At 71.2% G+C, this 57318-nt stretch carries 51 protein-coding genes and 2 pseudogenes (2 of these 53 cut by a window edge); 36 read left to right on the top strand and 17 right to left on the bottom strand.

The annotated features are described in order from the left end of the window. A protein-coding gene (locus tag ACSMXX_RS07485; protein WP_473183255.1) for a CAP domain-containing protein crosses the window boundary here: on the bottom strand, positions 1–595 show its 5' portion. 200 nt of this gene lie to the left of the window's left edge; only the first 595 of its 795 coding nucleotides appear in the window; the start codon lies at positions 593–595; the stop codon falls past the left edge of the window. A 344-nt stretch (positions 596–939) separates the two neighbouring features. Here ACSMXX_RS07485 and ACSMXX_RS07480 point away from each other — a divergent pair, with 344 nt between their 5' ends. The 5 genes from ACSMXX_RS07480 (at position 940) to ftsY (ending at position 8588) form a co-directional block, all read left to right on the top strand. Beyond that, complete coding sequence (locus tag ACSMXX_RS07480; protein ID WP_473183254.1) at positions 940–1203, top strand: acylphosphatase; 264 nt, start codon at positions 940–942, stop codon at positions 1201–1203. Between the two features lie 304 nt (positions 1204–1507). Beyond that, positions 1508–1720 (top strand): hypothetical protein, encoded by a 213-nt coding sequence (locus ACSMXX_RS07475; protein ID WP_028435389.1) that lies wholly within the window; start codon positions 1508–1510, stop codon positions 1718–1720. Positions 1721–1989: 269 nt separating this feature from the next. Continuing rightward, the gene (gene smc, locus ACSMXX_RS07470; protein WP_473183253.1) at positions 1990–5577 is read left to right on the top strand and encodes a chromosome segregation protein SMC; all 3588 of its coding nucleotides are present in this window, start codon (positions 1990–1992) and stop codon (positions 5575–5577) included. Between the two features lie 257 nt (positions 5578–5834). Beyond that, positions 5835–7259 (top strand): sugar porter family MFS transporter, encoded by a 1425-nt coding sequence (locus ACSMXX_RS07465; protein WP_473183252.1) that lies wholly within the window; start codon positions 5835–5837, stop codon positions 7257–7259. Positions 7260–7379: 120 nt separating this feature from the next. Next, complete coding sequence (ftsY, locus tag ACSMXX_RS07460; protein ID WP_473183251.1) at positions 7380–8588, top strand: signal recognition particle-docking protein FtsY; 1209 nt, start codon at positions 7380–7382, stop codon at positions 8586–8588. A gap of 109 nt (positions 8589–8697) precedes the next feature. Here ftsY and ACSMXX_RS07455 read toward each other — a convergent pair whose 3' ends face one another. Further along, positions 8698–9393, bottom strand: coding sequence for a bifunctional DNA primase/polymerase (locus ACSMXX_RS07455; RefSeq protein WP_473183250.1), 696 nt, complete (start codon positions 9391–9393; stop codon positions 8698–8700). 282 nt (positions 9394–9675) lie between these two features. On the opposite strand from ACSMXX_RS07455, the gene ACSMXX_RS07450 reads away from it, so the two are divergent. The 6 genes and pseudogenes from ACSMXX_RS07450 to ACSMXX_RS07425 form a co-directional block, all read left to right on the top strand. After that, the gene (locus ACSMXX_RS07450; RefSeq protein WP_473183249.1) at positions 9676–11274 is read left to right on the top strand and encodes a hypothetical protein; all 1599 of its coding nucleotides are present in this window, start codon (positions 9676–9678) and stop codon (positions 11272–11274) included. Positions 11275–11647: 373 nt separating this feature from the next. Beyond that, a complete protein-coding gene (locus ACSMXX_RS07445; RefSeq protein ID WP_473183248.1) occupies positions 11648–12982 on the top strand; it encodes an ammonium transporter in 1335 nt (444 codons plus the stop codon). Further along, on the top strand, positions 12979–13317 hold the full coding sequence (locus ACSMXX_RS07440) for a P-II family nitrogen regulator (protein ID WP_473183247.1): 339 nt from the start codon (positions 12979–12981) through the stop codon (positions 13315–13317). Before ACSMXX_RS07445 ends, ACSMXX_RS07440 begins: the two co-directional genes overlap by 4 nt. 12 nt (positions 13318–13329) lie before the next feature. Further along, positions 13330–16113, top strand: coding sequence for a [protein-PII] uridylyltransferase (locus ACSMXX_RS07435; RefSeq protein WP_473183246.1), 2784 nt, complete (start codon positions 13330–13332; stop codon positions 16111–16113). 194 nt (positions 16114–16307) lie between these two features. Beyond that, on the top strand, positions 16308–17864 hold the full coding sequence (gene ffh / locus ACSMXX_RS07430) for a signal recognition particle protein (RefSeq protein WP_473183245.1): 1557 nt from the start codon (positions 16308–16310) through the stop codon (positions 17862–17864). Positions 17865–17884: 20 nt separating this feature from the next. Beyond that, positions 17885–18403, top strand: a pseudogene (locus tag ACSMXX_RS07425) (GNAT family N-acetyltransferase); the annotation flags it as partial. A 249-nt stretch (positions 18404–18652) separates the two neighbouring features. On the opposite strand, the gene ACSMXX_RS07420 reads toward ACSMXX_RS07425, so the two are convergent. The 8 genes and pseudogenes from ACSMXX_RS07420 to yhfZ all read right to left on the bottom strand — a co-directional run bounded on the left by ACSMXX_RS07420 (position 18653) and on the right by yhfZ (position 26904). Then, positions 18653–20011, bottom strand: coding sequence for a phosphopentomutase (locus ACSMXX_RS07420; RefSeq protein WP_473183244.1), 1359 nt, complete (start codon positions 20009–20011; stop codon positions 18653–18655). Next, positions 20008–21174 carry an alanine racemase gene (locus ACSMXX_RS07415; RefSeq protein ID WP_473183243.1) on the bottom strand — a complete coding sequence of 389 codons (1167 nt, stop codon included), beginning with the start codon at positions 21172–21174 and terminating at the stop codon, positions 20008–20010. The genes ACSMXX_RS07420 and ACSMXX_RS07415 overlap by 4 nt, the downstream gene beginning before the upstream one ends. A gap of 69 nt (positions 21175–21243) precedes the next feature. Continuing rightward, a complete protein-coding gene (locus ACSMXX_RS07410) occupies positions 21244–22371 on the bottom strand; it encodes an aminotransferase class V-fold PLP-dependent enzyme (RefSeq protein WP_473183242.1) in 1128 nt (375 codons plus the stop codon). Between the two features lies 1 nt (position 22372). After that, positions 22373–23413, bottom strand: a complete 1041-nt coding sequence (locus ACSMXX_RS07405) for a phosphotriesterase family protein (protein WP_473183241.1) — start codon at positions 23411–23413, stop codon at positions 22373–22375. 47 nt (positions 23414–23460) lie between these two features. Then, on the bottom strand, positions 23461–24894 hold the full coding sequence (locus ACSMXX_RS07400; RefSeq protein ID WP_473184680.1) for a YhfT family protein: 1434 nt from the start codon (positions 24892–24894) through the stop codon (positions 23461–23463). Positions 24895–24902: 8 nt separating this feature from the next. Beyond that, positions 24903–25289: a DUF2620 domain-containing protein gene (locus ACSMXX_RS07395; RefSeq protein ID WP_473183240.1), complete on the bottom strand. Its 387-nt coding sequence runs from the start codon at positions 25287–25289 to the stop codon at positions 24903–24905. A gap of 71 nt (positions 25290–25360) precedes the next feature. Continuing rightward, positions 25361–25750: pseudogene (locus ACSMXX_RS07390) on the bottom strand (PRD domain-containing protein); the annotation flags it as partial. Positions 25751–25962: 212 nt separating this feature from the next. Next, complete coding sequence (gene yhfZ, locus ACSMXX_RS07385) at positions 25963–26904, bottom strand: GntR family transcriptional regulator YhfZ (protein WP_473183239.1); 942 nt, start codon at positions 26902–26904, stop codon at positions 25963–25965. Positions 26905–27171: 267 nt separating this feature from the next. Between yhfZ and ACSMXX_RS07380 the strand changes: the two genes are divergently transcribed. The 16 genes from ACSMXX_RS07380 (at position 27172) to ACSMXX_RS07305 (ending at position 40431) form a co-directional block, all read left to right on the top strand. After that, positions 27172–27864, top strand: a complete 693-nt coding sequence (locus tag ACSMXX_RS07380; RefSeq protein ID WP_473183238.1) for a hypothetical protein — start codon at positions 27172–27174, stop codon at positions 27862–27864. 246 nt (positions 27865–28110) lie between these two features. Then, on the top strand, positions 28111–28554 hold the full coding sequence (gene rpsP, locus ACSMXX_RS07375; RefSeq protein ID WP_473183237.1) for a 30S ribosomal protein S16: 444 nt from the start codon (positions 28111–28113) through the stop codon (positions 28552–28554). 2 nt (positions 28555–28556) lie between these two features. After that, positions 28557–28796 (top strand): RNA-binding protein, encoded by a 240-nt coding sequence (locus ACSMXX_RS07370; RefSeq protein WP_473183236.1) that lies wholly within the window; start codon positions 28557–28559, stop codon positions 28794–28796. 166 nt (positions 28797–28962) lie between these two features. Continuing rightward, positions 28963–29520 (top strand): ribosome maturation factor RimM, encoded by a 558-nt coding sequence (gene rimM, locus ACSMXX_RS07365; protein WP_473183235.1) that lies wholly within the window; start codon positions 28963–28965, stop codon positions 29518–29520. Next, the gene (gene trmD, locus ACSMXX_RS07360; RefSeq protein WP_473183234.1) at positions 29517–30362 is read left to right on the top strand and encodes a tRNA (guanosine(37)-N1)-methyltransferase TrmD; all 846 of its coding nucleotides are present in this window, start codon (positions 29517–29519) and stop codon (positions 30360–30362) included. Before rimM ends, trmD begins: the two co-directional genes overlap by 4 nt. A gap of 130 nt (positions 30363–30492) precedes the next feature. Further along, complete coding sequence (rplS, locus tag ACSMXX_RS07355; RefSeq protein ID WP_055486343.1) at positions 30493–30843, top strand: 50S ribosomal protein L19; 351 nt, start codon at positions 30493–30495, stop codon at positions 30841–30843. Between the two features lie 43 nt (positions 30844–30886). Then, complete coding sequence (gene lepB, locus ACSMXX_RS07350) at positions 30887–31609, top strand: signal peptidase I (RefSeq protein WP_473183233.1); 723 nt, start codon at positions 30887–30889, stop codon at positions 31607–31609. A 487-nt stretch (positions 31610–32096) separates the two neighbouring features. Next, a complete protein-coding gene (gene lepB, locus ACSMXX_RS07345) occupies positions 32097–33116 on the top strand; it encodes a signal peptidase I (RefSeq protein ID WP_473184679.1) in 1020 nt (339 codons plus the stop codon). Next, positions 33019–34050, top strand: coding sequence for a signal peptidase I (gene lepB, locus ACSMXX_RS07340; RefSeq protein WP_473183232.1), 1032 nt, complete (start codon positions 33019–33021; stop codon positions 34048–34050). The genes lepB (ACSMXX_RS07345) and lepB (ACSMXX_RS07340) overlap by 98 nt, the downstream gene beginning before the upstream one ends. Positions 34051–34132: 82 nt before the next feature. After that, on the top strand, positions 34133–34861 hold the full coding sequence (gene lepB, locus ACSMXX_RS07335) for a signal peptidase I (protein ID WP_473183231.1): 729 nt from the start codon (positions 34133–34135) through the stop codon (positions 34859–34861). Positions 34862–34900: 39 nt separating this feature from the next. After that, entirely contained in the window at positions 34901–35224 is a 324-nt protein-coding gene (locus ACSMXX_RS07330; RefSeq protein WP_070016816.1) for a DUF2469 domain-containing protein, read from the top strand. A gap of 194 nt (positions 35225–35418) precedes the next feature. Further along, positions 35419–35802 (top strand): YraN family protein, encoded by a 384-nt coding sequence (locus ACSMXX_RS07325; RefSeq protein ID WP_473183230.1) that lies wholly within the window; start codon positions 35419–35421, stop codon positions 35800–35802. Beyond that, the gene (locus ACSMXX_RS07320) at positions 35802–37451 is read left to right on the top strand and encodes a YifB family Mg chelatase-like AAA ATPase (protein WP_473183229.1); all 1650 of its coding nucleotides are present in this window, start codon (positions 35802–35804) and stop codon (positions 37449–37451) included. The genes ACSMXX_RS07325 and ACSMXX_RS07320 overlap by 1 nt, the downstream gene beginning before the upstream one ends. Next, a complete protein-coding gene (gene dprA / locus ACSMXX_RS07315; RefSeq protein WP_473183228.1) occupies positions 37448–38677 on the top strand; it encodes a DNA-processing protein DprA in 1230 nt (409 codons plus the stop codon). Before ACSMXX_RS07320 ends, dprA begins: the two co-directional genes overlap by 4 nt. A 276-nt stretch (positions 38678–38953) precedes the next feature. Next, positions 38954–39820, top strand: coding sequence for an RNA polymerase sigma factor WhiG (gene whiG / locus ACSMXX_RS07310; protein ID WP_473184678.1), 867 nt, complete (start codon positions 38954–38956; stop codon positions 39818–39820). Positions 39821–39873: 53 nt separating this feature from the next. Beyond that, entirely contained in the window at positions 39874–40431 is a 558-nt protein-coding gene (locus ACSMXX_RS07305) for a TetR/AcrR family transcriptional regulator (RefSeq protein ID WP_473183227.1), read from the top strand. 85 nt (positions 40432–40516) lie between these two features. Here the strand turns inward: ACSMXX_RS07305 and ACSMXX_RS07300 are convergent, their stop codons facing one another. Continuing rightward, on the bottom strand, positions 40517–41155 hold the full coding sequence (locus ACSMXX_RS07300; RefSeq protein ID WP_473183226.1) for a murein hydrolase activator EnvC family protein: 639 nt from the start codon (positions 41153–41155) through the stop codon (positions 40517–40519). A 635-nt stretch (positions 41156–41790) separates the two neighbouring features. Here ACSMXX_RS07300 and rpsB point away from each other — a divergent pair. The 5 genes from rpsB to ACSMXX_RS07275 all read left to right on the top strand — a co-directional run bounded on the left by rpsB (position 41791) and on the right by ACSMXX_RS07275 (position 46803). After that, positions 41791–42747, top strand: coding sequence for a 30S ribosomal protein S2 (gene rpsB / locus ACSMXX_RS07295; protein ID WP_473183225.1), 957 nt, complete (start codon positions 41791–41793; stop codon positions 42745–42747). A gap of 246 nt (positions 42748–42993) precedes the next feature. Beyond that, positions 42994–43830 carry a translation elongation factor Ts gene (gene tsf / locus ACSMXX_RS07290; RefSeq protein ID WP_473183224.1) on the top strand — a complete coding sequence of 279 codons (837 nt, stop codon included), beginning with the start codon at positions 42994–42996 and terminating at the stop codon, positions 43828–43830. Between the two features lie 214 nt (positions 43831–44044). Beyond that, entirely contained in the window at positions 44045–44812 is a 768-nt protein-coding gene (pyrH, locus tag ACSMXX_RS07285) for a UMP kinase (protein WP_473183223.1), read from the top strand. A gap of 160 nt (positions 44813–44972) precedes the next feature. Then, positions 44973–45530 (top strand): ribosome recycling factor, encoded by a 558-nt coding sequence (gene frr, locus ACSMXX_RS07280; RefSeq protein WP_473183222.1) that lies wholly within the window; start codon positions 44973–44975, stop codon positions 45528–45530. 79 nt (positions 45531–45609) lie between these two features. Then, positions 45610–46803, top strand: coding sequence for a phosphatidate cytidylyltransferase (locus tag ACSMXX_RS07275; RefSeq protein WP_473183221.1), 1194 nt, complete (start codon positions 45610–45612; stop codon positions 46801–46803). Between the two features lie 67 nt (positions 46804–46870). On the opposite strand, the gene ACSMXX_RS07270 is transcribed toward ACSMXX_RS07275, so the two are convergent. Together ACSMXX_RS07270 and ACSMXX_RS07265 are read right to left on the bottom strand one after the other, a co-directional pair. Next, the gene (locus ACSMXX_RS07270) at positions 46871–47395 is read right to left on the bottom strand and encodes an SRPBCC family protein (RefSeq protein ID WP_473183220.1); all 525 of its coding nucleotides are present in this window, start codon (positions 47393–47395) and stop codon (positions 46871–46873) included. Next, the gene (locus ACSMXX_RS07265; RefSeq protein WP_473183219.1) at positions 47392–47751 is read right to left on the bottom strand and encodes a metalloregulator ArsR/SmtB family transcription factor; all 360 of its coding nucleotides are present in this window, start codon (positions 47749–47751) and stop codon (positions 47392–47394) included. The genes ACSMXX_RS07270 and ACSMXX_RS07265 overlap by 4 nt, the downstream gene beginning before the upstream one ends. Positions 47752–47865: 114 nt before the next feature. Between ACSMXX_RS07265 and rlmN the strand changes: the two genes are divergently transcribed. The 4 genes from rlmN to ACSMXX_RS07245 all read left to right on the top strand — a co-directional run bounded on the left by rlmN (position 47866) and on the right by ACSMXX_RS07245 (position 53193). After that, positions 47866–48972: a dual-specificity RNA methyltransferase RlmN gene (rlmN, locus tag ACSMXX_RS07260; RefSeq protein WP_473183218.1), complete on the top strand. Its 1107-nt coding sequence runs from the start codon at positions 47866–47868 to the stop codon at positions 48970–48972. Between the two features lie 283 nt (positions 48973–49255). Next, a complete protein-coding gene (locus ACSMXX_RS07255) occupies positions 49256–50338 on the top strand; it encodes a thiamine ABC transporter substrate-binding protein (RefSeq protein ID WP_473184677.1) in 1083 nt (360 codons plus the stop codon). Positions 50339–50529: 191 nt separating this feature from the next. Next, positions 50530–52158: an ABC transporter permease gene (locus ACSMXX_RS07250; protein WP_473184676.1), complete on the top strand. Its 1629-nt coding sequence runs from the start codon at positions 50530–50532 to the stop codon at positions 52156–52158. After that, a complete protein-coding gene (locus tag ACSMXX_RS07245) occupies positions 52159–53193 on the top strand; it encodes an ABC transporter ATP-binding protein (protein WP_473183217.1) in 1035 nt (344 codons plus the stop codon). It begins immediately after the preceding gene. Positions 53194–53237: 44 nt separating this feature from the next. On the opposite strand, the gene ACSMXX_RS07240 is transcribed toward ACSMXX_RS07245, so the two are convergent. The 4 genes from ACSMXX_RS07240 to ACSMXX_RS07225 all read right to left on the bottom strand — a co-directional run. Beyond that, positions 53238–54335, bottom strand: coding sequence for an LOG family protein (locus ACSMXX_RS07240; RefSeq protein WP_473183216.1), 1098 nt, complete (start codon positions 54333–54335; stop codon positions 53238–53240). Positions 54336–54439: 104 nt separating this feature from the next. Beyond that, complete coding sequence (locus ACSMXX_RS07235; protein ID WP_473183215.1) at positions 54440–55717, bottom strand: hypothetical protein; 1278 nt, start codon at positions 55715–55717, stop codon at positions 54440–54442. Further along, on the bottom strand, positions 55699–56568 hold the full coding sequence (locus ACSMXX_RS07230) for an ABC transporter ATP-binding protein (protein ID WP_473183214.1): 870 nt from the start codon (positions 56566–56568) through the stop codon (positions 55699–55701). Before ACSMXX_RS07230 ends, ACSMXX_RS07235 begins: the two co-directional genes overlap by 19 nt. A 251-nt stretch (positions 56569–56819) precedes the next feature. Next, positions 56820–57318 carry the 3' portion of a thiamine pyrophosphate-binding protein gene (locus tag ACSMXX_RS07225; protein ID WP_473183213.1) on the bottom strand. It continues 1160 nt past the right edge of the window, so only the last 499 of its 1659 coding nucleotides appear in the window; the start codon falls outside the window, past its right edge; it ends in the stop codon at positions 56820–56822.

The following is a 57318-nucleotide window of genomic DNA, read 5'->3' as shown; positions in this document are numbered from 1 at the left end:
GGTCCCAGGGGCTGGAACCGTCGGGGCCGAGGTGGCTGAAGAAGCCTTCGATGGCCATGTCGCGGCTGAAGTCCCCGGCCAGCTCGGCGAGTTGCTTGCTGGCCTTGACGGGCTTGCAGCCCTCGTCCTCGCGCTCCTCGTTGACCAGCGCCAGCACCTCGGCCTCGTCCCGGGTGGTCTGGCTCGCCGGGCGGGACGTGCCGCCGTCCGACTCTCCGGCGCCGGAACCGGAGCCACCCGATCCGGAGCCGTTGCCCGAACCGGAGCCGTTGCCCTGCCCGTTCCCCTGACCGTTCCCGTTCCCGCCCGGGTTCGGGGGCTGCTGCGAGTCGTTGCCGCCGCCCGGCTCGGACGGCTGCGACGGCGGTTCCTGGTTCTGGTCGCCACCGGGCTGCGAGGTGTCGGGCGGGACGTTGCCGCCCTCTTCGCCGCCGTCACCACCGGGGGCCTGCGAACCCCCTTCGGGTGCGGGCACGTTGGGCTTCGACGACTGGTCGGGAGGACCGCCGGCCTGTACGTCGCTGTACTGCGTGCCGGGGGCGCCCCCGGTCTGGGGGAGGACTGTGGAAGCGACGGCCACCGCACCCATTGCCATCGCCGCGGACGCTCCCAGAAGTCCCGCCCGTGCCGAGAGCCCGCCCCGCTGAGGAGTAGGGGGGGTCGGCCTGCGGTGCGAGCCGCGCTGCCGAGGGCCGTAGTCATAGGTGACGACCGGCTCGGGAGCGTGGGATACACGTCTGTGACGGCCCATCTCAGAAAGTCCTCACGTCTCAGGCTCTTCTAAGCCTCGTCCGAACGAGTGAAGCTTGATGGGCGGGACTTTACGGCATGACAGACGGGGCGCATGTGCCGACCGAGGAAATGTCCGGATAGCGTGCGGCCATGACTTCGGGTAATACGAAGCCGGGTGACAATGACTCGTCAGTAACCAAGGTGCGCATGACGGCTTGGGTGCGCGGCCGGGTCCAGGGAGTCGGCTTCCGCTGGTTCACGCGAGCCGCCGCACTGCGCATCGGAGGCGTCGAGGGCTTCGTCGTGAACCTCGGCGACGGACGCGTCCAGGTCGTCGCCGAAGGAGGGCGGCCCGAATGCGAACAACTGCTCCAATGGCTGCGGTCCGGCGACACGCCCGGGCAGGTCGAAGGCGTCACGGAGATCTGGGACGAGCCGCGTGGAGGCTACACCAGCTTCGCCATTCGATGATCCAAAGCGGTTGCCATTCGCGGCTGACCATGCAAGGCTTCCGCAACGAGTGGTTGAGAGTGATCTTCACGCCCCCCGCGGGCCGCCGCCTCCGGCGATTGAACGCCGTCGAGTCAGGGCCGCCCAGGGCCGCGGGGCGTGATCGTGTTGACCGTCAAACCTTTTGGTGAGAAGCTTGAAGTCCCCCGCAACCGGACTGATTGCTCCGGAAAAACAAGTTCAGAAGTGGTACAGCGGGCGCGATTTTTTCCCTCACGACCAACCACCACTCGGGTTGGTCACTCAGTGTGGAGGACCATCCATCATGGCAAAGGCGCTTCTCGGTTACGTCGGCGGATCCGACCCCCGAGTCCTCGCCGAGATGCGACGGCTGCAGCAGCGTGTCCAGGACCTGGAATCCGAACTCGTACGGATGCAGGCCGAGAACGACGCTCTGTCGGCTGCCGCTCGGCATCAGGACTCGATGCTCGAAGGGATCGACATCGACGTACACCAGGCAGAGCCTGCGTTGACCTGACTCGACCTGCTCCGGGCCGGGCCTGGCGTACAGCCTGCCGCTCTCATCAATTCCGCGAGGGACGCTTCGGCGTCCCTTCGTTGTTTCCGGGGTGGCTCTTCCTCCACCACATCGTGTGCCGCAGGTGGTCGTAGGTTCGGGCGCTGCGCTTACCGACTGATGTGCCCCCCGCCTCACCCGGTGAAACCGATGGGGAACGGCGGGAGTTCGCCGCGCTCGCTGCCCGTCCCGGACAGGTGCGGGCGGCAAGTGGACTAGAGTCCGACGGCGTGCACCTGAAGAGCCTGACACTGCGGGGATTCAAGTCCTTCGCCTCCGCCACGACGCTGCGTTTCGAGCCCGGCATCACCTGCGTCGTGGGCCCCAACGGCTCCGGCAAGTCCAATGTCGTGGACGCCCTGTCGTGGGTGATGGGGGAGCAGGGCGCCAAGTCGCTGCGCGGCGGCAAGATGGAAGACGTCATCTTCGCCGGTACGACCGGGCGGCCGCCTCTCGGCCGCGCCGAGGTCTCCCTCACCATCAACAATGCCGACGGCGCGCTGCCCATCGACTACTCCGAAGTCACCATCACGCGGATCATGTTCCGCAACGGCGGCAGCGAGTATCAGATCAACGGCGACACCTGCCGGCTGCTGGACATTCAGGAACTGCTGTCGGACTCCGGCATCGGCCGCGAGATGCACGTCATCGTCGGTCAGGGGCAGCTCGACGGGGTTCTGCACGCCGACCCCAACGGACGGCGCGCCTTCATCGAAGAGGCAGCGGGAGTCCTCAAGCACCGCAAGCGCAAGGAGAAGGCGCTTCGAAAGCTGGACGCGATGCAGGCCAACCTCGCACGCGTACAGGATCTGACCGACGAGCTGCGGCGCCAGCTCAAGCCGCTGGGCCGTCAGGCGGCCGTGGCGCGCAAGGCACAGGTCATCCAGGCCGATTTGCGGGACGCCAGGCTGAGATTGCTCGCGGACGACCTCGTCACGCTGAAGGAAGCCCTCAGATCGGAGATCGCCGACGAGGCGGCGCTCAAGGAGCGCAAGGACGCCGTCGAGGCACGGCTGAAGGACGCGCTGCGCCGCGAGGCCGACCTGGAGCAGCAGGTGCGGATGCTGACGCCGCGTCTGGAGCGCGCCCAGCAGACCTGGTACGAGCTCTCGCAGCTCGCCGAGCGGGTGCGCGGCACCATCGGCCTCGCCGACCAGCGCGTCCAGCACGCCGAGGCCGAACCCGTCGAGGAGCGCCGCGGCCGTGACCCGGAGGACATGGAGCGGGAGGCCACCCGTGTCCGCGAGCAGGAGGCAGAGCTGGAGGCCGCGCTGGAGGCGGCCGAACGGGCGCTGGACGACACCGTCGCGCACCGTGCCGAGCTGGAGCGGCAACTGCACGAGGAGGAGCGCCGTCTCAAGGACGCCGCCCGCGCCATCGCCGACCGCCGCGAGGGCCTCGCCCGGCTGCACGGCCAGGTCAACGCCGCCCGCAGCAGGGCCGCCTCGGCACAGTCGGAGATCGACCGGCTGACGACGGCGCGGGACGAGGCGCAGGAGCGCGCGGCCGCGGCGCAGGAGGAGTACGAGAGTCTCCAGACCGAGGTCGACGGGCTGGACGCGGGCGACACCGATCTCGCCGAGCGGCACGAGGCGGCCAAGCGCGAGCTCGCCGAGGCGGAGTCCGCGCTCTCCGCGGCCCGTGAGGCGGTGACGACCGTGGAGCGGGAGCGTGCGGCCACGTCCGCGCGGCACGACGCCCTCGCCCTGGGCCTGCGCCGCAAGGACGGCACCGGCGCGCTGCTCTCCGCCACCGACGCGCTCAGCGGGCTGCTCGGGCCCGCTGCCGAACTGCTCAGCGTCACACCGGGGTTCGAGGTGCCGGTCGCGGCGGCTCTGGGCGCCGCGGCGGACGCCGTCGCGGTCGCCGACACCTCGACCGCCGCGGACGCCCTGCGGCTCCTGCGCAAGCACGACGCGGGGCGGGCGGCGCTGCTGCTGGGCTCCGGGTCCGCCGGCGGAGACCACGTGCCGGTGCCGGCGCCCGGGCCGGTCACGCAGGACGACGGCGGGGCGACGCCCGCCGCGCAGCTCGTACGGGCTCCCGCCGAGCTGATGCCCGCCGTGCACAGGCTGCTGCGGGACATGGTCGTCGTCGGGACGCTGGAGGACGCCGAGCGGACCGTGGCGGAGCAGCCCGGCACGGTGGCCGTGACGGCCGAAGGAGACGTGCTAGGCGCCCACTTCGCGCACGGCGGCTCCGCCGGTGCGCCCAGCCTCCTGGAGGCGCAGGCGTCGGTCGACGAGGCGGCTGCCGAGCTGGAGGAGCTGGCGGCCCGGCACACGGAGCTGAGCGAGCAGCAGGAGCGGGCGAGGGAGCGGCGCCGTGAGTGCGCGGCGCTGGTCGAGGACCTGGGAACGCGGCGCAGCGCCGCCGACAGGGAGAAGTCGCAGATCGCCGGGCGGCTGGGAACCCTCGGCGGGCAGGCGCGGGGCGCGGCCGGCGAGGCCGAGCGTACGGCCGCGGCCGTGGCGAAGGCGGAGGCCGCCCTGGCACGGGCCGACGAGGAGGCCGAGGAGCTGGCCGAGCGGCTGTCCGTCGCCGAGGAGGCACAGCAGGACGAGGACACCGAGCCGGACACCTCCCTGCGGGACCGGCTCTCGGCGGACGGCGCGAACGCGCGGCAGACCGAGATGGAGGCTCGGCTCCAGGTGCGTACGCACGAGGAGCGCGTCAAGTCGCTTGCGGGGCGGGCGGATTCACTCGACCGTGCGGCGCGCGCGGAACGCGAGGCGCGGGTACGCGCCGAACAGCGCCGCGCACGGATGCGGCACGAGGCCGAGGTCGCCGGTGCGGTGGCCTCGGGGGCGCGGCAGCTTCTGGCACACGTCGAGGCGTCGCTGAGCCGGGCGCAGGAGGAGCGCGAGGCGGCCGGGCAGGCGAAGGGCGAGCGTGAGCGTGCGCTGACCGCTGAGCGCAACGAGGGCCGTGAGCTCAAGGACGAGCTGGACAAGCTGACCGACTCGATGCATCGCGGTGAGGTGCTGGGCGCCGAGAAGCGGATGCGGGTGGAGCAGCTGGAGACGAAGGCGCTGGAGGAGCTGGGCGTCGAGCCCGCCGGGCTGGTCGGCGAATACGGCCCCGACCAGCTCGTACCGCCGTCCCCGCCGGCAGAGGGTGAGGAGCTGCCCGAGGACCCGGAACATCCGCGCAACAAGCCGGTGCCCTTCGTACGTGCCGAGCAGGAGAAGCGGCTGAAGTCCGCCGAGCGGGCCTACCAGAAGCTGGGGAAGATCAATCCGCTGGCCCTGGAGGAGTACGCGGCGCTGGAGGAGCGGCACCAGTTCCTCAGCGAGCAGCTGGAGGACCTCAAGAAGACCCGTGCCGACCTGCTGCAGGTCGTGAAGGAGGTCGACGAGCGCGTCGAGCAGGTCTTCACCGAGGCCTACTACGACACCGCGAGGGAGTTCGAGGGCGTCTTCTCCAGGCTCTTCCCGGGCGGCGAGGGCCGCCTGGTGCTGACCGACCCGGACAACATGCTCACGACCGGCGTCGACGTCGAGGCGCGGCCGCCGGGCAAGAAGGTCAAGCGGCTCTCCCTGCTCTCCGGCGGCGAGCGGTCGCTCACGGCGGTGGCGCTCCTGGTGTCGATCTTCAAGGCGCGCCCCAGCCCCTTCTACGTCATGGACGAGGTGGAGGCGGCGCTGGACGACACCAACCTCCAGCGGCTGATCGGTCTCATCGAGGAGCTCAAGGACAGCTCCCAGCTGATCGTCATCACGCACCAGAAGCGCACGATGGAGGTCGCGGACGCGCTCTACGGAGTTTCGATGCAGGGCGACGGCGTCACCAAGGTCATCAGCCAGCGCCTGAGTTGAGCCCTGGTCAGCTCCGGCCGTTGCCGCAACGCATCGTCGGCCACTATCTCTTCACATCTTGAACGACCCGGTGAGAGTCGTCGTGAGAACTGTTACGTCGATTCAATGAGTACGGACCTATTGACTTCGAAACTTAAAGCCATAGTCTCTGCAGCGTCACTTTTACCTTCAAGCTGTGGCGCGTGCAGTCTGCGTGCCCGTCTCGGAGGCGACACCGTCCCGAACCCGGCCCCCACGCCGGGCACGCAGGAGAGACCTTGACGAGCAACTCAGAAACGGCGCCACCGGTGGCAGGCGGTCAGACCCCGCCGCTCGGACGTGTCGTCTTCATCGCAGCAGCAGCCGCCATGGGCGGCTTCCTCTTCGGCTACGACAGCTCCGTGATCAACGGCGCCGTCGAGGCGGTACGCGGCAAGTTCGAGGCCGGCTCGGCCATGCTGGCCCAGGTCATCGCCGCGGCGCTCATCGGCAGTGCGATAGGCGCGGCCCTCGCCGGCCGTATCGCGGACCGAATAGGCCGTATCAGGGTCATGCAGATCGCCGCCGTGATCTTCACCGTGAGCGCCGTCGGCTCGGCGCTGCCCTTCGCGCTCTGGGACCTCGCGCTGTGGCGCGTGCTCGGCGGCGTCGCCATCGGCATGGCCTCCGTGATCGGGCCGGCCTACATCGCGGAGGTCTCACCGCCCGCGTACCGCGGACGTCTCGCCTCGTTCCAGCAGGCGGCGATCGTGATCGGCATCGCCGTCTCGCAGCTGGTCAACTTCGCGATCCTCACGCTCGCCGACGGCGACCAGCGCGGGAAGCTGGCGGGCCTGGAGGCGTGGCAGTGGATGCTCGGCATCATGGTGATCCCGTCGGTCGCCTACTTCCTTCTCTCCTTCGTGATTCCCGAGTCGCCGCGCTACTTGATCTCCGTCGGGCAGCACGAGAAGGCGCGGAGCGTGCTCGGCAGTGTCGAGGGCGAGCACGAGAGGCTCGACTCGCGCGTGGACGAGATCGAGCTGCAGATGCGCACGGAGCACAAGTCCACGTTCAAGGACCTGCTGGGCGGCCGCTTCGGATTCCTGCCCATCGTCTGGGTCGGCATCGGGCTGTCGGTCTTCCAGCAGCTCGTCGGCATCAACGTGGTCTTCTACTACTCCTCGACGCTGTGGCAGTCCGTCGGGATCAACCCCGAGAGCTCGTTCTTCTACTCCTTCACGACCTCGATTGTGAACATCATCGGCACCGTCATCGCGATGGCGCTCGTCGACAGGATCGGCCGCAAGCCGCTGGGGTTCATCGGATCCGTCGGCATGACCGTCTCGCTGGCCGCCGTGGCCTGGGCCTTCTCGGCCGTACGGGGATCGGGTGAGAACGTCTCGCTGCCGGACACCCAGGGCACGGTCGCCCTCGTCGGCGCGCACACCTTCACGCTCTTCTTCGCGCTCTCCTGGGGCGTCGTCGTGTGGGTGCTGCTCGGGGAGATCTTCCCGAACAGGCTCCGAGCCGCCGGTCTCGGCGTCGCGGCGTCCGCTCAGTGGGTCGCCAACTGGGTCATCACCGCCAGCTTCCCGAGCCTGTCGGAGTGGAACCTGTCCGGCACGTACGTGATCTACACGATCTTCGCCCTGCTCTCGATTCCGTTCCTGCTCAAGTGGGTGCCGGAACCGAAGGGCAAGGCGTTGGAGGAGATGGGCTAACCGAACCCCGCCGCCCGCTCCTCTGCACGGTCGCCGCCCCGGCCCCGAAAAGGGCCGGGGCGGCGGCGTGCGCGGGGGCGTGCCCGCGCACTGTTGACGGTGGCGGATACTGGACGGCCTATGGACATCGTCATCCTTGTTGCAGTCATCGCCGTGGTCGTGCTGGGCGCGATCAGCGGGCTCGTGGTCAGCGGCCGGAAGAAGAAGGCCGCCACCGCCGAGAAGCCCGCGGAGTCCCGCGCCGCGGCCACCGCACCCGCCGAACCACACGTGGGCGAGGAGGCGGCCGGCACCGCCGAAGCGCCGCGCAGAACCATCGAGGAGGTCGGTCTCCCGGCCACCGAGGCAGAGGCGCCCGCCGCTCCCGCTCCCGCCGAACCCGCCATCGAGACCCCGGAACCCAGCGCGGGACGGCTCGTACGGCTGCGCTCCCGGCTGTCCCGTTCGCAGAACTCCCTCGGCAAGGGCCTTCTCACGCTGCTCTCGCGGGAGCATCTCGACGATGCGACCTGGGAGGAGATCGAGGACACACTGCTGACCGCCGACGTCGGCGTCGCTCCCACACAGGAGCTGGTCGAACGGCTCCGCGAGCGCGTACGCGTCCTCGGCACCCGCACGCCCGAGGAGCTGCGCGGCCTGCTGCGCGCCGAGCTCCTCACGCTCGTCGGTCCCGAACTGGACCGCACCGTCCACACCGAGACCCGGGGCGCGGTCGACAGGCCGGGTGTCGTGCTGGTCGTCGGCGTGAACGGGACCGGCAAGACCACCACCACCGGGAAGCTCGGGCGCGTACTCGTCGCGGACGGCCGGTCCGTGGTGCTCGGCGCCGCCGACACCTTCCGCGCAGCCGCCGCCGACCAGCTTCAGACGTGGGGGAAGCGCGTCGGCGCCCGTACCGTGCGCGGGCCCGAGGGCGGCGACCCGGCGTCCGTGGCCTTCGACGCGGTCAAGGAGGGCACGGACGAAGGCGCCGACGTGGTGCTCATCGACACCGCCGGCCGGCTGCACACCAAGACCGGACTGATGGACGAGCTCGGCAAGGTCAAGCGCGTCGTCGAGAAGCAGGGCCCGGTCGACGAGGTGCTGCTCGTGCTCGACGCCACCACCGGTCAGAACGGCCTCGTGCAGGCCCGGGTCTTCGCCGAGGTCGTGGACATCACCGGCATCGTGCTGACGAAGCTGGACGGCACGGCCAAGGGCGGCATCGTCGTCGCCGTCCAGCGTGATCTCGGCGTGCCCGTCAAGCTGATCGGGCTCGGCGAGGGCGCCGACGACCTGGCGCCGTTCGAGCCCGAGGCCTTCGTCGACGCGCTGATCGGCGGGGAGTGACCCGGCTGCGGCGCCCTGGAGGCCCGCACGGAGGAGCGCCCCGTCCCGCGGTGCAGACGGGACGGGGCGCGCTTGCGGCGGCCGCGGGCGCTGCCGGTGCGGCGTACGGTCAGGCGGCCGACCGGTGGCAGACGTAGGCGAGCGTGCCCAGCAGCAGCCGGGCCTGCGGCGGACGGCCCGCGCACTCCAGCGTCGGAGGGCGCAGCCAGCGCACAGCGCCGAGGCCGCCCAGGTCTGAGGGCGGAGCGGTGATGTGCTCGCCCTCGCCGAGCCCGCGGAGATCCAGCCGGGCGTCGTCCCAGCCCATGCGGTAGAGGAGCTCGGGGAGTTCGGCCGCTGCTCCGGGGGCGACGAGGAACCACATGCGCCCGTGCGGCGCGAGGGCGACGGGACCGAGCGGCAGGCCCATGCGTTCGAGCCGTACCAGCGCGTGGCGGCCGGCGGCCTCGCCGACCTCGATCACGTCGAAGTGCCGCCCGGCCGGGAGCAGCAGCGCCGCGCCCGGACACTGCGCCCATGCCTCGCCCGCTTCGTCGAGGGTCGCTCCGGCGGGCACTTCGAGCGAGGCGTCGAGGGGATGCGCCCCTGGCGCGGGGCAGACGGCGGCGCCGCACGAGCACTCGGTGCGTCCGCCGACAGCACGCACGGCGCGGGCGCCCGGGACCACCGGCCACCCCCACAGCCCGGTGTACTCCGCCACGGCCGTGGCGGCGGTGGCGCGGTGGCGCCGCCGGGCGCCGGGGCGCAGCTGATGGATGTCGCGGATGCCGCCCAGACCGCCGATGGCGCCGATCGTGAAGCCCATGCTCCCTCCAACGGGTCCTGCCTGCCGATGGTTACGAGCGCGCTGCGCACAGTGACGGGTCACATGCGTGAGAGGCCGCTCGTGCCGGCCGGGTCATGTGTCAAGTGAATCGTGTGCGGCGGCCGGGGGGTTCATTCGAAGGGGTGGCGAATGGTGGCGATTCTGCGAACGCCCTCGCCTGAGCAGTGATCGGAGAGTTACTTTCGGTACACACGGATGGCGGGCAGCTTCGCCACGTGGGTATGCCGGAGGCATGGTGTCGTGGGGGCGGTGAGGGGCCTGATGGGGGCATTACCGGTTGGTGAGGGCGAGAAGCTCCCCAACGAGCAGTTGAGTTCGTGGTTCCTGCGCAGCGGCTGGTCCAAGGGCGAGCTCGCTCGCCAGGTCAACCGCCGTGCCCGGCAGTTGGGCGCGCACCACATCAGCACCGACACCTCGCGCGTACGCCGCTGGCTGGACGGGGAGCAGCCGCGCGAGCCGATTCCGCGAATCCTCTCCGAGCTCTTCTCCGAACGGTTCGGCTGCGTCGTCGCGGTCGAGGACCTCGGGCTGCGGCCCACCCGCTGCTCGCCCGCCGCCTCCGGGGTCGACCTGCCGTGGGCAGGCCCGCAGACCGTCCTGATGATCAACGAGTTCACGCGCAGCGACCTCATGCTGGGGCGGCGCGGCTTCCTGGGCACGTCGCTGGCCGTCTCCGCCGGTCCCGCGCTGATCGAGCCGATGCAGCGCTGGCTCGTTCCCAGCCCTGGGGCATCGGATGCGGGTGCCGCCGGGGGCGTCCCCGGTGCCGTCTCTGCGCCGCTCGACTCGCCTGCGTCCACTGCCTCCCCGTACGACGGCGGCGCGGCCGGCGGGCAGGTCGTGCCGCTGCCCGTCCAGGGCCAAGCGCGGCGGCGCACGGAGAAGCTGTCGATGCCCGAGATCGAACTGCTGGAGCACACCACCGTGATGTTCCGGCAGTGGGACGCGCAGTGTGGCGGCGGGCTCCGCCGCAAGGCGGTCGTCGGGCAGCTCCACGAGGTGACGGACCTGCTGCAGGAGAAGCACGCCGAGCCGGTCGGCCGGCGTCTGTTCCGAGTCACGGCCGAACTCGCCGCGCTGGCAGGCTGGATGAGCTACGACGTCGGCCTGCAGCCCACCGCGCAGAAGTACTTCGTGCTCGCTCTGCACGCCGCGAAGGAGGCGGGGGACCGGGCCCTCGGTTCGTACGTACTGAGCAAGATGGGCCGGCAGATGATCCATCTGGGCCGCCCGGACGACGCGTTGGAGCTGATCCATCTCGCGCAGTACGGCAGCCGGGAGGGCGCCACGGCCCGTACGCAGGCGATGCTGCACGCGATGGAGGCACGTGCGTACGCGAACATGGGCCAGCCCGGGAAGTGCCGGCGCGCGGTGCGCATGGCCGAGGACACCTTCGAGGACGCCGCGCCCGCCGACGGCGACCCGGACTGGATCCGCTTCTTCTCGGAGGCCGAGCTGAAGGCGGAGACCGCGCACTCCTACCGCGACCTCGCCTACTCCTCCGGCCGCAGTCCGACCTACGCGTCGATGGCGCGTCCGGCCATGGAGCGGGCCGTGGAGCTCTTCCGGCGGGAGGCGGAGGAGACCGACGGCGGCGGCCACCGCCGTTCGTACGCGCTGAACCTCCTCGGGATGGCGAGCGTGCATCTGCTGCAGAAGGAGCCGGAGGACTGCGCCTTCCGCGCAGGCGAGGCGATAGAGGTCGCCAGGACACTCCGCTCAGAGCGCGTGAACAACCGGCTGCGCAGGACGGCCGCGTGGGCGGCGCGCGACTTCGGCGAGGTGGCGGAGGTCGTGCGGCTCGGTGAGCGGCTGGCGGCGGAGCTGCACGACACCGAGGCGGTCGCAGTGGCGGGGTGAGCCCGCCGCGCTCCGGTGCCGGACCGGAAAACGACGGATCGGCGAACTCATGGAACCCATACGTGAGTTGATCCGTCCAACCCCTGACAACCGGCCGCGACAAGCACCCCGGACACCCGACAGGCTCCCCCCGATGCCATGTCATTCAGGGTGCGCGTCGCGGCCGGTTCCTCTTGCCCGAGCGTGGAGCGGCTCCTTCTCCCGTCTGTCCGGCAGTTCACCGGCACGTAACACCACCGCGCGGATCGTCACCACGGCGAAACAACGCGCGGCATCGACGGAAACGCAGCGCGGCGACTGTGGCTGGCACCCCCCGGCCTTCCCGCCCGCCCCGTCCGTTCCCGCGCGGGCCGGTACTTTGAGGAGACGTCCATTGAACGGCGCCGATACCGCATTCGTACTGATCAGCGCATTTCTGGTCATGTTGATGACGCCTGGCCTCGCCTTCTTCTACGGAGGCATGGTCCGCGTCAAGAGCGCGCTCAACATGCTGATGATGTCCTTCGTGTCGCTGGGCATCGTGAGCATCCTCTGGGTGCTCTACGGCTACTCCCTCGCCTTCGGGCCCGACACCGGCGGCGTCATCGGCAACTTCGACTTCGCCGGGCTGAAGGGCATCACTGACGGAACGCTCACCGAGAAGGGCGGCGTTCCGGTATTCGCGTTCGCGCTCTTCCAGATGATGTTCGCGATCCTCACGCCCGCGCTGATGAGCGGGGCGCTCGCCGACCGCGTCAAGTTCGGCGCCTGGGCCGCGTTCATCGCGCTGTGGGCGACCCTCGTCTACTTCCCCGTCGCGCACTGGGTGTGGGCCGAGGGCGGCTGGCTCTTCGAACTCGGCGTGATCGACTTCGCCGGAGGCACCGCCGTACACATCAACGCCGGTGTCGGCGCTCTCGCGGCCGTGCTGGTCGTCGGCAAGCGCATCGGCTTCAAGAAGGACCCGATGCGTCCGCACAGCCTGCCGCTGGTGGTGCTCGGCGCCGCCCTGCTGTGGTTCGGCTGGTTCGGATTCAACGCCGGCTCGGCGCTCGCCGCGGACGGCACCGCCGCCCTCATGGCCATGAACACGCAGCTGGCGACGGGAGCGGCCGTACTGGGCTGGCTCGTCTACGAGCGCGTACGGCACGGCGCCTCCACCACCCTCGGTGCCGCCTCGGGCGCCATCGCGGGGCTCGTCGCGATCACCCCGTCCGGTGCGCACGTCAACGCCGTGGGCGCGCTGGCCATCGGTCTGGTCGCCGGGCTCGTGTGCTCCTGGGCCGTCAGCCTCAAGTTCAAGCTGGGCTTCGACGATTCGCTGGACGTCGTGGGCGTGCACCTCGTCGGTGGTGTCATCGGCACGCTGATGGTCGGGCTCCTGGCCACCGGGGGCGAAGGCGGCCTGGCGCAGTTCGGCAAGCAGGCCACCGGGGCCTTCTCGGTGATGGGCTACTCGTTCGTGGTCTCCTGGATCATCGCAAAGCTGATCCACGTGACGATCGGTATGCGTGCGAGCGATGACGAGGAGACCGGCGGCCTCGACCGCGCCTTCCACGCAGAGACCGCGTACGACTTCAGCGCGGTCGGCGGCTCCACCTCGGCCTCCTCCGCACCCTCTTCCGGTGCGCCCGCGGCACGTCCCGCCGCGGCGGTGCCCGGCACGGGAGCAGACGACGACGAGGCGACGACGGACGGCCGGCTCTCCGGGAAGAAGGTTGACGCATGAAGCTCATCACGGCGGTCATCAAGCCGCACCAGCTGGAGGACGTGAAGGAGGCGCTGCGCGCCTTCGGCGTGCAGGGCCTGACGGTCACCGAGTCCAGCGGATACGGACGCCAGCGCGGCCACACCGAGGTCTACCGGGGCGCCGAGTACACCGTCGACCTCGTGCCGAAGGTACGGATCGAGGTGCTGGCGGAGGACGAGGACGCCGAGGAGCTCCTGGAGATCGTGGTCAAGTCCGCCCGTACCGGGAAAATCGGCGACGGCAAGGTCTGGACGGTGCCCGTCGAGACCGCCGTACGGGTCCGCACCGGCGAGCGCGGACCGGACGCCCTCTAGGCGACGGTGCACATGGGCGGACACGCGGGAGCGCCGCACGGCACGGCGACGGCGACGGAAGCGGCGACGGCGACGGAGGCGGAAGCCGAAGTGGAAGCGGAGGCGGGCGGCTACGCGGCGGCCCGGCTGCGTCTCCTGCGCGGCGAGGACGGTACGGCGGCGGGGGCGCCCCGCCGTGCCGAACTGGCGCGTCTGACCGACCGCTGGCTGGCCGGGCTGCTGGGGGACGCAGGTCCGGGATTCGCCCTGGTCGCCGTCGGCGGTTACGGACGAGGAGAGCTGTCCCCGCGCAGCGACCTGGATCTGCTGCTGCTCCACGACGGCAGCGCTGGGCCCGGCGGCGTCGCGCGGGTCGCGGACCGTGTCTGGTATCCGGTCTGGGATCTCGGCATCGCCCTGGACCACTCCGTACGTACCACCGCCGAGGCCCGTGCCACGGCGAAGGACGACCTGAAGGTCCAGCTCGGGCTCCTCGACGCGCGGCACGTCGCGGGCGACGAGGGGCTCACCGCCGGCATGCGCACAGAGCTGCTCGCACAGTGGCGGGCACAGGCCCCGGGCCGCCTCCCGGAGCTGCTGGAGATGGCCGGGGAACGGGCGCGTACCCAGGGGGAGCTGCGCTTTCTGCTGGAGCCCGATCTGAAGGAGGCACACGGCGGACTCCGGGACGCCACGGCGCTGCGCGCGGTCGCCGCGTCCTGGCTGGCGGACGCGCCGCGCGGGGGACTGGCGGAGGCACGCGAGGCGCTGCTTGACGTCCGCGACGAGCTTCACCTCTCCACCGGCCGCGCCACCGACCGGCTCGCCCTGCAGGACCAGGACCAGGTCGCCGCCGCGCTGGGGCTAGCGGACGCCGACGCCCTGCTGCGGCAGGTATACGAGGCGGCCCGCACCGTCGCCTACGCCGCCGACGTGACATGGCGCGAGGTGGGCCGCGTGCTGAAGTCGCGGGGCGGGCGCGCCTCGCGGCTGCGCGGGCTGCTCGGCGGCAAGGGCGGATCCGGCGCCGGCCGCGGCGGTACGCGGCAGGGCGCCGGGCAGGAACGTACGCCGCTGGCCGAGGGCGTCGTCGAGCACGAGGGCGAGGCGGCGCTCGCCCGTACGGCCAGGCCCGACCGGGACCCCGTGCTGCCGCTGCGTGCCGCCGCGGCCGCCGCGCAGGCACAGCTTCCGCTGGCGCTGCCCGCCGTACGGAGGATGGCGGCGGCGCCCGGTCTGCCGGTGCCCTGGCCCGCCGAGGCGCGCGAGGAGTTCATCACCCTGCTCGGCGCGGGCGAGGCGACGGTGCCCGTATGGGAGGCGCTCGACGCCGAGGGCCTGATCGGCCGTCTGCTGCCGGACTGGGAGCGGGTGCGGTGCCGCCCGCAACGCAATCCTGTGCACCGCTTCACCGTCGACCGTCATCTGGTGGAGACCGCGGTACGTGCGTCAGCCCTGACCCGGCGCGTGGAGCGCCCGGACCTGCTGCTGGCCGCGGCCCTGCTGCACGACATCGGCAAGGGCTGGCCGGGGGACCACTCCGTGGTGGGCGAGACGATCGCGTACGACATGGCCTGCCGGATGGGCTTCGGCGCACAGGACGCGGATGTGCTCGCCAGGCTCGTACGTCACCATCTGCTGCTGGTGGACACCGCGACCCGGCGGGATCTCGACGACCCGGCTACGGTCCGGTCGGTCGCCGACCTCGTGGGCAGCGTGGGCACGCTGGAACTGCTGCACGCGCTGACCGAGGCCGACGCGCTGGCCACGGGCCCGGCGGCGTGGTCGGCATGGCGGGGCACTCTCGTCGCGGACCTGGTCAAACGGGTCGCGGGGGTGCTGGCGGGCGAGGCGGTGGAGGAGCACACCGAACCGTTCGTGCCGTCGGCGGAGGCGGAACGGCTGGCGATCGAGTCGTGGCGCACGCAGGGCCCCGCTCTCGCGCTCAGCACAGCGGGAGCTGACGAGCGGCGATACGCGGACGGACGCGACCCTGGCGGTGACGGAGGCTCTCGCGGCGACGGAGGTCCTCCAGGCGACGGAGGCCCCGGCCGGGATCACGCGGGCCATGCCGGCGACGCGGACGCGTCGCACGGCGGGCAGGTCGGCGTCGAGCTGCTGGTCACCGTCCCGGCACGTCCAGCGCCGGACTGTCCGGCCCCTGCGCCGGGAACGCCCGGCGGTACGGAGGCCTACGCGATGGGTGCGCTTCCCGCCGTCGCCGGCGTCCTCGCGTTGCACCGGATGACCGTACGGGCGGCGGACCTGCGCGTGCTGCGGCTGCCCGGGACGGTGACCGGGGCCGTGACAGGGGGCACGAGCGCGGAGCCCGGCGACCCCGGCGACGCCGGCGAGGACGCGGCCGTGCTGCTGCTGTCGTGGCGAGTGGCCGCCGAGTACGGCTCGCTGCCCCCGGCGCTGCGGCTCCGCGCGGACCTGGCGCGCGCCCTCGAAGGCTCCCTCGACATCGCGGCCCGCCTCGCCGAACGCGAGGCCGCCTACCGCGGTCCGCGGCGCCGGCGGCCGGGGCAGGCTCCGCCTCCGCGCGTCACGGTGGCGCCGGGCGGCTCCGAGCTGGCGACCGTACTGGAGGTACGGGCACAGGACGCCCCCGGCCTGCTGTACCGCATCGGACGTGCGCTGGAGGGTGCCGGCGTACTGGTCCGCAGCGCGCACGTCAGCACGCTCGGCGCCAACGCCGTCGACGCCTTCTACCTCACGGGGGCCGACGGCGGCCCGCTGCCTCCCGCCGAGGCCGCCGGGCTGGCCCGCGAACTCGAACATGAGCTGGGACGCGTACCGGACGAGGCGGCGTAGCGGCGTAACGGAGTACCGCGCGGGGCGGCGAACCGGGGGACAGCACCGAACCGGGCGGCCCGTGCCCGCTGCCCGCAAAGCGGCCGCCCAACCGGTCGCCGCCCGGACCTGACCGCACTCCGCGCGGACGGATACCCTGGGAGGCCGACTGCCGACCTGACCCAGTACCCAGACGCGAAGGACCCGCGAACGCCGTGTTCGACACTCTCTCCGATCGCCTCGCAGCGACCTTCAAGAATCTCCGGGGCAAGGGCCGCTTGTCCGAGGCGGACATCGACGCCACGGCGCGCGAGATCCGCATCGCCCTGCTGGAGGCGGATGTCGCCCTGCCCGTCGTGCGCGCCTTCATCAAGCAGGTCAAGGAGCGCGCGGTGGGGAGCGAGGTCTCCCAGGCACTGAATCCCGCGCAGCAGGTCATCAAGATCGTCAACGAGGAGCTCGTAGGCATCCTCGGTGGCGAGACGCGCCGCCTGCGGTACGCGAAGAATCCGCCGACCGTCATCATGCTTGCCGGCCTGCAGGGTTCCGGTAAGACGACGCTTGCGGGCAAGCTCGGCCGCTGGCTCAAGCAGCAGGGGCACGCACCGCTGCTCGTCGCCTGTGACCTGCAGCGCCCCAACGCCGTCAACCAGCTCTCCGTCGTGGCCGAGCGTGCGGGCGTCGCCGTCTTCGCGCCGGAGCCGGGCAACGGCGTGGGCGACCCGGTGAAGGTCGCCGAGGACTCGGTGGTCCACGCGCGCGACAAGCACCATGACGTCATCGTCGTCGACACCGCCGGGCGCCTCGGCATCGACGAGGAGCTGATGCGGCAGGCCGCCGACATCCGGGACGCGGTCAGCCCCGACGAGATCCTCTTCGTCGTCGACGCGATGATCGGTCAGGACGCGGTCACCACGGCCGAGGCCTTCCGTGACGGCGTCGGCTTCGACGGCGTGGTGCTCTCCAAGCTCGACGGCGACGCACGCGGCGGCGCCGCACTCTCGGTCGCCCAGGTCACCGGCAAGCAGATCATGTTCGCCTCCAACGGCGAGAAGCTGGACGACTTCGACGCGTTCCACCCGGACCGCATGGCCTCCCGGATCCTCGGCATGGGCGACATGCTCACGCTGATCGAGAAGGCCGAGCAGACCTTCGACCAGCAAGAGGCCGAGAAGATGGCCGCGAAGCTGCAGAAGGGGCCGAAGGAGTTCACGCTCGACGACTTCCTGGCGCAGATGGAGCAGGTCCGCAAGATGGGCTCCATCTCCAAGCTGCTCGGGATGATGCCCGGCATGGGCCAGATGAAGGAGCAGATCAACGACCTCGACGAGCGCGAGGTCGACCGTACGGCCGCGATCATCAAGTCGATGACGCCCGGCGAGCGCGCCGAGCCGACGCTGATCAACGGCTCGCGCCGGGCTCGTATCGCGAGGGGCTCCGGCGTGGAGGTCAGCGCCGTGAAGAACCTGGTGGAGCGGTTCTTCGAGGCCCGCAAGATGATGTCCCGCATGGCGCAGGGCGGCGGAATGCCTGGCATGCCGGGGATGCCCGGAATGGGCGGCGGTGCCGGCAAGAAGAAGGCCAAGCAGCAGAAGAAGGCCAAGGGCAAGCGCCAGTCGGGCAACCCGATGAAGCGCAAGCAGGAGGAGCAGGCCGCTGCCGAGCGCAAGGCCGCGGGTGCGGGCAGCGCCTTCGGCGGTACGGGCGAGGGGCAGGCCCCTCAGGACTTCGAACTTCCGCAGGAGTTCAAGGACATGCTGCCCCCGAAGTGAACCATCGGGCGTGGGGGCGGATGATGTCGTTCATGCGCGTATACATCCGGCCCCCGCAGCCCGGCGACGAGACCGCCTACCGAGAGGCGGTGCTCCGCTCGGCCGACCATCTCAGCCCCTGGAACCCGGTGGAGCCGGACGGGCTCCCGGACCTTCTGCGGCGTCAGGGCCCCGCGCTCCGCAGCTTCATGATCTTCGACAGTGAGGACGACGGGCTGGTCGGCCGCGTCAACGTCGCGAACATCGTGCGTGCCCGCTTCTGCAACGGAGCGCTCGGCTACGACAGTTACGTGCCGTACGCGGGCACGGGCCGGATGAGCGAGGGGATGCGGCTCATCGTCGACCGGTGCTTCGAGAGCGCACCGCAGGGGCTGGGGCTGCACCGCCTGGAGATCAACGTCCAGCCCGAGAATCACCGCTCCACCGCCATGGCGCAGCGTCTCGGCTTCCGGCACGAGGGCTTCTCGCCACGGCTGCTCTTCCTGAACGACGCCTGGCGGGACCACGAGCGCTTCGCGATCACCGCCGAGGAGTGGCCGGAGGCGCGGGCCGCCGGGCACCGCGGGCGGGACCGCCGGCAGGACCGCGGCCGGTCCGCATCGCGGACGGGGCGGACCGGGCGGCCGGGGCAGGGCGTCGACCTGAGCGTCGAGCACTGACGGCGTCGAGGAGAACGGTGCGCTCTCGGCCGTACGACGGTACGACGGCGGAGTCGTGCCTGATCAGCGCGACAGCGTCTTCGGCTGAGGCCGAGACTGAACCCGAGGGCCGAGGGGAGACCGTCGGCGTCAGACGGGGAGCGGCACACCCGCGGCCGGGCCCGCCGCTCCCTGGCCGATGCCCAGGAAACGCGCCGCCGTGGCGCCAATGTCCGCCAGTGACCCCGCGTCAGGGAGGAGCAGGGGCGCGGCGGCGCCGCTCTCGCCGGCGCCGGGACGGTGGATGAGCACCGGCGCGTACTCACGCGTGTGGAACGCGTGGCCGATCGCAGGGTCGTTGCCGTGGTCAGCGGTGACGATCAGCCGGTCGCCCGGACGGTCCAACTCCCGGAGCAGCCCGCCCAGTCCGGCGTCCGCCTCCTCCAGCACGGCGCCGAAGCGGACCGCGTCCTGCTGATGACCGGCCAGGTCCGTCTCCTGCACATTGGCCACCACGAGTGCCGGCGTGCCTCCGGTTTCCGCCGCCGCGCGCACGGCGGCGAGCGTGTGCGCCAGCACCTCGTCCGTACGTACGGCAGGGCGGCGCACCGCGCTCCCGCAGGCGAGGATGTCCGCCGCCTTCCCGACGAGGGTGACCGCGGCCCCGGCGCGTGCTGCGAGCTCGGGCAGCTGCCGTGCGTGGTCCACAGGCGCGCCCAGGTGCTGCACCCGCAGGCCGCCGTTGCGGTAGAAGCCGGTCGCCGGGGTGTCCAGGCCGACGGTGCCGCCGTCTCCCTGCCGTACGAAGGCGGGCAGCGGACGGTCCGAGTGACCGCCCACCGCGATGACGCGGGCGACCGGCGCCACCTCGCGCACCGTACGGGCGACGGCGAGGATCCGCTCGAAGGGCTGGTCGGCGAGGCGGGCGGAGGCGTTCCAGTTGATGCCGGGGTCCGCCTCCAGGTTGTCGTGCACCAGGACGTGCCCGTCGACCACGAGCACCGGACGGTCCTCCAGCGGTTCGGCCTTGTGCCCGGCCTGTTCCAGTGCCTGTGTCACTTCCGTGAGGTGCTCGCCCAGGCGTGCGACGGCGACCCGGCTGAAGTCGGCGCCCATCATGGTCTGGTGACCGGCGTAGGTGTCCGCGCCGTCGTAACCGAGGCGGGCCCGTGCGACCGCGACGGGCAGCACCGTCCGGGACGCGAGGGCGGGATGGGGACGGAGCAGGCCGAGGCCGAGGGCGCCGAGGGCGGGGAGCCGCAGATGTCTGCCGTGGGCGGAACGGCACTGGTCGAGCAGGTGCCCGAGTGTGTCGGCGGCGCGGTCGCCGGGGCGCAGCGCGCCCGCGTCGGGCATGGCCCCGATGCCGAGCCCGTCGAGGACGAGGACGACCGTCCGTCCGGTGGCATCCGTACGGGACGCACGGGACGCACGGGACGCACGGGACGCACGGGACGTACGCGGTGCACGCGCTGCATGGGGCGTGCCGCCGGGGGCGCCGCCGGTCACAGCGCCCGCCCGTGTGAGTCGTACAGGCCGGTCAGCTCGGGCGCCCCCGAGGAGAGGCCGGAGACGACGGCGACGCTGCTGCGTGTGACGAACATCTGGGTGCGGAAGGCGAGGACCGTCGTATCGCCCGCCCGTACGGGTGGCGTGCCCGGGGGTGGCGCGTCCAGCAGCCGGTAGTAGTCGATGTTCTCCGCCGGCATGTCCTGTACGGGCAGCCGCACTCCGGTGCGGGGCAGCAGCGCGTCCCTGATGCCCGCCCGCGGATAGAAACCCCCTCCGTGCAGGGCGGGCCGCCCGTCGGCGAGGGTGTGGGAGACCTCGGTGACGTAGACGTAGCCCGGCTGTTCCGGCTGGTGCGGATCGAGCGCGTGCAGCGGAGTCGTACCGGTGAGCGCGTGGCCCGGTTCGCCGTGCGTGGCGCCGAGCCGGGCGAGCAGCGGCAGCGCTGTGACCGAAGTGGCGCCCGGAGCACTGAGCTTGAGGCCGCCGTGGCCACGGCCCTCCAGGAGCGCACGGGCATCGCGCACCCTCCCGAACGTCTCCGTCGGCCGCGGTGCGCCGGTCGCCGGGTCGCACAGCAGGCACGGGAAGCCGGTCACTCCCGCGATGCGTATGCCGGGCATGCCCTCGGCCTCGTCCGCGAAGGCTTCGACGCCCTCAGGCGGCACTCCGCCCTCCTGCCCCGGATACACCGAACCGGGCGCGCCCGCGACGCGCAGCAGTACGTCCTGTACGAAGCCCTGCCGGCGCGCTTCGTCGGACACGGCGCGGGCGTTGTCCGTATCGAAGACCGTGACCGCTTCCGGGCGGCGGGCCAGCATCTCGGGCAGTGCCCGGCGGGGGATCTGCACGAGGTGCCCGATGTTGCCGGGACGGGCGCCGGCTGCGTGCAGGGCACGCGCCTCGGGTGCGTCGATGGCGGCGGACACCGGCAGACGGCGGGCGACGGCGGCGATCAGTTCCGGGTTGCGGCCGAGCTGCTTCACGACGAACCACAGCGACAGACCGAGCAGTTGGGCCTTCGCGGCGAGCAGCCCGGCGTTGGCCTCGACGGCGTCACGGTCGACGACGTAGGTGTCCGGCGGAATCGTCCCGTCCCGGTGCAGCGCGGCAGCCGCGTCCGCGAGCGCGGGGTTGCGGGCGAGGACGGTGTCGAGGAACAAGGTCGGTCCTCCGGGGACGGCTGGGACTGGAACCGGGGCTGGGGGATGGGGGCGTCGGGGCGCGGCCGGTCAGGTCTCTCCCGCGCCGTGCCCGGCGTACAGGTCCTCCAGCGCGCGCCGCAGGATGTCCAGGACGAGTCCGGCCCCGGCCCGCATGGGGTTGATCCGCACGGTCCAGTCGGCGAGTGAGGGATCGTCGTCCAGGGAGGACGCGGACATCCGGTAGAAGAGCGGGGCCACCTCGTAGCGCGAGTTGGCACCGACCGGGTACGGGGCGGCCCCGTAGCGCGCCGCGCACGCGGGCAGCCCGCGTGCCACGGGCCGGTCGAGGCGCAGCACCAGGCAGCGGTCCTGCACGTTCGCGAGGCGCACCTCCGCCACCCCCGGCACCTCGCCGGCCTCCAGCCGTTCGGCGATCTGGGCCCCCGTACGCGACTGCACGGCCCACATCACCGGTACGTGCGTGAGCGCGCGCAGCGCGTCCAGCGCCTGGTGGCCCTGTACCTGGCCGCCGCCCGAGTAGTTGTCGGCGTGCACCCGCCCGACGAGCTCGCTGGAGCCGACCACCGCCCCGACGCCCTCCGGGCCGTGCAGCTTGAACAGGGAGAAGCACGAGGCCTCGGCGCCCATCTCGACGCCGCTCGCCGGCACCCGGAAGACCGCATAGTTGTCGTCCACGATCGTCCGCACACCGGCGGCCCGGCACAGCCGCAGCACCTCGCCCGGGTCGTAGGAGTCGGCCAGCCGCTGCCGCGAGTGCTGTACGTACGCGTAGCGGAAGTCCCCGCTCGCCAGGGCCGATTCCAGCGCCGCCCGGTCGTTGAAGTCGGCCTCGTGAGCGCGTACGCCCAGTCCGCGCAGCGTGACCGCGGTGGTGCGGTAGACCGGCGCGCGGTGGATGAGCAGCGCCTCGCCCGGGACGAGCACCGCGCCGAGCGCGCTGCGGATCGCGCCGGTGCCCGCGCCCTGCACCAGCGCCGCCGCTCCGGCGCCGAAGAAGTCCGCCAGTACGGCCTCCACCCGCGCGGTCGTACGCGGCCTGCCGGGCCCCGGGACCACGCCGGCGTCCGCTTCGAAGAGCTGTGCGCCCTCGAAGTGCCGTGCTGTGCACTCCAGCAGCCGGAACTGCGCGTCGACGGCTTCCTCCAGCGGCACGGTGGGGAGCGGGAACGTACGCGGCAGTCGTGGCGCGTTCATCTCACAGCTCCTCGCCGTCGTTCGTTCTCGTTCCGGTCGTGCCATCGGTGCCGTCTGTGCTGTCGGTCCCGCCCAAGCCATCCGTCCCGCCCGAACCGTCCGTGCCGCCCGTCAGGAAGCGCAGCGGGTTCCGCCTGGTGAGCAGATCGATCAGGTCGTCGTCGGCTCCCGCGGCGCGCAGCCGCGGAAGGAAGGAGCGGAAGAGGTGGCCGTACCCGGTGCCGCCCTCGCTCGTGAGATAGCCGTACCGCGAGATGTCGCAGCTCAGCAGCGCCCTGTCGGCGTGCCCGGCGTCCAGCAGCGCGAGCAGCAGCCGCAGCCGTGCCTCGTCGCTCCGGTAGCTCTCCTTGCCGACGGTGTCGAAGGCCACGTACGCGCCCGCCGCCGCCAGTTCGCGGTGCACCCCCGGGTCGTCGAGCAGGTCCTGGTGCCCGATGCTCACCCGGTGGGGGGCGAGGCCCGCCCCGGTGAGGAGCTCCAGCTGTGCCGGCCCGCCCCGTCCGAGCTGGGCGTGCGTGGCGACGGACAGCCCCGTCGCCCGTGCCGCGTGCGCGGCGGCCGTGAGCGTACGGACCTCCGCCGCGCCCGGTGCGCCGCCGTGGCTGCCGGCCTCGCCGATGACACCTGGCAGCACGCCCGTGCCGCCGATCCCGTCCTCGATCTCGCGGACCAGTTCGCCGGTCAGCTCCCCGACGCCCGCGCCGGAGGTCTCCGGCGGGTGGAAGCGTTCGTAGTACCAGCCCGTGCCCGCGACGACCGCGACCCCCGACTCCTGTGCGATACGCGCGAGGGCCCGGGCGTCACGGCCCATGCCGCGGCACGTCAACTCGACGACGAGGGAGAGCCCGAACTCCTCGCGCAAGGCGGCGAGTTCGGAGGTGACGGCCTGGCGGTGGCGGGCGCCGAGCACGGCCGTGGGGTCGCCGCCGCGGGAGAGATCCAGCGCCAGATGCTCGTGTGCCAGCACCGGCCCGTCCACCCGCTCCGGCGCGAGCGGTCCGGCGACGGTACGGACGAGGCGCGCGGGATGCTGCTCGTACATGGTGCTCGGTGCCGCCTTCCCGTCCGGTGCCCGGTACGCCGCCGCTGTCAGCCCTTGACAGGGGTGAACAGGTCGAGCCAGTACAGGAGATTGAGCAGCACGCCGCCCACCAGGACCGCGGCCGGAGCGGCGGCCATGCGGACCACGACCCGGCCCATCGCCTCGTTGAGCAGATAGAGACCGCCCACGATGAGGATGCCGAGCCCGCCGCCCATGGTGTTCGCCGCCAGCAGCGAGCCGAACAGGATGGCCAGCCAGAGGCTTTCGCTGATCGCGTTCCGCAGGTGTTCGGAGGAGTCCCGTACGGACGGCAGCCGCCCGAGCATCCTGCCGATCCAGGACAGGGCCAGCACCTCGACGGCGAAGACGGCCGCGCCGGCGAGGAGCGCCAGCCACGGGCTCGGCAGCAGATAGCCGATCGGATAGACGAAGGTGAACCCGGCGATCGCGTACGCGCCGGAGGCCAGCGCGGTGGTGGCGATCAGCGGTATGAAACCGAAGACGCGGTAGAAGTCGACCTGGGCGGCGCCGGAGTAGTCGCCCTTGGCTATGAGGAAGCTCGTGGCCTCGCCGCCCCCGAAGACGTGCATCTGGGCCAGCAGACAGACTCCCGCGCCCAGCACCATGAAGAGCGGCAGGTGCCGGCGCAGCCGGGTGGCGCTCGCGCTGAACAGCGACTGCATCGGATCTTCGAGCTCCGCCTCGGACACCCGCCTGCCCTCGGCCCCGCTCCCGGAGGCCCCGGAGCCGGTGCCGGCCCCGGAGCCGGAGCCGGTGCCGGCCCCGGAGCCGGTCTCGGCGTCCGCCTTCGCCGCTGCCCTGTCCGCCCGCCGCTGCCGTACGTCCTTGGCTGTCGCGAACCCGATGAGCATGACCACACCCACCGCCATCGCCGCTGCGCCGGGGAACACATCGGGCCACAGCTTCATCGTGAGGATCACCAGGGCGAGTTCCACCACACCGGCGATGCCGCCGCGGAGCTTTCCGAACTGCCTGGTGATCGCGAGCACCGGGAAGAGCGTGAAGAGGAAGAGAATCGGGGTCGCCATCTGCTGCATGGCCGTCAGGAAGTCGACGGGCAGATCGTGCGCGACGTCGTTCGCCCCGTTCAGCCCGAAGATGACCAGCGCTCCCCAGGCGCCGCCCAGCAGGGGAGCGAGCCACTTCTTCGGAGCGAGAAGCCCGAGCACGTCGGTCGGCAGGAACAGCAGCCACGGATTGAGCACTCCGGTGGACAGCGCCATGGGCGCACCGAGCCCGAAGATGAACCCGGCGGAGAGCCCGAAGGAGACCGCGGTGGTGGCGCTGCGGGTGCTGCGGCCCTGGATGAAGTCCAGCATGAACGGGCGTACGCCGTCGTTGAAGACGGCCAGCGCCAGATGGGATATGAGCGCAGTCAGCGCGCACAGGACGATGACGGTCGTCTGCTGGGCGAACGAGAAATCGAGGCTCTTGCCGCCCGCTGCGGCCGCGCCTGCCATAAGGGTGCTCACGGAGTGCTCCTCGGGTCCGGCGGCCGGCGGGTGTGCGCGGCGATGGCGCGTGCGATGACTGGCGTGGCCTCCGGGATGTGGTCCATGCCGAAGCCGAAGACCTTCGTACCGCCCTCCAGCAGCTCCGTGACCTCCGCCTCGGTGGGCACGCTCCGCCCGAAGGTGTGGCACATGCCGCTACCCAGCACACCGAGCAGCACCCCGAGGGACGCCCCTGCGCCGGTGTGGCAGGTGCCGAGGTAGTACTCCGCCTGTCCGGTACGGAGCTTCATCGCCGCCTCCATGTCGCCGGAGACGGCGACCTCCAGGCCTTCGACGGCCAAGCCCTCGAGCACGTCGGCCACTTGGACCTTGCCGACGCCTCCGGTGAGAATCCTCGTCACGGCTGCTCTCCGTTCTGCTGTACGGGTGTGCCGTCCCGCACGCCCTCCCCGGACGCCGGACACGCGGTGCCTGCCGCGGGGCCGCGCCGCGCCAGTACGGCCAGGTGCATGGCCAGATAGCCGGTCTCGGACTCGGGGAGCGGTGCCGTCCCGAGTGCCTGCTCCGCACGTACGGACATCTGCCGCGCCAGCCGTACGGCACCGGGCCGGCCGGCCAGCTCGGCCGCCATCTGCTCGCCGGCGGCGGGGTCTTCGAGGGATTCGCCGTTCAGCAGCCGGTTCAGCGCCATCATCAGATGGCTGGTGAGCATGCCCGCGGTCTCCTCGGAGACGGGCAGTCCCGCCCGGGCCAGTCCCCGCAGCTCGCGCTCCACGAACTCGGCCACTTCCGCGCGTACTTGACCGGTCTCCCGGAACAACCGGATCCGGAGGGCCAGCTTCTCGTCGAGCTCCTCCTCCATGGCGCATCCTTCCGCCGCACGATTCCGCCACGACAATAATCAGGATTCTGCTTTTTGAGGAGACCCGGCGTCGCGCTTTCTTCCTCGACGTGCGCCCTGCGCGCAGCCGTTACGGAGAGACCCGGGCCGGCAGAGGCGTGGGACGGAGGAGCGCATGAGCGCAGGAGCGGAGAACGGGGGGCGAGAAACGGGAGACCGGGAGCCGCGAAGTGTCAGTACAGCGGCACGCGTTCGCCTCGCAGCACCTCGCCCTGCACCCCGGTGACCAGTCCGAAGTCCAGCGACGCGCGCACCGCGTCGAGCGCCGGCGACCCCCCGGCCCGTCCGATCAGCGCGGCGCTGGAGTTGCGGGAAGCGAGTTCGCGCGTGATCTCCTCGTCCAGGTGCAGGACTTCGACGTCCGGGCCCAGGTGATCGCGTACCTCGTCGAGGTTCCACACAGTGGCGTCGGCCCGTCCCTGTGCGAAGAGCCCCCGCAGCTGCATGTACGACGCCTCCACCCACTCCACGTCCCCGCGTCCCGCGAACACCCGTGCCGCCAGCATCCGCAGATCCTCCGAGGAGGAGTCGACGGCGACGCGCAGCCCTTCGGTCGCCAGGGGAGTGCCGCGGCGCAGCAGCAGCCCGTGCGACCCGACGTACGTCCCGGGGCCCAGGTCGGCCACCAGCTCGACAGGGTGCTCCTCGGCGACACGGTCGGCGGCGAAGCGCGAGAGCACGACGAGATCGGCCTTGCCCTCCAGGAGTGCGCCGAGCCGCGTGGAGGCGCCCCGCATGAAGGTGATCGCGAACGGCGCCCCTGCCTGCTCGAAGGCGGCCCTGAGCCCGGTGGCGAGACCCTCGTACCGGTGCGAGTACGGCAGCGGCATCGCCGCGAGAAGCGTGCCCAGCCCGGCCAGCCGCCACAGTATGGCGCGGTCCGCGTGCACCAGGAACGTGCCGAGATGGCCCCGCGCCCTGGTCTCTACGGCCCCGGCCTCCTCCAGGAGCTGCAGCCCCGCCTGTACGGTCCCGTTCCCCACCTTCAGTTCGCCGGCGAAGTCGCGCAGTCGTGGAAGACGTGTGTCCGCTTCGTGATTCAGCAGCAGCGCGGCCAGTTGACGTGCTGCCATGCCGTTGCGGGTGAGGAAGCGCTCGTCGGCGCCGCTGATCATCAGGGGATAATATCCAGAATCCTGGATATTGCCAATGGGGGCGGGAACGTGATCCTGCTCTCTCCCTGGTCGCAGGCGGTACCCCGGTGCACAAAGCTCCGGGGAATGTCGGTATGGTCACCGAGGTGTACCGATCGCTCCCGACGGGCCTCCTAACCCGGAGGTACGTCCGGGATGGCCGGGCTGGGCTGGTTGTGCGCACTTCTGCGCACTCGCCCAACTGGAGCGACAGCGTCGCAACTGACCGGTACGTGCAAAATATTTAGGTTGTCCCGGAATCGGAACACTGAGGCGGTCCGACTCGTTGAGCACGACGTGAGCACGACACCACCAGTTCTCGCCGCCGAGCTGGCAGCTGCCTGGGCGGACATTCAGAGGCACCACCCCGAGCTGCCGGATCTGGCCGCGCCCGAATCGCTGATCGGAGAGTCCTCCTCCGCATGCGGCAGCGGGCTCTCCTTCGAGCGTCTTCTGCACGAGGCCGTCCACGGGATCGCCGCTGCGCGCGGAATCAGAGACACCTCCCGCGCCGGCCGCTATCACAACCGCAGATTCCTGGCGGTCGCCGAGGAGTTGGGCCTTGCGCACCCGGACGAGCCGCATGCGAGCAGCGGTTTCTCCCTGGTCGCGCCCTCCACCGAGACGCGGCGTCGCTACAGGCCCACCATCGAGCGCCTCCAGCGGGCGCTGAAGGCGTACAGCGCCGCGACCGAGGCGGACGGCGGAGGCAGCTTCCGCGGTCCCGCTGCCCGCCACGGATCGAGCGGCGGCGGCGTGCGCGTCAAGGCCGTCTGCGACTGCGGGCGGAACGTGCGGGTGGTCCCGTCGGTGCTGGCACAGGCACCCATCGTGTGCGGGGCGTGCCGCAAGCCGTTCCGAATCCCGGACGCCGGGGTGGAGCGCGCCGCGTCCGCGGAGCCCGCGGACAGGGTGGAGGCCGTGGCGGCCGCCGTCGGATGACCCGTACCAGGCCGTGAGTGCCGGGGCGGGTCGTCCGTACCGTCCCGGCAGTCGGCCTGCTTCGGGCCGGTCCGGATCCGGGTTCGGCCGGGCGGGTCACGTGTGGCATCATGGTGCGCTGTACTCGACAGTCGCACAGGACCCCTCTCTCCTTCGGCTGACGCGTCCGTCGGACCTCCGGGTACCGCAACCCCACGTGGTCACCCGCCGTGTCCACCCACGTCAAGACCAGGAGACACCACAGCAGTGGCAGTCAAGATCAAGCTGAAGCGACTGGGCAAGATCCGCTCGCCGCACTACCGCATCATCGTCGCCGACTCCCGTACGCGCCGTGACGGCCGTGCCATCGAGGAGATCGGCCTCTACCACCCGGTGCAGAACCCTTCGCGCATCGAGGTCGACTCGGAGCGCGTCCAGTACTGGCTGGGTGTCGGGGCGCAGCCGACCGAGCCCGTCGCGGCAATCCTCAAAGTCACCGGTGACTGGCAGAAGTTCAAGGGCCTGCCGGCCCCCGAGCCGATGAAGGTCGCCGAGCCGAAGGCCGACAAGAGGGCCCTCTTCGAGGCCGCGGCCAAGGAGTCGGCGGACGAGCCCAAGGGTGAAGCGATCACCAAGAAGGCCAAGAAGGCCGACAAGAAGGCAGACGAGGCCGACAAGGCCGAGTCCTCCACCGAGTCGACCGGGGCCTGATCATGCTCGAGGAGGCCCTCGAGCACTTGGTGAAGGGCATCGTCGACAATCCGGACGAGGTGCGGGTCGAGTCCCGCACCTTGCGCCGTGGGCGCGTGCTCGAGGTCCGGGTGCACCCCGACGATCTGGGCAAGGTGATCGGCCGCAGCGGCCGCACCGCGCGTGCTCTGCGTACGGTCGTGAGCGCCCTCGGCGGCCGTGGCGTCCGCGTCGACCTCGTCGACGTGGACCAGGTCAGCTGAGCCGCACAACACAGCACCGGCACGGGCCGGGGACGGTACTGGCCGTCTCCGGCCCGTGTTCGCGTACGGATACTGATACGGGTACGGGCTCTGCACGCGGCAGTTCGCAGCAAGAGCACCAACGGCATTGCCAGCAGGTCGAGCAGGTCGAGCACGGAGAGGCACAGTGCAGCTAGTCGTCGCACGCATCGGCCGCGCCCACGGCATCAAGGGTGAGGTCACCGTCGAAGTGCGCACGGACGAGCCGGAGTCGAGGCTCGCCCCGGGCGCGGTGCTCGCCACCGACCCGCCACGGGCGCAGCCGCTGACCATCGAGCGCGGCCGTGTGCACAGCGGCCGGCTGCTGCTGCGCTTCGAAGGTGTCCAGGACCGCGGCGCGGCGGAGGCCCTGCGCAACACCCTGCTCATCGCCGAGGTGGATCCGGACGAACAGCCGGAGGACCCGGAGGAGTTCTACGACCACCAGCTCGTCGATCTCGATGTGGTCACCCGCGACGGTACGGCCGTCGGCCGGGTCGAGGAGGTCGCGCACCCGCCCGGCCAGGACCTTCTCGTGGTCAAGGGGGAGGACGGCAGCGAGGCGCTGATCCCCTTCGTCACCGAGATCGTCCCGGAGGTCGATCTGGCGGCGCAGCGGATCGTGATCGAGCCGCCACCGGGGCTGCTGGGCGAAAGCGGCCCTCGTGCGGGGGCGGAGCGCGAGGCGGAGGACGGCGGACGGTGAGGATCGACGTCGTCACCATCTTCCCGGAGTACCTGGAGCCGCTGAACGTCTCGCTCGTCGGCAAGGCCCGTGCCCGCGGGCTGCTCGACGTCCGCGTGCACGACCTGCGCCGGTGGACGCACGACAGGCACCACACCGTCGACGACACCCCGTACGGCGGCGGCCCCGGCATGGTCATGAAGCCGGAGCCGTGGGGCGAGGCGCTCGACGAGATCATCGGCACGGCCACGCCCGCGCCCGGGGGCACGGACGGGTCCACGGGCACGGGCACGCCCGTGCTGGTCGTACCGACTCCGGGCGGCCGGCCCTTCGACCAGGAGCTGGCCGTCGAGCTCTCCGGCGCCCCGTGGCTCGTCTTCACGCCGACCCGCTACGAGGGCATCGACCGCCGCGTGATCGACGAGTACGCGGGACGGCTGGACGTACGCGAAGTCTCGATCGGCGACTACGTACTGGCCGGAGGCGAAGCGCCCGTACTGGTCATGGTGGAAGCCGTCGCCCGCCTGCTGCCCGGAGTGCTGGGCAACGCCGAGTCGCACCAGGACGACTCCTTCGCGGCCGGCCCGATGTCCCACCTGCTGGAGGGCCCCGTCTACACGAAGCCTCCGCAGTGGCGGGGCCGCGGCATCCCGGAGGTACTGCTCAGCGGCCACCACGGCCGCATCGCCCGCTGGCGCCGTGATCAGGCACTGGCCCGTACGGCGGCGAACCGGCCCGATCTCATCGCCCGCTGCGACCCCTCCTCGCTGGACGGGCACGACCGCGCCGAGCTGGAGCGGCTGGGCTGGAGAGAGGGCTCCGACGGCCGATTTTGGCCGACCGGGCAGCACGTGGAAGAATAGGCGGCTGCTCCGTACCCGGCGCGCGACCCTGCCACAGGGGGACCGACGCCCGCACGGGAGCGGGCTTCCCAGTCAGCATCACGATCATTCCGCTGATGACCTGTGGCATCAGCGAGGAAAGCAGACGGTCATGTCTCAGCTTCTCGAGAACCTCGACGCGGCTTCGCTGCGCGACAACGTTCCGGCGTTCCGCCCCGGCGACACGGTCAACGTTCACGTGCGCGTCATCGAGGGCAACCGCTCGCGTGTGCAGCAGTTCAAGGGCGTCGTCATCCGCCGCCAGGGCGGCGGTGTGCGGGAGACCTTCACCGTCCGCAAGGTCAGCTTCGGCGTCGGCGTCGAGCGCACCTTCCCGGTGCACACCCCGATCGTGGAGAAGATCGAGGTCGTCACCCGCGGTGACGTGCGTCGCGCCAAGCTCTACTACCTCCGCGAACTCCGCGGCAAGGCGGCCAAGATCAAGGAGAAGCGCGAGAACTGATCGAGCTGTCCGGGGTCCGGCGGGCGGCTAGGCTTGCGGCCCGATGGACACCGAGGCGCAGCAGCAGGACGATGCGGAGCGGGACCGCTCCTCCGGCCCGTTGGGGCAGATGTGGAGGGGCTGGTCACGCTCCGCTCGCTTGTGCGCGGTTGCTGCGTCGCTGCTCAGCGCGCTCTTGCTGGTCAGCGCGTTCGTGGTGCAGCCTTTTTTGATCCCGTCTGCATCAATGGCCCCCACTCTGGAGGTCGGTGACCGGATACTGGTGAACAAGCTTGCCTATCGGATCGGCAACTCTCCGGGCCGCGGAGACGTTGTGGTCTTTGACGGCAGGGGTTCGTTCATGGCTGAGGAGGGGACGGGCGGGAATCCGGCGACCGGTCTTTTGCGAGAGGCCGGTGCTGCGGTCGGTCTGGTGAGACCATCCGAGACGGACTACGTCAAGCGTGTGATCGGCGTCGGCGGGGATCGGGTCCGGTGCTGCGACAAGCGCGGAAGGATCGAGGTGAACGGTGTTCCGCTGGACGAGCGCTATCTGTATGGCGGTGACGACCCGTCAGCCGTGCCGTTCGATATCGAAGTGCCACAAGGGCGGTTGTGGGTGATGGGCGATCACCGTTCCGACTCCAGCGACTCGCGTGACCACCTCGGTGACGCGGGTGGTGGCACCGTTCCGGTGGAGCGCGTGATCGGGCGGGCCGACGCGATCGCATGGCCGAAGGACCGGTGGGCAGCGGTCCGCGGAGGCGGGGGAGGTGCCCATGAGTGACCGGGTGGGCCCTGCCCGCGACGGCCGCCGGTACGACTACGGCGTACCGAGTGACTACGACGACGATCCGTACGCCGGGCCGAGCCGCAACGGCCCGAACGGCCGCAACGGGCACGGCGGTTCCAACGGCAACGGCTACGGCACTCCCGACGGCTACGGCACTCCGGACGGCTACGGAATCCCCAACGGCTACGCCGCTCCCAACGGGAACGGCGCCCCCCGCGGCGGCCCCAACGGCTATGGCGGAGCGCAGCAATCCGGCTTCAACGGCCGCAACGGCGGTGCCGACGGCTCCGATTACTACTCCGGCGACTACGACTACTCAGAACCATTCGACTACTTCGGAAGCCCGCAGGGCGGGCGGGGCGGCCCTGCGAGACGCGGACAGCCGCCACCGGTGAGCTTCCCCGGGCCGAACGGCCCGCTCCCGCCGTCCTCGGTCAGCTCCGGCGAGACCATGCGGCTGAGCGCCTACTCGGCGCGGTTGATGGATCTGCCCGGGCGCGAGACCAGGGACGAGAGGCTCGGCATCCCGCCCGGTCCGAGCGGCGGCCGGGCCGAACGCCGGCGTGCGGCGAAACGCGTCAAGCGGCGCAGACGCCTGTCGGTGACGAAGGAGATACCGATCCTCGTCGGTGTCGCACTGTTCATCGCGCTGATCCTGAAGACGTTCCTGGTCCAGGCGTTCGTGATTCCGTCCGGCTCGATGGAGCAGACGATCCGCGTCGGCGACCGCGTCCTGGTGGACAAGCTGACGCCCTGGTTCGGCGGGAAGGCGGAGCGCGGCGACGTCGTCGTCTTCGAGGACCCCGGCGGCTGGCTGCCGCCGGAGGAGAAGAAGCGCAAGGAAGACCCGGTCGGCATCAAGCAGGGCAAGGAGTTCCTGACGTTCATCGGTCTGCTTCCGTCCGACGACGAGCAGGATCTGATCAAACGTGTCATCGCCGTCGGCGGCGACGAGGTCAAGTGCTGCAACGCGCAGGGCAAGGTGACCGTCAACGGCGAGGCGCTGCAGGAGCCCTACGTGAATCCGGGCGACAAACCTTCGGAGACCGAGTTCGACGTAAGAGTGCCGTCCGGCCGTGTGTTCGTACTGGGCGACCACCGGTCCAACTCCGGCGACTCCCGCCTCCATTTGCGCGAGGAGGGCGGCACCGTCCCCGAGAAGATGGTGCAGGGGCGGGCCGTTGTCATCGCGTGGCCGTTCGACCACTGGGGCAAGCTGGAAGCGTCCAAGACGTTCACCGCGGTACCCGAGTCAGCCGGTTCATCGGCAGCCGCTCCTCCGATCGGGGGCGGGAGCGACCGTCTGACGCAATATCCGATCCCTGCGGAACTCCCGCTCGTTATGGGTGTGGTGGGCTTGTCCCGGCTGTGGGACAAGCGGCAGTGGATTCTGAGGAGTGATTGTGGGGGACTTGGCGGTCGGCGCTCGTTCCGGTTCCGGCGAGAACGAGAACGAGGGCGAGGGCGGCGAGAGCGGCACGGAGAGCAGCAGGACCCCTGAGGCGTCCCCTTCCGTGTCCGTCTCCGGACCCGAAGCACAGACGGCGGCGCGCGGGGCGCCGCAGACCGCAGAGAGAGGCAGTGACATCAGCGTGAGCACGGGTGCAGAAGACGGCACCACAAGTGATCACACGTCGGGCGGACACGGCAGGCCGCAGCGGTCCTTCTTGAAGGAGCTGCCGATTCTCATCGGCATCGCGCTGATCCTGGCGCTGCTGATCAAGACGTTCCTCGTCCAGGCGTTCTCCATCCCGTCGAACTCCATGCAGAACACCCTGCAGGTCGGGGACAGAGTGCTGGTCGACAAGCTCACGCCCTGGTTCGGATCCGAACCCGAGAGGGGGGAGATCGTCGTCTTCGAGGACCCGGGCGGCTGGCTGAACGAGTCTCCGGTGCCCGAGCCGAGCGGGGTGGGCGGCGCCGTCCAGACCGTGCTGAGCAGCATCGGCCTCATGCCGTCGGCCAGCGACCAGGACCTGATCAAGCGGGTCGTCGCCATCGGCGGCGACAGGGTCGAGTGCGAGCGCGGCGGTTCGGTCCAGGTCAACGGCAAGGCGCTCGACGAGTCGTATCTCTTCCCCGGGAACACCTCCTGCGACGACAAGCCCTTCGGCCCGGTCGAGGTGCCCGTGGGGAAGATGTGGGTGATGGGCGACCACCGCCAGGACTCTCTCGACTCCCGTTACCACCAGAAGCTGGACAACGGCATGATCCCGACGGACAAGGTCGTCGGACGGGCCATCGTCGTGGCCTGGCCGGTCACCCGGTGGTCGGCTCTGCCGGTGCCGGACACCTTCGAGCAGAAGGGGCTCGAGGCGAAGGCCGCCAGTGCGGCGCCCGCGGTCGCCGGCGTCGCCGGGGCCGTGCCGCTCGTCCTCTGGCTGCGGAGGCGGCGCACGCTGCGTGCGACCGGTCAGCCGTTCGTCAACGGCTGACGTCCCTCCCCCGTACTCAGGGCTCTCTACCCCGGGTAAGGTGCGCCCAGACCGAAGCGGCGAGCTGACCGGGAGCGCGGGAATGAGCAAGGCTGGACGTACTGGCACAAGTCGCGGTCGCCTCGGACACGCCCTCTCGGGGATCGCCGTGGCGGTCGGCTGTGTGATGTTCCTGGGCGCCTTCTTTCTGGGCGCCTTCCTGTACCAGCCGTACACGGTGCCGACCGACTCCATGAACCCCACCGTCAAGGCGGGCGACCGCGTGCTCGCGGAGCGCATAGACGGAGGGGACGTCCGCCGCGGCGACGTCGTCGTGTTCCAGGACTCCGTGTGGGGCGACGTCCCCATGGTCAAGCGCGTCGTGGGCACCGGGGGCGACAAAGTCGAGTGCTGCAACAAGCAGGGCGAGCTCTCGGTCAACGGGAAGACCCTCGAGGAGCCGTATCTCAAGGGCACCGGGCCCGACTCCCAGCCTCCGTTCAAGGGCACGACGGTCCCCGAGGGGAAGCTCTTCCTGCTCGGTGATCACCGCATGGAATCGGTCGACTCCCGTGTGCACCTGCAGGACGGCGACCACGGTGCCGTCCCGCGCTCCGCGGTGAACGCACGAGTGGACGCCGTCGCATGGCCCATGAGCGGTCTGGGGATGCTCGCGAGGCCCGTCGGGTTCTCGGCGCTGCCGGGCGGCACGTCGGACCCTGGGCCGCTGCAGCCACTGGTCCTCGCAGTCGTCGCCGGTGCGGCCCTGATCCTGGGCGGTGCGGCGTACGGCCCGATCGCGCGGCGGGCCGGACGGGGCACTCGCGGCTGACGCACAATGGGGGCACGCACGGCTGAAGGGGAACATGCCATGAGCGCCGAGGACCTCGAGAAGTACGAGACCGAGATGGAGCTGAAGCTCTACCGGGAGTACAGGGACGTCGTCGGTCTTTTCAAGTACGTGATCGAGACGGACCGGCGGTTCTACCTCACCAACGACTACGAGATGCAGGTGCACTCGGTGCAGGGTGAGGTCTTCTTCGAGGTTTCCATGGCCGACGCGTGGGTGTGGGACATGTACCGTCCCGCCCGGTTCGTCAAGCAGGTACGGGTCCTGACCTTCAAGGACGTGAACATCGAGGAGCTCAACAAGAGCGATCTCGATCTGCCCGAGAACTCCGGCTTCAAGAGCTGACCCGGCTTCCTGACTCGGCCTCCCTGAACCTGGGCCTGAGCCTCTTCTGGGGGCTGCCCTCCCGTTCCGTTTTCGCGCCCATCACACCTGTGAGTGACGGCTCTGTCCACAGCGAGCCGGGTTTCCCCAGATAACAACCTTGATCATCTACATCCTCCCGCTTCCGTCACAGTCGGTGACCGGAGGTGGTGCGGATGAGCGCCCGTAAGGCCCTCGGCCGGTACGGAGAGGATGTGGCAGCCCGGAGGCTGCGGCAGTCGGGAATGGCGGTGCTGGAGCGGAACTGGCGCTGCGCGGAGGGAGAGCTCGACATCGTCGCGCGGGACAGGGACGCGCTGGTGATCTGCGAGGTCAAGACCCGGCGCGCGGGGCGCGGCGGGACGTTCGAACATCCGATGTCGGCAGTGACCCCCGCCAAGTCGGCAAGGCTGCGGAGACTGGCCTCCCGCTGGCTGACTGAGTGCTGGCTCACGCGGTACGGACAGCCGCCGCGCGGCGGAGTGCGGATCGACCTCGTCGGGGTGCTGCTGCCGGACCGGGGCGCGCCCTTGGTGCAGCACGCACGGGGGGTGGCCTGATGGGGTTCGCCCGTACGTGCTCGGTGGCGCTGGTCGGGGTCGAAGGCGTCGTCGTTGAGATCCAGGCCGATCTGGAGCCGGGGGTGGCGACGTTCACGCTGGTGGGCCTGCCCGACAAGAGCCTGACCGAGAGCCGCGACCGGGTACGGGCGGCGGTGGTGAACGCGGGCGCCGAGTGGCCGCAGAAGAAGCTCACCGTCGGACTGAGCCCGGCCGCCGTTCCCAAGAGCGGCAGCGGGTTCGACCTGGGCGTCGCCTGTGCGGTGCTGGGGGCGGCGGAGCGCATCGATCCGCGGAGCCTCGCAGGCCTGGTGATGCTGGGCGAGCTGGGGCTGGACGGGCGGGTGCGTCCCGTCCGGGGAGTGCTTCCGGCGGTGCTGGCCGCGGCGGACGCGGGTCACCGGCAGGTCGTGGTGGCGGAGGAGGCCGTACCCGAGGCGTCGCTTGTGCCAGACGTCAGCGTTCTCGGGGTCCGGAGCCTGCGGCAGCTGATCGCACTGCTCAACGACGAGACGGCGCCGGAGGAGGAGCCGCCTGACGGCCTGATTCCGGAGGCACCGAGCCCCGGCCGTGGTCCGTCGGCCCTGTCTCTTCCCGGCCACGAGTGGGCGGGGCCGGGCATGGCGCGGGGGCCGGAGCGGACGCTGGACATGGCCGACGTCGCGGGTCAGAGCACCGCCCGACGAGCGCTGGAGGTGGCGGCGGCCGGGCGGCACCACATCTTTTTCAAGGGCCCTCCCGGAGCGGGCAAGACCATGCTGGCGGAGCGCCTTCCGGGGCTGCTGCCGCCGCTGACGTCGCAGCAGTCGCTGGAGGTGACCGCGGTCCACTCGGTGGCCGGGGTGCTTCCGCCCGGCCAGCCTCTCGTCACACGCTCCCCGTACTGCGCCCCTCACCACTCGGCGACGATGGCGTCGCTGGTCGGAGGCGGCTCGGGCCTGCCGCGGCCGGGAGCGGTGTCGATGGCGCACCATGGTGTGCTCTTCCTGGACGAGGCTGCCGAGTGCAGCGGCCGCGTTCTGGACGCGATGCGGCAGCCACTGGAGTCGGGGCACGTGGTGGTCGCGCGGGCCTCGGGGGTGATGCGGATGCCCGCCCGGTTCCTGCTCGTCCTCGCGGCCAACCCCTGCCCGTGCGGGCGCCACGGGATGAAGGGCGGAGGGTGCGAGTGCCGGCCCGCGTCCATCAGGCGCTACCGGGCGAGGCTCTCGGGCCCGCTCATGGACCGGGTCGACCTGAGGGTCCACGTCAAGCCGCTCTCCCGATCCGAACTGGCGGGCCTGCACGGGAGTTCGGACAGCACGGCGGCCGTCGCGGAGCGAGTGCTGGCCGCTCGTGAGCGCTCCGCAGCGCGCTATGCGGGGACACCGTGGTCGGCGAACAGCGACGTCCCCGGTCATGAGCTGCGTACGCGCTGGCCTGCCGAACCGGGGGCGCTCGGCAGGGCCGAGGAGGACATGGAGCACGGCCTGCTCACCGCCCGGGGGATGGACAGGGTGCTGCGCGTGGCGTGGACGGTCGCGGATCTCTCGGGGCACGACCGGCCGACCGTGCAGGACGTCGACTTGGCGCTCGAGCTCCGTACGGGGATCAGGCGGGGCACCCCCGCGTCTGCGGCTACGGCCTCCGCATCCCGGTGGCGGCCATGAACGGGGAGGCTTACGGGCCGGGAGGCGACGTCCCCGACGGCGGCGGGCACAGCGGTGAGCACAGCTGCGAGCACGCTGAGACCGGCCCCGAGGAGCGGCTCGCGCGCGTGGCGCTGACCCGCATCGCGGAGCCCGGTGACGAAACGGCGGGCCGGTGGCTGCGGACGTACGGCGCGCAGGAGGTGGTGCGGGCGCTGCGCAAGGACGCCGGCCCGTTGCCGGGAGTCGACGAGCAGCGGTGGGCCGGGCTCCGTTCCCGGGCGGAACGCGCCCGTCCCGAGGCCGACTTGGCCGCCATCGAGTCCCTGGGAGGCAGGTTCCTCTGCCCCGGGGACAGCGAATGGCCGGGCCAGCTCGATGCCTTGGGGGTGACGAGGCCGATCGGGCTGTGGGTGCGCGGTGCTCCGAGTCTGCGGTTCTGGGCGCTCCGATCGGTCGCCGTCGTCGGTGCCCGGGCCTGCACGGAGTACGGCGGGCACGTGGCGGCCGTGCTGGGAGCAGGGCTCGCGCAGCGCGGCTGGACGGTGGTCTCGGGCGCGGCCTACGGCATCGACGGTGCGGCCCACCGGGGAGCCCTCGCCGCGGGCGGGGCCACGATCGGAGTGCTGGCGTGCGGGGTGGACGTGGCATATCCGCCGGGCCACGCCGAGTTGATCTCACGCATCGGTGAACAGGGCCTGCTTCTGGCGGAATTGCCGCCGCGGGACCACCCCTCGCGGAGCCGTTTCGTGCTCCGTAACCGGGTGATCGCGGCACTCACGCGCGGCACGGTCGTCGTCGAAGCGGCACTGCGCAGCGGCTCGTTGTCGACCGCACGGCACGCGCGGCGGCTGGGGCGCTTCGTCATGGGCGTTCCCGGTCCGGTCACGTCGGGCCTCTCGGCGGGGGTACACGAACTGCTGCGGGCGGACGGCAGCCTGGTCACGGATGCCGCCGAAGTGATCGAACTGGTCGGGAGCATGGGCGAGCTGGCGCCGCGCAGACGCGGCCCCTCGGTACCGCGCGACGTACTGCCCGGCGAGGCGGCGCTGGTGCTCGACGCGCTCCCTGCGCGCGGCCCCGCCGAGTCCGCGCAGCTGGCACAGGCGGTCGGCCTCACGCCCGATGCCGCTGTCGTGAGGCTCCAGGAGCTCTGCGCCCTCGGCTTCGTCGAACGCCTCGGCAACGGCTGGCAGTTGAGCCGGCCCGCGCTGCCCGAAACCGGCGCCGGGCACACCATCGAGTGATGAGCCGGTCCTTGACCTGCGGCTATCGAATGAAAGGGTGATCCGTATGGTCCGGTTCCGCCCCGCTCGCCCCAGAAGGCCGGTTCCGGGCTCTGCTGCGGAAGTAACTCCCGGGTGCGGGCAGCGGAACGTATCTGCGCATGCCCGGGCAGGCACTCATCGCATATTGCGACCGTGCGGTCACGCTACGCTCACAGAACCCAAGGAAGAGGCATCCCGTCACGCATTAGCTTCCGCCGCGTGACGACCACTCAGCAGAACGGCTCAAGGCGACGAATGCCCCAGCACACCCCCGGGCCTGAACGCGCCGGCACCGCAGCGGCTCCGGCTGACACCGCAGCGGAGCCGTCCGGGACCGAGCACACCGGACTCGGTTCCGGTCACAGTGCGCTCGACGAGCTGTGGCGTCGCTACAAGGCCACGGGCGACGAAGGGCTGCGGGAGCAGCTGATCCTGCATTACTCGCCACTCGTGAAGTACGTCGCCGGGCGCGTCAGCGTCGGCCTGCCCTCCAATGTGGAACAGGCCGACTTCGTCTCCTCCGGCGTCTTCGGACTCATCGACGCCATCGAGAAGTTCGACCCGGAACGTTCCATCAAGTTCGAGACGTACGCGATCACGCGGATCCGCGGGGCGATGATCGACGAACTGCGGGCGCTGGACTGGATCCCGCGGTCGGTGCGGCAGAAGGCCCGTGCCGTCGAACGGGCCTACGCCACTTTGGAGTCGAGTCTGCGGCGCAGCCCGTCCGAGTCGGAGGTCGCCGCGGAGATGGGCATCCCGCTGGACGAACTGCACGGTGTCTTCAGTCAGTTGTCCCTGGCCAACGTCGTGGCCCTGGAGGAGCTGCTGCACGTCGGCGGTGAGGGCGGCGACCGGCTCAGCCTCATGGACACCCTCGAGGACACTGCGGCGGACAACCCGGTCGAGGTCGCCGAGGACCGCGAGCTGCGTCGGCTGCTGGCCCGCGCCATCAACACCCTCCCGGATCGGGAGAAGACGGTGGTGACCCTGTACTACTACGAGGGCCTGACCCTCGCCGAGATCGGCCAGGTACTGGGGGTCACCGAGAGCCGGGTGAGCCAGATCCACACCAAGTCGGTCCTTCAGCTTCGGGCAAAGCTCGCCGACGCCGGTCGCTGAATCGGCCCCTCCGTCCGTAAGGTGGCAGGGTGCCAAGGATTCGAGCGGCCTCCGTGGCCGAGCACCGGACCATGCAGCGCTCCGCCCTTCTCGACGCTGCCCGTGAGCTGCTGTCCGAAGGCGGCACCGAAGCGCTGAACTTCCCGGCCCTCGCGCAGCGCACCGGGCTCGCGCGCTCCTCGGTATACGAGTACTTCCGGTCGCGCGGTGCCGTCGTGGAGGAGCTGTGCGCCGTCGACTTCCCGGTGTGGGCGGCCGAGGTCGAGGCGGCGATGGCCGAGGCCGAGTCCCCCGAGGACAAGATCGAGGCGTACGTACGGCGGCAGCTGGCGCTCGTCGGCGACGGACGGCACCGTGCGGTCGTGGCGATCTCCGCGGGCGAACTCGACGCGGGCGCACGCGAGAAGATCCGCGCGGCCCACGGCGGCCTTGTGGCCATGGTCGTCGAGGCACTCGGAGAGCTGGGCCATGACCGGCCGCGGCTGGCCGCGATGCTGCTGCAAGGTGTCGTCGACGCGGCGGTGCGGCGTATCGAACTCGGTGCCGCCGAGAGCCCGGAAGAGATCACCGAGGCGGCGGTCGGCATGGCGCTGGACGGCGTCCAGGGCTGACCGCGGTGGCGGCCGCCCTGTCGGCAGCCGCCCGCCTCGAAGGTCCAGGCCTCATGCTGCGCCGCCGTCCCCTGTGGCACGACCCCTATGGCGGGACGCGACCGCCACGAGGCAGCGGGACGCCGAAGACGGGAAGCAGCCTCGACGGGCCACCGCGCAGCAGACGCGCCGGCAGCAGCGAGAGTGGATCGAGGTAGCGCTCAGTCCGTCGTGCGCCCCAGTGCAGACAGGCTCGCCGGCAGTGGAACGGTCCGTCCGCCAGGGTGCCCACGGTCTGGCCCGCCCGCACCCGATCCCCCTTGCGCACGGAAGGCCGCACGGGCTCGTACGTCGTGCGCAGTGCCGGACGGCCCGTACCCGACAGCTCGACCGACACCACCCCGCGCCCTGCGACCCTGCCCGCGAACGAGACCCTGCCATCGGCGACCGCTCGCACCGGACTGCCCCGCGCAGCCGCCAGATCCACTCCGCGGTGACCGGCGGCCCACGGCTCCGACGGCGGCTTCCACCCGTGCACGGCCAGCGGACGCGGTGCTCCGGCGCGCCCCTCCACGGGCCACACCCGCTCGCCGGAGGGGGCAGGACCGCCCGTGTCCCGTGAGGACGGCGGCGGCCCCTGCTCTGCGTCCGAGTAGGAACGAGGCCGCGCCGCCGCGCTGACGGCCGGCGTGGCAACGGCCCAGAGCACCCCGGACGCCACCACGCCGATCGCAGGGACGACCACGAAACAGAGAACAGCCCGGGCAGCCGGCGCACCCAGCACACCCAGCGCCCCGCACGTTCCGCGCGTTCCGCGGATACGCGGCACTCCACGCGCCCAGCCCGCCCAGCGCATCCAGCCCGCCAGGCCCTTCCCCCGCACTTCGCGCCCGCGCCCCACCCGCACCATGCACACCCCCGCCGTCTTCCGGCCGTCCATGAGCCGCCCGGCACGCAGAGTCCCGCATCGTCACCGAGCGCAGGGATCTTGCTGAACTTACGTGGAGAACCGGCCTGTTGTGGACAAGCGCGTCACCCGTACGAGGGCATCGGCCCGCCTCAGCAGCCCGCTGCCACACATCCGGCAGCGCAGTCACGGTGCACTCACGGCGCATGTACGGCCTGCACGGCATGTCCGGTAAGCCGGACCCGCCGTACGAGGGAGCCGCGGCCCCATCCGGTCCCGTACACTGCTGGTGGCGGTCCGGGCGACCGGACTGACTTCGCACGCCTCGCCACCCTCACCCGGTGGCCGCGTATCTCGGTCCCATGAGGGCCCTTTCGACAGGTCCCGCGGGCACAGCGCGACAGAGGCGTCAGGCAAGCGGTGGCCATCCCGGCCAGCGCTGACGACAACCGAGCAATTCAAGGAGAACGGCCATGGCCGTCGTCACGATGCGGGAGCTGCTGGAGAGCGGCGTCCACTTCGGGCACCAGACCCGGCGCTGGAACCCGAAGATGAAGCGCTTCATCTTCACCGAGCGCAACGGCATTTACATCATCGACCTGCTCCAGTCGCTGTCGTACATCGACCGCGCCTACGAGTTCGTCAAGGAGACCGTCGCGCACGGCGGCTCCATCATGTTCGTCGGCACCAAGAAGCAGGCCCAGGAGGCCATCGCCGAGCAGGCCACTCGCGTGGGCATGCCCTTCGTGAACCAGCGCTGGCTCGGCGGCATGCTGACGAACTTCTCGACCGTCTACAAGCGTCTCCAGCGCCTGAAGGAGCTCGAGCAGATCGACTTCGAGGATGTGGCCGCCTCCGGTCTCACCAAGAAGGAACTGCTCGTCCTCTCCCGTGAGAAGGCGAAGCTGGAGAAGACCCTCGGCGGTATCCGCGAGATGCAGAAGGTGCCCAGCGCCGTGTGGATCGTGGACACCAAGAAGGAGCACATCGCCGTAGGCGAGGCGCGGAAGCTCAACATCCCGGTCGTCGCGATCCTGGACACCAACTGCGACCCGGACGAGGTCGACTACAAGATCCCGGGCAACGATGACGCGATCCGCTCGGTCACGCTCCTCACCCGCGTGATCGCCGACGCCGCGGCGGAGGGTCTGATCGCCCGTTCCGGCGCCGCCGAGGCTGCCAAGGGCGGCGACAAGTCCGCCGAGCCGCTCGCCGAGTGGGAGCGCGAGCTCCTGGAGGGCGAGAAGAGCGAGGGCGCCGCGGCCAAGGCCACCGAGGCGGCACCCGCCGAGGCTGCCAAGGGCGAGGAGAAGGCCACCGACGCCAAGGCCGACGCCGAGGTCGAGGAGAAGGCCGAAGAGAAGGCCGAGGAGAAGCCGGCCGACGAGGCCGCCGAGGCCGCCGAGTCGAAGACCTCCGAGGAAGCCTGACGTTCACCGGGGCGCGGCATGCACGCACCATCAGCACTCCGCCGTGCCCCGGTGACCATCCCGGCGGCCGTACGGGAAGAGACGCAGACGCACAGACCTGACTCCGCCCGAACCGCACCACGGTGCAGGTGAGGGCGTCCCGGCAGGCCGCAAAGAGACCTCAAGAAGGACGAGTTCCGCCCCGGCGCACCGCGTCTCCGGCGCGCCGAGCGCGAGGCGGGGCCTGGTCACAGAAGGAAACCAAGCATGGCGAACTACACCGCCGCCGACGTCAAGAAGCTCCGCGAGCTCACCGGCGCCGGCATGATGGACTGCAAGAAGGCCCTGGAGGAGTCCGAGGGCGACGTCGACAAGGCCGTAGAGGTTCTGCGCGTCAAGGGGCAGAAAGGCGTCGCCAAGCGCGAGAGCCGCACCGCCTCGAACGGCGCGCTCGTCTCCCGCATCGCCGGCGACAACACCTCCGGCGTGCTCGTAGAGCTCAAGTGCGAGACGGACTTCGTCGCCAAGGGCGAGAAGTTCCTCGCCGTCGCGGACTCCATCGCCGCACACGTAGCGGCCACTTCCCCCGCCGACACCGCGGCGCTGCTCGCCTCGGAGATCGAGCCGGGCAAGACCGTGCAGGCGTACGTGGACGAGGCGAACGCCAACCTCGGCGAGAAGATCGTCCTGGACCGCTTTGCCCAGTTCTCCGGCGCGTTCGTCGCCTCTTACCTGCACCGCACGAGCCCCGACCTGCCGCCGCAGGTCGGTGTGCTCGTCGAGCTGGACAAGGAGAACGCGGAGATCGCCAAGGACGTCGCGCAGCACATCGCCGCCTTCGCGCCGAGGTTCCTCACCCGCGAGGAGATCCCGGCCGAGACGGTCGAGAACGAGCGCCGCATCGCCGAGGAGACCGCGCGCGAGGAGGGCAAGCCGGAGCAGGCGCTGTCCAAGATCGTGGAGGGGCGGGTCACGGGCTTCTTCAAGGAGAACACCCTGCTCGACCAGCCCTTCGCCAAGGACAACAAGAAGAGCGTCCAGAAGGTTCTGGAAGAGGCGGGCGTCACGCTGAAGCACTTCGCGCGCTTCCGCGTGGGGGCCTGAGACCCTCCCCCGGACCGGTCTGGGCGGTAGCCCCGCCCAGAGCCTCCGGCCCGGGCGGTGCCCCCAGGCACGACGCCGCCGCGTGGAGCACGCGAACGGCACGCGCCCGATAGGGTCGGGGACAGGGCAGTTGTGACGAGGAGGCCATTGCCGCATCTGGGATTGTGAGGATCCGACGGCAGTGGCCTCCTTCGTATGCACGCTAGGAGAGTTCATGGGTAAGGACAGCGGTACATCCGACACAGGCAGGGGCCGCAGCGGCCGTAAACGCTTCCTGCTCAAGCTCTCCGGTGAGGCGTTCGCCGGCGGGGGAGGGCTCGGTGTCGATCCCGACGTCGTGCACAAGATGGCCCACGAGATCGCGTCCGTCGTACGCGACGGGGCGGAGCTCGCCGTGGTGATCGGCGGCGGCAACTTCTTCCGCGGCGCGGAGCTGCAGGTACGCGGCATGGACCGCGCACGCTCCGACTACATGGGGATGCTGGGCACGGTCATGAACTGCCTTGCCCTGCAGGACTTCCTGGAGAAGGAAGGCATCGACTCCCGCGTCCAGACGGCCATCACCATGGGGCAGGTCGCCGAGCCGTACATCCCGCTGCGCGCCGTACGGCACCTGGAGAAGGGCCGGGTCGTGATCTTCGGCGCAGGCATGGGCATGCCGTACTTCTCCACCGACACCACCGCCGCGCAGCGCGCCCTGGAGATCCACGCGGAGGCGCTGCTGATGGGCAAGAACGGGGTCGACGGCGTCTACGACTCGGACCCGGCGAAGAACCCGGACGCCGTGAAGTTCGACGCCCTGGAGTACGGCGAGGTCATCACGCGCGATCTGAAGGTCGCCGACGCCACGGCCGTCACGCTCTGCCGGGACAACAAACTGCCGATTCTGGTCTTCGAGTTGCTCGCCGAGGGCAATATCGCGCGGGCGGTGAAGGGTGAGAAGATCGGCACCCTGGTGAGCAACCAGGGCACGAGAGGCTGACGTTCGGCGTTCGGCCGCCGCCCGGCGCGCTCGGTGCCCGCGGGGTGACTCACCGTCGTACGAACGGCTCGACACGGGGTGGACAACCGCCTGCCGGTCGGACACCGTGCAGGAAACAGGGCTTATCCGCAAGCTCATTCAAGGAAACCAGGAGCACGTGGTGATCGAAGAGACCCTCCTCGAAGCCGAGGAGAAGATGGAGAAGGCGGTCGTGGTCGCCAAGGAGGACTTCGCCGCGATCCGCACCGGCCGTGCGCACCCGGCGATGTTCAACAAGATCGTGGCGGAGTACTACGGCACGATGACGCCGATCAACCAGCTGGCCTCGTTCTCGGTTCCGGAGCCGCGGATGGCGGTGGTGACTCCGTTCGACAAGAGCTCGCTGCGCAACATCGAGCAGGCGATCCGCGACTCCGACCTGGGCGTCAACCCGTCGAACGACGGCAATATCATCCGGGTGACGTTCCCGGAGCTGACCGAGGAGCGCCGCAGGGAGTACATCAAGGTCGCCAAGGCCAAGGCCGAGGACGCCAAGATCTCGATCCGCAGCGTCCGCCGCAAGGCCAAGGAGACCTTCGAGGCCGCCATCAAGGACGGGGACGTCGGCGAGGACGAGGGCCGCCGGGCCGAGAAGGAGCTCGACGACACCACCTCGAAGTACTCGGGACAGGTGGACGAGCTGCTCAAGCACAAGGAAGCCGAGCTGCTCGAGGTCTGAGTCCCCGGAGCGCGGGGGCTTCCCCGAGCGCGGGGCTGTACGAGATCCGTCCGAGGTCCGAGGTCTGAGGCTGCAATCTGTGAACGACTCATCGTGGGGAGCCCCACGGCCCCGTGCCGGGTTCGAGGGCGCACCCGGCCAGGGAGGCGCTGCGCCGCGCGGCGGCTTCCGCTCCGGTGCGGGTGAAGCTCCCGCGCACGAGGCCGGTGGTGTGCCGCAGACTCGGGATATGCCCATCGTCTCCGACCCGGGCGGCTCCGACGGCGGCCACGGCAGATCCGGCCCGGGGTCCGGTCCGGGTGGCCCTCACGGCCCTCACGGCACTCACGGCTCCGGCGGATCCGGTGATCCCCGCCGCCCCGTCGGCTCCGGTAGCAGCCGGGACAGCGGCGCCGGTCCCGACCGCCGGCCCGGTTCCGGCGCGTCCGACCCGGGCCCGGCCCCCTTGAGCGGCAAGAAGCGGGCCGGACGTGACCTGCGTGCCGCAATAGGAGTCGGTGTCGGCCTCGGCGCGGTCATCCTCGCTTCCCTCTTCCTCTACAAGCCGGTCTTCCTCGGCGTGATCGTCGTCGCTGTCGTCGTCGGCCTGTGGGAGCTGACCTCACGGCTCAGCGAGCGCAAGGAGGTCCAGGCACCGCTGGTCCCGCTCGCCGTGGGTGGCGCGGCGATGGTGATCGCGGGCTATCTGCGCGGGCCCGAGGGTGCGTGGGTGGTCATGGCGCTGACCGCGCTCGCCGTACTCGTATGGCGGATGACGGAGTCGCCGGACGACTACCTGCGGGACGTCACCGCCGCCGTCTTCGCCACCTTCTACGTACCGTTCCTGGCCACGTTCGTCGCGCTCATGCTCGCTGCCGACGACGGCCCGTGGCGGGTCCTGACGTTTCTGCTGCTGACGGTCGTCAGCGACACGGGCGCGTACGCGGTGGGCTGGCGCTTCGGGAAACACAAGCTCGCCCCGGCCATCAGTCCCGCCAAGACCCGCGAAGGGCTCGGCGGCGCGATCGCCTTCTCCATGGCGGCAGGGGCGCTGTGCATGCAGTTCCTGATCGACGGCGGCAGCTGGTGGCAGGGGCTGCTGCTGGGTCTCGCGGTCGCGGTCACCGCCACTCTGGGCGACCTGGGCGAATCCATGATGAAGCGCGACCTCGGCATCAAGGACATGGGGACTCTCCTCCCCGGCCACGGCGGCATCATGGACCGGCTCGATTCGCTGCTCCCCACGGCCCCGGTCGTATGGCTGCTGTTCGTCGCGTTCGTGGGCGGCGGCTGACGAGGCCGCGCCCCGCCCTTCGCCCCCGCCGCGGGCCGGCGCGAACGCGACCGTCCCCAGGTGCCTCTCAGCCGCCGTGTCCCGAGCCTTCGAGCCCGGTCACGAGCCCGTCGTAGTAGCCCTTCATCGCCGGGTAGTAGTCGTCGAAGACGGGCATCCCGTCCTCCTCCCGGACCGCGGCGGCAAGCCGGTCGAGGTAGAACTCCCAGCCGGGGCCGGTCTCGCCGACCATGGACGTGTCGCCGAGGTGCTGTACGAAGCGCAGCTCGGTACGCCCGTCCCGCTCGGTGAGATGCACCTCGATGTGCCACGCGCCGTACTCGTCGATCATCGACACGGCGAGACGGTGAGGCGGCTCGCATGCCTCGATCGTCATGGGCATCTCGGGGCTGCCCTCTTCCGCGGTCATGGTGACCTTGATCGTCTGTCCGGCCCCCGGCTCGCCCTTCCACGGGCCGAACCAGCGGCTGGTGCGCTCCGGTTCGGTGAGGGAATCCCACACATCGGCGACCGGTGCGCGGAACGTGCGGGTCAGGACCAGATCGGCGCCGCTCGCGGTACCGGTGAGGGACCCGTCGGGCTGTGGTGTCATGCGGGCTTCTCCTTGGTTTCGGTCTCTGCGGGCTCCTCCCGGCGCCGCTCCCGCCGGGTGCGGTGGACCTCCGTTCCGAGGGCGTCGAGCCGCTGCTCCCAGCGGCTCTGCTGGAACTGCTCCAGCCACCGCATCAGCTCCGCCAGCGGTGCCGTCTCCAGTCCGTACACGCGCTCCCGGCCGCGGTCCTCGGCAACGACGAGCCCTGCCTCGCGCAGCACCCGCAGGTGCCGGCTGACGGCGGGGCGACTGACGGAGAAATGCCCGGTGATCTCACTGACGGTCCGGGACCGCACGCGGAGCAGCATCAGAATCTCCCTGCGCACAGGGTCGGCGATGGCTGCGGCGGCCTTCATGCGAGGAAACGTAACACATCGGTTACGTGTTTTAAAGAGGCCCCGAGTCGGGTGACCGGCCCCACCCCGCTCTGGCCTGGGCCACCATCACCCGTCTGCGACACTGGTACGGCTATGCCGAAGCCCGGAGAACTCACCTTTGTCGCGCCGCGTGGAGCCGCAAGGCCGCCGCGGCATCTTGCCGATCTCACGCCCGCCGAGCGTCGTGAGGTGGTGGCCGGGGCGGGTGAGAAGCCCTTTCGTGCAAAGCAGCTTTCGCAGCACTACTTCTCGCGGTTCGCGCACGAGCCCGAGCAGTGGACGGACATCCCGGCGGCGGCGCGCGGGAAGCTCGCCGAGGCGCTGCTGCCGGAACTGATGAGCGTGGTGCGGCACATCAGCTGTGACGACGACACGACCCGTAAGACGCTTTGGAGGCTGCACGACGGGACGCTCGTGGAGTCGGTCCTGATGCGCTACCCGGACCGCGTCACGATGTGCATCAGCTCGCAGGCGGGCTGCGGCATGAACTGCCCGTTCTGCGCGACCGGTCAGGCGGGTCTCGACCGCAATCTGTCGACCGCCGAGATCGTCCACCAGATTGTCGACGGGGTAAGGGCGCTTCGCGACGGCGAGGTGCCCGGGGGTGCGGCGCGGCTGTCGAACATCGTCTTCATGGGCATGGGTGAGCCGCTCGCCAACTACAAGCGCGTCGTGGGTGCGATCCGCCGCCTGACCGACCCGGAGCCCGACGGCCTCGGGCTCTCACAGCGGGGAATCACGGTCTCGACGGTGGGGCTCGTCCCGGCGATGCTGCGCTTCGCCGACGAGGGCTTCAAGTGCCGGCTGGCCGTATCGCTGCATGCGCCGGACGACGAACTGCGAGACACCCTCGTCCCGGTCAACACCCGCTGGAAGGTGCGCGAGGTGCTGGACGCGGCGTGGGAGTACGCGGCGAAGTCCGCACGCCGGGTCTCCATCGAGTACGCGCTGATCAGGGACATCAACGACCAGGCATGGCGCGCGGATCGGCTCGGGCGGCTGCTCAAGGGCAAGCCGGTGCACGTCAATCTGATCCCGCTCAATCCGACTCCGGGCTCCAAGTGGACGGCGTCCCGGCCCGAGGACGAGGCCGCGTTCGTGCAGGCGCTGGAGCTGCACGGGGTGCCGGTGACCGTACGGGACACCCGGGGCCAGGAAATCGACGGCGCCTGCGGGCAGTTGGCCGCGACGGAACGCTGAGGCGAGCCGGCGAACGCCCCGCCGGTGCCGGACGGGGAGCAGTGCGGGCGGCCCGCGCGGAGAGCGCCCCGAGGCCCGCGGCGGAGCTGCTGATAGCCTGCGGTGAACGGCGTCTTGTCGCAGGCACATCAACCGGCGGCAGGGCTCCAGCCTCAGACAACGGACCGACAGGGGAGCGCACACAGCGCTGAGAGTGCGGCCGTACGTACGCCCACGTGCACGTACGGCCCGCAGACCCTCGAACCTCGCCCGGGTCATGCCGGGTAGGAAGTCGATGAGCCATATGAACCAGTACGTGCTGCGCGCGGCCGCCGCCACAATCACCGTCCTCGCCCTGACCGGCGCACTCGCCGCATGCGGCGGATCCGGTGCGGGCGGCGGCGAGGACGGCAAGACCGTCACCCTCGTCACCCATGACTCCTTCGCCGTCTCCAAGCCCGTACTGAAGGAGTTCACGAAGCGCACCGGCTACAAGGTCAAGGTGCTGAGGGGCGGCGACGCCGGTGCCGCGGTGAACCAGGCGGTGCTGAACAAGGGCAATCCGCAGGGCGACGTCTTCTTCGGCGTCGACAACACCCTTCTCTCCAGGGCCCTCGGCAAGGGCGTCTTCACGCCGTACAAGGCCGAAGGGCTGGGCCACGTACCCGCGAAGCTGCAACTGGACAAGGAGCGGCACCGCGTCACGCCCGTCGACTCCGGCGAGATATGCGTGAACTACGACCGCGGCTGGTTCGAGAAGCGTGACCAGGCGCCGCCCGAGTCGCTCGACGATCTCGCGGACCCCCGGTACAAGAACCTCCTGGTCACCCCGAACGCCGCAACTTCCTCACCCGGCCTGGGATTTCTGCTGGCCTCCGTCGAGAAGTACGGCGACGGCGGCTGGAAGGACTACTGGAAGAAGCTGCGCGCCAACGGCGTCGAGGTGGTCGACGGCTGGGAGCAGGCGTACAACGACCGTTTCAGCGGCTCGAACGGCGGCAAGGGCAAGGGCGACCGGCCCCTCGTCGTCTCCTACGCCTCCAGCCCGCCCGCCGAGGTGCTGGGGAAGAAGCCGCTGCCCGAGAAGGCACCGACGGGCATCGCGGAGCAAACCTGCTTCCAGCAGACGGAGTTCGCCGGGCTGCTGGACGGCGCACGCAACACCGAGGGCGGCAAGGCCCTGCTGGACTACATGCTCAGCCGTGAGTTCCAGGAGGACATGCCGCTGCAGATGTTCGTCGAACCGGCCCGCGAGGACGCCGAGTTGCCAGAGGTGTTCACCAAGTACGGGGGGACCGCGCAGGACGCGGCCACCATGGAACCGGCGAAGATCGACGCGCACCGCGAAGAGTGGATCAAGTCGTGGACGTCGCTCGTCGTGAAGTAGCCCGCGAACGGAGCGGTACGGAAGGGGAGTTCGGCGCCGCGGGCGATGACTGCGAGGGGCCCGAGGACCCTTCGCCCCGGCCGGACTCCCGGGAACGGGAACGGGCACCCCGCCGCCCCGGCCGCCCCCGCCGCGCCCGGGCCCGCTCCCGCTCCCGCTCCCGCGACGGCAGCGGACCGCGCCTCGCACTGATGGCGCTGCCCGTCGCCTTCTTCGGGCTGTTCTTCGCCTTTCCCGTCGCCGCGATCGTCGGCCGCGGACTGCGAACACCGGCCGGCGCATGGCAACTCCAGCGCTTCACACAGGTCGTGACCGACCCGGACACGCTGCACGTGCTGTGGTTCACGGTGTGGCAGGCCGCCGCTTCGACCGCGTGCACGCTCGCGCTCGCACTGCCCTGCTGCTTCGTCTTCGCCCGGTTCGACTTCCCGGGCAAGCAGGTTCTGCGCGCCGTCGTCACCGTCCCCTTCGTGCTGCCGACGGTCGTCGTGGGTTCGGCGTTCCTGGCGTTGCTGGGACGGGGCGGGCTGCTGGAGGAGTGGGCGGGGCTCCGCCTGGACACGAGTGTGTGGGCGATCGTCCTCGCGCATGTCTTCATCAACTACGCGGTCGTCGTACGGACGGTGGGCGGGCTGTGGTCGCAGCTCGATCCCCGTCAGGAGGAGGCGGCGCGCGTGCTCGGCGCGGGTCGGTTCGCCGCCTGGCGTCGTGTCACGCTGCCGGCGCTCGCGCCGTCCGTCGGCGCGGCCGCACTGATCGTCTTCCTGTTCACCTTCACGTCCTTCGGCGTCATCCAGGTGCTGGGCGGCCCGCGTCACGCCACGCTGGAGGTCGAGATCTACCGGCAGACCGCCGCGCTGCTCGACCTGCCGACCGCCGCCGTGCTGACGCTCGTCCAGTTCGCGGCCGTCACCGTGCTGCTCGCGGTGCACTCACGGACCGTACGCAGGCGGCAGTCGGCGCTGAGCATGGTTCCGGCTGCCCGGACCGCCCGGCGCCCGCGCGGCCGTGCCCAGTGGGCGCTGCTGGGTTGCGTCCTGACGGTGACCGCCGTGCTGATCCTCGTTCCGCTCGCCGTACTGGCGCTGCGCTCCTTCGACGGTCCGGACGGCTTCGGGCTGGCCAACTACCGGGCGCTCGGGGAGGTTTCGGGCGACGCCACCTTCACCGTCCCGCCCGTCGAGGCGATCGGGAACTCCCTCGCGTACGCCGCCGTCGCCACCCTCCTCGCGCTGACCGTCGGCGGTCTGGCCGCGGCGGCGCTCACGACCAGGGCCCGTGGCGGAGCTGTCGACCGGCTCGTACGGGGCTTCGACTCCATGCTGATGCTGCCGCTCGGTACCTCCGCCGTCACCGTCGGCTTCGGATTCCTGATCGCGCTGGACGAACCGCCCCTGGACCTGCGTTCGTCGTGGATGATCGTCCCGGTCGCGCAGGCGCTGGTCGGCGTCCCCTTCGTCATACGGACGATGCTGCCGGTGCTGCGCGCAGTCGACGTCCGGCTGCGCGAGGCCGCGGCGGTGCTCGGCGCCTCGCCGCTGCGTGCGTGGAGCGAGGTGGACCTGCCGATGGTGAGCCGAGCGCTGCTGGTCGCCGCGGGGTTCGCCTTCGCCGTCTCACTCGGTGAGTTCGGTGCGACGGTCTTCATCGCGCGGCCCGACGCCCCGACCCTCCCCGTCGCCGTGGCACGCTTCCTCGGCCGGGCCGGAGAGCTCAACTACGGGCAGGCGATGGCCATGAGCACCGTCCTCATGCTCGTGTGCGCGGCGACGCTCCTCGCGCTGGAACGCCTGCGCACCCACCCCTCGGGAGAGTTCTAGATGCTGCGACTCGACGGCGTGACGGCCGGCTTCGGTGCCGCCCGGCGCGCACTTGACGGCGTGGACCTGGACGTCGCCGACCACGAGACGGTCTGCGTCCTGGGCCCCAGCGGCAGCGGCAAGTCGACGCTCCTGCGGGTCACAGCCGGGCTGCACGCCCCCGACTCGGGCCGGGTGCTGCTCTCGGGGCGAGACCAGGAGGGTGTGCCGCCGCACCGCCGCGGCGTCGGCCTGATGTTCCAGGACCACCAGCTCTTCCCGCAGCGCGACGTCGGCGGCAATGTGGCCTTCGGCCTGCGCATGCGCGGCGTCGGACGGCGCGAGAGGGACGAGCGTGTCGCAGAACTCCTCGCTCTCGTCGGCCTTCCCGGCGCACAGCGGCGCCAGGTCACCGCCCTCTCCGGCGGCGAACAGCAGCGCGTCGCGCTGGCCCGTGCGCTCGCGCCGCAGCCGCGACTGCTGATGCTGGACGAACCTCTCGGCCAGCTCGACCGCGGGCTGCGAGAACGGCTCGTCGTCGAACTACGCGCGCTTTTCGGTGAGTTGAGGACCACGGTGCTCGCCGTCACGCACGACCAGGGTGAGGCGTTCGTACTGGCGGACCGCGTCGTGGTGATGAACGAGGGGCGCGTCGCCCAGGCGGGCACGCCGCTGGAGGTGTGGCGGCGTCCCGCTTCGGAGTTCGTCGCCCGCTTCCTCGGCTTCGACAACGTCGTGGGCGCGACGGTGCACGGGGGCGTCGCCGACACCCCCTGGGGCAAGCTCCCCGTGGAGGACGGCACGCCCGCGGGCGAGTGCCGTCTCCTCGTGCGTCCGGCCGGTGTGCGGCTCACGGAGCCCGGCGACGGGCTGCCGTGCACCGTCGAGGCGCGGACCTTCCGCGGTGGCGACGCCGCCGCGGTGACGATCCTGCTCCGCCCGGAGACCGGCCCGCGGCTGGAGGCCTCGTGCTCCCTCCGTGCGGCTCCGGAGGCCGGTGCCCGGGTCGGTGCCGCCTTCGACGCGCGGGACGTCGTGCGGCTCGGCCACAGCTGAACGCAGCACGGGCAGCTGAGGGGAGGACGAAGAATCGTCAGCCGTCAGCCGTCAGCCGTCAGCCGCGCGAGTGTCTCCGGCACCTCCTCGACGGAGCGCGCCAGCGCGATCCGCGAAGCCATCGGCCGCTCGCGGGCCAGCGCCTGGAGCAGCGGCCAGCACGGCAGCGTACGCGTCCAGTGCTCCTCGTCCACGAGCACCATCGGGGTGGGCGCACCGCGCGACTGGTAGTAGTTGGGCGTCGCGTTGTCGAAGATCTCCTGTACGGTGCCGGCCGCGCCCGGAAGGAAGACCACCCCGGCGTTGGACCGCGCCAGCAGACCGTCCTCACGTACCGCGTTGACGAAGTACTTCGCGATGTGCTGCGCGAACGCGTTCGGCGGCTCGTGCCCGTAGAACCACGTGGGAATGCCCACGGACGCGCCGCCGCCCGGCCAGCCCTCACGCACCGCGAAGGCGGCCCGCGCCCATTCGCCCACCGACTCCTCGAAGGACGGCGCGGACGCGAGCATCTCCAGAGCCTTGCCGAGCATGCCGTCCTCGAAGGGCGCCGCGTACGCACCGAGGTTGGCGGCCTCCATCGCACCGGGGCCGCCGCCCGTCGCCACGGTGTGACCGGTACGGGCCAGCGCACGTCCGAGGCGGGCCGCGCCGGCGTACGCGCTGCTGTCGCGTGCCAGCTTGTGACCGCCCATGACGCCCACGACCCGGGCGCCGACGAGCTGTTCGTCGAGAGCGTCCGAGACCGCGTCGTCGTGCACGGCGCGGAGCATCGAGGAGAAGACGTCACCGTCGTTCTTCGTCCGCTGGAACCAGGCGTACGAGCGGGCGTCGGGCGTCTGCTCGTACCCCTCGGCCAGTCCGCCGAAGAGCTCCTCGGGGACGTAGAGCCGCCCGCGGTAGGGGTTGAACGGCAGCTTCGGCACGGGCGGGAAGACCAGCCCGCCGCCCTCCTGCACGCGGACGACCGCCTCGGCGGCCATGGCACAGCCCAGGAAGACGGTGCCCTCGGTCTCCGCGGCGGCCAGCGCCGCGGAACGCTCCCGCAGGTCCACGGACTGCACCCGCCAGCCGCTGAGCGAACCGGTCGCCTCGACGACGTCGTCGAACTCTTCGAGGCTCTCTATCTCGTGGTCAAGCATTCCGTCAGCGTATGCGGCCCATGTCGAAGGGCGGCCCCTGTTGTGGAAAGGGGCCGCCCTTGGGTGCGTCTGCGCGAGGCGGGTGCCGCGACAGGCGGCCGGCGTCAGGTGGTCAGCGGCAGCGCGGCGAGCTGTCCCACCGCCCAGGTGAGCGCGCCGAGTACGACGCACACGACGGCCGAGCGGAGCGCGGCCGCGCCCCGCAGCAGCCGCCGCGGAGCACCGAGCCTGACCAGGGCGGCGTTCGCCGGCTTTCGGGCGGCGCGCGACTCCGCGGCGGCGGTCAGCGCGCTCGCCGTCACGCAGACCACGACGAGGGCCGCGCCCAGCAGTGCCAGCGGTCCGAACATGCGGGCGCCTTGTTGCGGTGACGCACCGTACAGTTCGGCGGCGGCCAGTCCGCCTGCCGCCACAGCGCAGAGCACGCCCAGCGGCCGGCCGATGCGTGCGGACTCCTGCTGAAGCACCCGTCCCGCCAGCAGCCGTACGGCTCCCGGCCTGCCGACCGCCAGCAGCCGGCCGCACAGCTGCGTGAGCCCCGGCCCGGCCAGTACGAGTCCGAGAGCGGCGAGCAGCCAGCCGCCCAGCACGCCTGGTGCGCTGTTCGACAGGACGGCCGAAAGGGACAGGGGCTTCGGCGACCGGCTCGCGTACGTCTCCGCTGCGAGGCCCGCGGCGATGAACGCGGCGCCCCACGGCAGGGTGACGGCCGCCGGAAGCGAGCCGGGCAGCACGCGGAAGGAGTGCGCCTCCCGGTCGTCCGCCGTCCGGTCGCGGTGGCCGCCCGCGCCGTGGCCGGCGCCGTCTGACGCGCCCGTACCGGTGTGCGCGCCGCTGCCCGTGCCGGCACCGGCGGCCGCGACGGCGGGAAGCATCCCGGGCCGCGTGGCCAGTGCCGCGGCGCCCGCGGCCACCAGCGGCGGTACGCACAGCAGCACCAGGGTCGCGGCGAAGGGCAACGGGTGGCCGGCGGCGAGGAGTTCGACCGCAGCGCCGTCGAACGGCACCGAGGCGAGCTGCCCGCGCAGGTGCAGATAGATCACGAGCGCGACGGCGCTGCCCAGCAGGGACGACATCGCGGTCGACGCAGCGGCGAGCACCGGGATCCTGGCCTGCCCCACGCCGGCGGTGTCCAGCGCGGTGAGCGACCGCGACCCCGGCTCCGTACGGGCCACCGCGGCGGCGAACTGAACGGCGGCCGCGAGCGGTGCGAGGCACCACACCAGCCGGACGAGAGAACCACCGGACTGCTGCGGGTGAGCGAGGGCATGACTCAGCGCGGCCAGCAGCAGGAAGCCCACGACCGCGGTCGCGCAGGCAACGAGGAGGCGGCGCAGCAGCGTGAGGGGGTGACCACCGCGGGCTAGACGGAGAGCGAGCACGCGGCACCCTTGGAGTCTTCGCCGTCCGAGTCGTCTTCGCCCGTGGCCATGCCCTTGCCACCGGTTCCGTCGTTCTCGTCGTCCGCGCTGTCTCTTTCGTCTCCGGGTCCTGGAGAGACCAGGCCGCCGCTCAACCGGCCGTCTACGAGCGTGAGGTTGCGGTCCGCGAGGGTGGGTCCCGCGGCGTCCGCGGCCTCCGGGTCTCCCGGTGTCACCTTCGGCAGCATCACGGCCGGGTCGTGGGTCGTGAGAACCACGGTGATGTCGTGCGTACGGGCGGCGGTCGTCAGCGTGCGCAGCACCTGTGCCCGCTCGGCCTGGTGCAGCGGAGCGGTCGGTTCGTCGGCGAAGACGATCGCGGGAGCGGGGGCGAGTGCGCGGGCGATGGCGACCCGCTGACGCTGCGACTGGCGCAGCGCCGAGGGGCGCTTGCGTGCGCACTCACCGACGTCCAGCCGCTCCAGCCACTCGACGGCGGCCTTGCGGGCCGCGCGGGAACCGGTGCCGCACAGCAGCATCGGCAGGGCCGCGTTCTCCCATGCCGTCAGTTCGGGGATGAGCTGCGGCTCGCTGCCGACCCAGCCGAAACGGTCGCGGCGCAGGCGCTCGCGCGAGGTGCGGGAGAGTGTGTGCACCGGCACGCTGTTGAACCAGATCTCGCCCTTGTGCGGGGTGAGTTGACCGGACAGGCAGCTCAGCAGAGTCGTCTTGCCGCTGCCGCGGGGTCCGGTGACGGAGACGATCTCGCCGGCGCGGACGCCGATCGATACGCCTTGCAGGGCGGGTGAACCGCCGTGCGAGAAATGCAGTCCGCGTGCCCAGAGCACGTCGTTGTCCGGGGGTGCTGCCACTGAGGGCACCTCCACTCACCTCTGCTCTGCTGGTCCCTGCCGGGCCCTGTCCCACGGAAGGGTGAAGGAAGGGCCTGGGGCGATCGGTCACAGGAACCGTAAGGACAGCGGGGCGTCCACGCGGTGCCATCCGCCGGGGCGCGGCGCAGATTCCACCGAACGGGCCTCGCAGATGGCCCCGCCTGTCGGCGCAGTTCGCGGGCCCGCCGGGGAGCGCACATGAGCGCTCCCCGGCGGGCCCGTGAGCAGCCTCAGGCCTCGCCGGTCAGGTGCGTCGGGGCGAACATCCGCAGCTCGGCGGGGAGCAGGACCACCGAAGGTCCGGGGGCGGCGAGCGCCGCCGAGAGGTCCTCGCGCAGCCGCTCGGGAGAGCTGCGCACGGCCGGTACGCCGAACGACTCCGCGAGCGCGACGAAGTCGGGGCGGGTGAGCTCCGTGCCGGTGGTCTCGCCGAACGCCTCGTTCATGTACGTACGCAGGATTCCGTAGCCGCCGTCGTCGACGATGAGCCAGGTGACAGGCAGGTCGTACTGCCGGGCGGTGGCGAGTTCGGCGATGGAGTACATGGCTCCACCGTCGCCCGACACCGCGAGGACGGGGGTGCGGCGTCCGGGGTCGGTGGCCGCGGCGCCGAGGGCGGCCGGGAAGCCGTAGCCGAGGCCGCCTGCTCCCTGGGCGGAGTGCATGGCCCCCTCGCGAGGGTCGAAGGCCGACCACGCCCAGTAGGCGAGGATCGTCATGTCCCAGAAG

It is taken from the genome of Streptomyces sp. DSM 116795 (assembly GCF_055792905.1).
The sequence above is the reverse complement of the archived record's forward strand: the minus strand, read 5'-3'. Positions and strand labels throughout refer to the sequence as shown.

Bases quoted from the DNA above. Each gene is read 5' to 3' on its own strand.
- ACSMXX_RS07450 (WP_473183249.1), top strand. From the start codon at position 9,676: ATGGGGGCATTACCGGTTGGTGAGGGCGAGAAGCTCCCCAACGAGCAG.
- ACSMXX_RS07475 (WP_028435389.1), top strand. From the start codon at position 1,508: ATGGCAAAGGCGCTTCTCGGTTACGTCGGCGGATCCGACCCCCGAGTC.
- lepB (WP_473183233.1), top strand. From the start codon at position 30,887: ATGGACACCGAGGCGCAGCAGCAGGACGATGCGGAGCGGGACCGCTCC.
- pyrH (WP_473183223.1), top strand. From the start codon at position 44,045: ATGGGTAAGGACAGCGGTACATCCGACACAGGCAGGGGCCGCAGCGGC.
- ACSMXX_RS07405 (WP_473183241.1), bottom strand. From the start codon at position 23,413: ATGTACGAGCAGCATCCCGCGCGCCTCGTCCGTACCGTCGCCGGACCG.
- ACSMXX_RS07455 (WP_473183250.1), bottom strand. From the start codon at position 9,393: ATGGGCTTCACGATCGGCGCCATCGGCGGTCTGGGCGGCATCCGCGAC.
- ACSMXX_RS07370 (WP_473183236.1), top strand. From the start codon at position 28,557: ATGCTCGAGGAGGCCCTCGAGCACTTGGTGAAGGGCATCGTCGACAAT.
- ACSMXX_RS07330 (WP_070016816.1), top strand. From the start codon at position 34,901: ATGAGCGCCGAGGACCTCGAGAAGTACGAGACCGAGATGGAGCTGAAG.
- ACSMXX_RS07265 (WP_473183219.1), bottom strand. From the start codon at position 47,751: ATGAAGGCCGCCGCAGCCATCGCCGACCCTGTGCGCAGGGAGATTCTG.
- rpsB (WP_473183225.1), top strand. From the start codon at position 41,791: ATGGCCGTCGTCACGATGCGGGAGCTGCTGGAGAGCGGCGTCCACTTC.
- lepB (WP_473183231.1), top strand. From the start codon at position 34,133: ATGAGCAAGGCTGGACGTACTGGCACAAGTCGCGGTCGCCTCGGACAC.
- ACSMXX_RS07255 (WP_473184677.1), top strand. From the start codon at position 49,256: ATGAACCAGTACGTGCTGCGCGCGGCCGCCGCCACAATCACCGTCCTC.
- dprA (WP_473183228.1), top strand. From the start codon at position 37,448: ATGAACGGGGAGGCTTACGGGCCGGGAGGCGACGTCCCCGACGGCGGC.
- ACSMXX_RS07410 (WP_473183242.1), bottom strand. From the start codon at position 22,371: ATGAACGCGCCACGACTGCCGCGTACGTTCCCGCTCCCCACCGTGCCG.
- ACSMXX_RS07270 (WP_473183220.1), bottom strand. From the start codon at position 47,395: ATGACACCACAGCCCGACGGGTCCCTCACCGGTACCGCGAGCGGCGCC.
- ACSMXX_RS07240 (WP_473183216.1), bottom strand. From the start codon at position 54,335: ATGCTTGACCACGAGATAGAGAGCCTCGAAGAGTTCGACGACGTCGTC.
- ftsY (WP_473183251.1), top strand. From the start codon at position 7,380: ATGGACATCGTCATCCTTGTTGCAGTCATCGCCGTGGTCGTGCTGGGC.
- rlmN (WP_473183218.1), top strand. From the start codon at position 47,866: ATGCCGAAGCCCGGAGAACTCACCTTTGTCGCGCCGCGTGGAGCCGCA.
- ACSMXX_RS07325 (WP_473183230.1), top strand. From the start codon at position 35,419: ATGAGCGCCCGTAAGGCCCTCGGCCGGTACGGAGAGGATGTGGCAGCC.
- ACSMXX_RS07435 (WP_473183246.1), top strand. From the start codon at position 13,330: ATGGGCGGACACGCGGGAGCGCCGCACGGCACGGCGACGGCGACGGAA.
- whiG (WP_473184678.1), top strand. From the start codon at position 38,954: ATGCCCCAGCACACCCCCGGGCCTGAACGCGCCGGCACCGCAGCGGCT.
- ACSMXX_RS07250 (WP_473184676.1), top strand. From the start codon at position 50,530: ATGGCGCTGCCCGTCGCCTTCTTCGGGCTGTTCTTCGCCTTTCCCGTC.
- yhfZ (WP_473183239.1), bottom strand. From the start codon at position 26,904: ATGATCAGCGGCGCCGACGAGCGCTTCCTCACCCGCAACGGCATGGCA.
- ACSMXX_RS07400 (WP_473184680.1), bottom strand. From the start codon at position 24,894: ATGGCAGGCGCGGCCGCAGCGGGCGGCAAGAGCCTCGATTTCTCGTTC.
- ACSMXX_RS07245 (WP_473183217.1), top strand. From the start codon at position 52,159: ATGCTGCGACTCGACGGCGTGACGGCCGGCTTCGGTGCCGCCCGGCGC.
- lepB (WP_473184679.1), top strand. From the start codon at position 32,097: ATGGATCTGCCCGGGCGCGAGACCAGGGACGAGAGGCTCGGCATCCCG.
- ACSMXX_RS07440 (WP_473183247.1), top strand. From the start codon at position 12,979: ATGAAGCTCATCACGGCGGTCATCAAGCCGCACCAGCTGGAGGACGTG.
- tsf (WP_473183224.1), top strand. From the start codon at position 42,994: ATGGCGAACTACACCGCCGCCGACGTCAAGAAGCTCCGCGAGCTCACC.
- rplS (WP_055486343.1), top strand. From the start codon at position 30,493: ATGTCTCAGCTTCTCGAGAACCTCGACGCGGCTTCGCTGCGCGACAAC.
- ACSMXX_RS07320 (WP_473183229.1), top strand. From the start codon at position 35,802: ATGGGGTTCGCCCGTACGTGCTCGGTGGCGCTGGTCGGGGTCGAAGGC.
- ACSMXX_RS07480 (WP_473183254.1), top strand. From the start codon at position 940: ATGACGGCTTGGGTGCGCGGCCGGGTCCAGGGAGTCGGCTTCCGCTGG.